Here is a 55,633-nt window from a genome sequence, read left to right as displayed (position 1 = left end):
TTGAGGCCATTGAATTGGAGAATGGCGTGGACACGGATCAGGAAATGCAACGGCTTCTCGTGATCGAACAAACCTATGCCGCGAATGCCAAGGTGATTTCGACCATCGAGGCGCTCATGGATCAGTTGATGGGGATTTGACGATGAGTACGATTTCTTTCGGTGATAGGGCTGCGACGCTCCGGAACATGCGGTTTACGACGCAAACCAAGCAAGATCTCGACAGATATAACTACGAGGTCGCAAGCGGTAAAAAGCAAGACCTGTCCGGGGCGGTCTCTGGTGACTTTTCGCCCTTGGCGTCCATTGAACGTTCTCTTCGAACCCTGGGCTCTTATGATATCGCGATCCAGGAGGCGGACCTTTTTGCAACTGCTTTGCAATCCAGCTTTGGATCAATTTCTTCGCACGTCGAAGATCTCTCTTCCAGCCTGTTGACGGCCTCGACAAACGCTGATGCAACCAGTGTTACAGTTGCTGCGAAAGACGCGCGTACAAGGTTTGACGCGGTCGTATCCACTTTGAATGCCCGGATCGGAGATCGTTCGCTTTTGAGTGGTGCAGCAACGGGACAGACGGCGCTGATGACAGCTGATGATATGATGAGCGAGCTGGTGACAGCAGTTTCCGGCGCCTTGACCGCGGCTGACGTGGAAACCATTGTCGATGATTGGTTCATGTCCGGCGGTGGCGGTTATGAAACCACCGCTTATCAAGGGTCGGCGAATTCTCTGTCGCCTTTCTCGCTCGGCGAGAACGAAAAGGTGAAACTGGATATCACCGCAGAAGACATGTCCATCCGCGAAACGCTCAAAGGCTTGGCTTTGGCCTCTCTTGTCGATGAAGGCGTTTTTGACGGTGAGGTCGGGACGCAAGCATCTCTGTTGCGCAGCGCAGGCGAGACCCTCATGGGCGCTCAGGCCGGTTTGGCCGATCTCCAGGCTCAGGTCGGCTCGATCGAGGCGCGTATCGAAGAGGCAAACCTGTCCAACAAGGCCATGACCTATTCCTATGAGACGGCAAAATCCGAAATCATTTCGGCAGACCCCTATGAGTCCGCGTCAATGCTCACTCAAACCGAAACTCAACTTCAACTCATCTACACGCTGACCGCGCGTATGTCCCAACTTAGCCTTGCGGATTACATCTGATGTTCAAATTGCTCTCCTCTCTTCTTTTTGCGCTCCTGCTGGCTCTTCCCGCCGCAGCCAACCCCATTCGGATCAAGGATCTCGTCGAATTCGACGGAGTGCGTGGCAACGATCTGGTCGGATATGGCCTCGTTGTCGGTTTGAACGGAACGGGCGATGGTATCCGAAACGCGCCATTCACCGAGGAAATCATGTCCAGCATCCTTGAACGTCTCGGCGTGAATGTGACCGGAGAGCAGTTTCGACCCAAAAACGTCGCAGCTGTCTTTGTCACCGCGACGTTGCCTCCCTTTTCTCGGACAGGCGGTAAGATCGATGTGACAGTTTCGGCGATTGGTGATGCGAAAAGTCTTTTGGGCGGCACGCTGATCATGACGCCGCTCAATGCGCCGGATGGTCAGATTTACGCCGTCGCACAAGGCACCGTTATTGCCGGCGGTGCTTCTGCCGAGGGAGCCGGTGCATCTGTGGTGCAAGGTGTGCCGACCTCTGGCGTTATTCCGTCTGGTGCGCGGGTTGAGCGTGAAATCGATTTTGATTTCACGCAGCTCAAATCAGTGCGCTTGGCGCTTCGCAACCCCGATTTCACGACGGCTGAACGGATTGAAGATGCCATTAATCAGGATTTCGGTCGCGTTGTATCCAGAATGCTCGATGCCGGTACGGTGATCTTGGACATCAAGGCGACCAAGGAACTGTCCCCGGCGCATGCTTTGGGGCGGGTGGAAAACATTTCTGTGCAGCCGGAGCGTAAAGCGCGTGTCGTCGTGGATCAGAGATCCGGCACGATCGTGATGGGGGAAGATGTGCGGATTTCCCGTGTGGCCGTTAGCCAGGGGAACTTGACCCTGCGTATCCAGGAAGAGCCGCTTGTGGTCCAGCCTAACCCGTTCTCAGACGGCGGCACAGTGGTCGTTCCCAGAACGCAGGCCTCTATTCAAGAAGAGCCCGGCATCGGATTGGCGGAAATCAATGAGGGCACCTCTCTGTCCGAGGTGATTGCAGGTCTGAATGCGCTGGGCGTGTCGCCGCGCGACATGATTGATATTCTGAAAAGCATCAAGGCGGCCGGAGCCCTGCATGCAGAGTTCCTGGTGCGATAACTCGCACTGGGGCAGAAGCGGAAAAGCTGTGCTGCAGTCGAGGAGGTCCCAAGGAGTCGCTCAGCCAAGGTCAGAAAATAATAAAACGCGCCCCGTAATGGAGCGCGTTTTATTTGTGAGCTTTTCGTGAGACTGCCGGTCAGAAATAGCTGCGGACGAGGGCGCTTGAGATCAAAGCCCAGCCATCGGAGACCACGAAAAAAGCCAATTTGAAGGGCAGGGATACGATGGCCGGTGGCACCATCATCATCCCCATGGACATTAGAATGGCTGAGACAACAAGGTCGATGATGAGAAACGGCAGGAAGATCAGAAATCCGATCTGAAATGCGCGTTCGACTTCGGAAAGCAGAAAAGACGGAACCAAAAGGGAAAGCGGCGCATCGCGAGTGACGCCGTTCACGTCGTTGATATCCGTGCGAAGTTCTTGAAGCTGTTGGAAAGTGTCGGGATCAATGCGGTTGGACATAAAACCGCGAAAGGGATCAATTGATAGCTGGAATGCCTGTTCGAGAGGGATGTCGCCGTTCACGTACGGCTGAATTCCGATGGTCCAACTTTCCGTAAAAACCGGTTCCATCACGAAATAGGTCAGAAACATCGCCAGACTGATCATCAACATGTTCGGTGGCGATTGTTGCAGACCGATGGCCTGACGCAGGATAGAGAGAACGGTAACGATAAAAGGAAAACAGGTCAGTGTGACGGCGATCCCTGGAACGATGCTCAGGACCGTAATGAGCAGCAAAAGCTGAATGGATCGGGTGGCCAGTGAACCGTCGTCACCGAGATCAAGCGTGATAGCCTGTGCGCTTGCGGTTTCCCCGATCAATAGAAAACCGATCGCCAGCAAAAGCAGAGGTGCAGAAAGCCGCATGAGAGCTCACAATCCGTTTTTCAGGTCGGCAACCTCGATGAGGCGCACGGCCAATTGACCGGCTTGCCCGCCTTCCAGCTCCTGCAATTCGCCACGCGCAATCAGTTTGTCTCCGACGTAAAGCTCAACGGGATCCTCGATATTCCGATCCAGGGGGAGGATGCTGTCGCTTTGCAGTTTCAACAAATCCTTCACGAGCGGCCTGGCTTTGCCGACGGAAATCGTGATCTCGATGGGAACCTGAGAAAACGGGTTCGTGGCAGTGTCTTCAGTATGTTCAACCATGTTTCATGGCCTCCTCATTCAGGGCATAGACCGCATTGATGGCCTTACCGATCTTTTCCACGGCAGCATCCATATCGATCTTTTTCTCAAGCTCGCCCATGCGCAGATACACCTGACCTTCGGCGAGACTTGGTTCTTCAATGATGTCCAATGGAATGGTTAACGAGTCGTCAATGAGACGCTGAATTGCCGGGCGTGATGCCGGAGAAACAACAATTTGTATCGGCGCATCCGAGGCATCCTCGGCCATGGGCAAAAGTTCCTCGAGAATGGTCTGGCCGAGTGTTTCATTCACAAGGTTGGGCAGGACCTTGCTCACCATTTCGGTCAAAAGCGGCTCAAGCGCTTTCATGACATGCGAACGGGCCTCATGAAAGGTGAAGCCCAAGTCCTGAAGATTGCGCGCAAATTCAGCGCCGATTCTGGACTGGTCTTCCCCTTCGGCGCGCGTCGCATCGTCCCAACCCGCCTTATATCCTTGCTCATAGGCGGCCATACGTTTGGCTTCAATTTCTTCTTCTGTAGGGCCAACCGGTGCAGCTTGCTGTTGCGGAATATCCTGCACTTTTTGTGCTTTTGGCTTTGGTCTGGGGGCCGCGCCGAAGTCCTCGAGAGGAAACAGAGAGGTCATCACGCATTCTCCTCAGTATCTTCCATCCAGCCGCGCAGAATTTCGACAGTTTCATCTTGACGGTCTTCGATAAGTTTCTTGAGGCGCTTCACAGGATCTGAGGGAATACCGATCTCATCGTCACCGAAATCGAAATCGGAGACGACACCCATTGTCGGCAATTCAAATCCGCCATCAGAAATTTCGCCACTCAAAGCAGGGGGTGTCGGCCTCGGAAGATCCGGTACAGGTATTGTCGCGGGCACCGCGTCAGACATGTTATCCAGCGACGGATCAGCGGGTGCCGGGAGAGCGATTGAAGGCTTGGATAGGATTGGACGCAACACAAAGAGGCCGAGAATAAGGGAGACGACGGCCAGAACAGCCAGTTGAATAATAGACATCAGATCAATGCTCATCGTGGACATCAGAGAGCTTTGCGCCTCAGTGCCTTCCACGAGAACAGGTTCGAATTCCATGGTTTTGAGGGTGATCTGATCGCCTCGCGCTTCATTAAACCCAATGGCAGAGGCTACGAGATCCCGCAGGGCTTCAAGCTCTTCGGCACTTCTTGGTGTCCAGCTTACCTCATCGGTCTCCGGATCAATGGTTCTGAGGCCATCGACCAAAACGGCAACAGTCAGCCGTTTGATCGCGCCAGGGCCGCGTTGAATTTCGCGACGGGTTTCGGACACCTCGTAATTCACGCGTTCACGCGTTTCGCTGTTGTTCGAACTTGAATCACGCCCCGTTGCGCCCTCGCCATCGGGCAGATTCGAAGCCACAGTGACGGAGCCGCCTCCACTATCTTGTGACGAAGTGCTGCGTTCTTCCGTTTCAGAACTGATCGCAACTCGGCTTTCCGGATCGAAATGACGCTCGACGATGGATTCCTGATCCGTTTCGGTTTCGACGGAAACCTCGACAACAGCCTTTCCAACACCGACACGGGCCTCGAGCAAGCGTTGCACATTCTGACGCATTTCATCGGCGCGATCAGTGCTGCCGCGCGCGCCCGTCGTTGGATCATCTCCGCTTACGACAACGCCGGTACGACCATCGATGACGGAGACGTTTTCGGGCGACAGACCGGCGACCGCCGAGGACACAAGATACCGAAATGCTTTGGCCTGTTCGGCCGAGATGGCGCCACTTGTGGCAGTGACCGTCACCGAAGCGGAGGCGGCGATTTCGCGTTTGAAAGGTTGCGATGACGGATTGGCGATATGGACGCGTGCGGCTCTAATCTGTTGAGAAGACACGATTGTTCTGGCGATCTCACCTTCTTTGGCACGCCAGTAGGCGGCGTCGAACATTTGCGATGTCGTACCGAATCCGGAAAGAGAATCGAGCAACTCATAGCCGCCCGTGGAATTCGCAGGCAAGCCTTCGGAGGCCAATGTCATGCGCAATTCATCGCGCGCATCGGCAGGTACGAAAATCGCTCCCCCGCGAATCTCATAGGCCACGCCTTGAGCCTCAAGCGACTGAACAACTTCACCAGCGGCACTGGTTTCCAGTCCGGAATACAAAAGCGACATAGAGGGTTTCGTCGCCATGCGGGACAAACCAATGATCGCAGCAAACATGACGACGGTTGCGCCGACGACGATGATGCGACGTTTGGGATCTAAATTGGACCACACAGAAAGAATCTGTTGCAAGACGACACTCCTTGAATGTGCGGGCTTCTGCCCCCGCCTGTTCTTAGAAATGTCCGATCAGCCTTAACAATCGGTTAGCTACCTTCGGGATAAAACAGATTCGGAACAAAAATTCTGGATGGACCCATGGCTGAAGAAGAACAGCTTGAAGAAGAACCGAAGAAAAAATCAAAACTGCCCCTGATCCTGGGAGTGGTCTTGATGTTGGTTCTGGGTGGCGGCGGTTTTTTCGCCGTCTACTCGGGCATGCTCTTTGCACCCGAAAGTGAGCATGTCGATGAAGAGCTCGCTGCTCTTGAGGAAGAGCCAATGGCGCCTTTGCCCAGTGTTGCTTTCGTGTCTGTTGAGCCGCTGATCGTCAACCTGATCGACACCACAGGACATGGGCGACATTTGCGGTTTCAGGCGCAGCTCGAAGTGCCGATGCAATATGAGCAGGAGGTGATCACCTTGCTTCCGCGCGTCATGGATGTGTTGAACGGGTATCTTCGGGCCGTCGATGTCACGGAGTTGGAAAATCCTTCGGCTCTTGTGCGTTTGCGCGCGCAGATTTTGAGACGTCTTCAGATCGTGGCCGGCGAGGGTCGCGTCAAGGACGTGCTCATCATGGAATTTGTCATCAATTGAGGACCCTCACATGGAACTGATCGCAGATATCCTCATGATCGCCGGAACCTTGGCTGTCGCCGTCTATTGCGTGGTTTTGGCACGTCGATTGAGCCGGTTTACGGATCTGGAAAAAGGTGTTGGTGGGGCCATTGCCGTGCTGTCTGCTCAGGTGGATGACATGACAAAAACACTGACGAAGGCGCAGAAAACGGCGGGCATGTCCGCTGCGAAATTGGAAGATTTGACTCAGCGTGCCGAAGATGTCTCGCGTCGCATGGAGCTCCTGATCGCATCCATGCATGACCTGCCTGCAGCACCGGAGCCGGTCAAACCCAATCCGAAAGCAGAAGCGGAATGGCGGGAGCCTCAAGAGGGACCTGAAGGCGAAACCTTGTTTCTGAGCCAGAGACGTCGCGTGGAGGCTGCACAATGACAAAGGCAAAAAATTCTCCAAAGGTTAAGCCAAAAACCAAAGTGAAACGTCGGCTTCGTTCGGGTCGCGGTGCGCTTTGGGTCATTGCAATGATATTTGTGGCATCCGCAGCCATCCGCTTGGCATCTGGAACAGGTGCAGCCATCGCGCGCGAAATGTCCGAACTCTCGCATACAGAAACCGCTGAAAACCAGGGACAGTCATCGGAACTCTGTCAAACTGATGAAGAATCCGCAGCGCTGATCGCAGCCCTTTTGAAACGCGAAAGAGACGTCGAAGAAAAAGAGCTTATGGTTGCGCAAAAAATGAAGTCGATCGAGTTGGCGCGTGCAGAAGTGTTGGAAAACATTGCCGCCCTGGAAGATGCGGAAGCACGCCTGCAGGCTACGATGACGCGCTCACAAACTGCAGCTGAAGACGACTTGGCAAAGCTTACGGCGGTCTACGAATCGATGAAGCCAAAAGAAGCCGCAGCTCTCTTTGAGGCGATGTCGCCAGATTTTGCCGCAGGTTTTCTTGGAAGAATGCGTTCTGATGCAGCAGGGGCGATCATGGCAGGCTTGACGCCTGAAACAGCCTATACGATCTCGGTTATTTTGGCTGGTCGAAATGCAAAAGCGCCGAGTGAATAGGCCGTTAGGCAAACTTTCTTAAGAGGTTTGTGACAGGTTGAGCCTGTTTGAACCTAAGACATAAGGACATGAGAACATGATCGGTATCGTCGGGATTTTGCTGATCTTCATTATGGTGTTCGGCGGCTATATTGCCGCTGGTGGTAAGCTCGGTATCATTTTGAAGTCTCTGCCTTTTGAGTTCATGATGATTGGCGGGGCGGCGGCTGGTGCCTTCGTGATCTCGAACGATATGTCGGGGATTAAGCACACGCTCAAAGATATCGGGAAAGTCTTCAAAGGTCCAAAATGGAAGCCCGAAGATTACAAGGATTTGCTGTGCTTGCTTTTCGAATTGATCCGTTTGGCCCGTCAGAATCCTGTTGGACTTGAAGAGCATATTGAAGCACCTGAAAACTCGTCGATTTTCACGAAATATCCAAAGATCTTGGCCGATAAGGAAGCGATTGCTCTGACCTGCGACACGCTGCGCTCTGCTTCGATGAATTATGACGATCCGCATCAGGTCGAAGAGGTTCTTGAAAAGCGGTTGGAAGCCAATATGCATCATGCGCTGCATTCATCGCACGCTATGGCAGCTGTTGGTGACGGTTTGCCCGCGCTTGGCATTGTGGCAGCCGTCTTGGGGGTGATCAAAACGATGGCCTCGATTGACCAGCCTCCGGAAATTCTGGGTAAAATGATCGGTGGTGCGCTCGTTGGGACCTTTCTGGGTGTGTTTCTCGCTTATGGTATCGTGGGCCCATTTGCTGGCAAGATGAAGGACGTCATCGAGGAAGACGGGCACTTCTATCAACTGATCCGAGAAGTTCTTGTCGCCAATTTGCACAATCATGCGACGAACATTTGCATCGAAGTCGGGCGTCAAAATACGCCAGGTCATTGCAGGCCGAGCTTTTCCGATTTGGAGGAAGCGCTCAAAGAGGTGAAATCGGAGGCCGCATGATCCGGATTCTTGGATTTATTTGTGGTTTAGCGCTCTTGCCATATGGTTTATTGGCAGAGACTATCGACGTGCGCTCGGGTGAACACGCTGGATTTTCGCGTCTTGTGATGCAGTTTCCAACTGACGTGGACTGGGAATTTGGCCGGTTAGACGGCCAGTATGAATTTCGCGCAAATATGGATGATATTACCTTCAATACGGGTGAGATTTTCCAAAAAATACCGCGCAGTCGTATAGAGAATGTTGAGGTTGGCGCGGGATATCTGAGACTTACGACGCCGGACAATGTGCATGCAGATGTGTTTGAGTTAAGGGCCGGTCGAATTGTAATAGATATAAAAGACGGCGCAGCGCCGCCGACTTCGTCGTTTGAGGCCGAATTGGTCATCGCGAATAAAAATGTCGGTTCTGACATTGTGGATGAGAGCGTGGAGGAATTTATGCCTTCAGTGCAAACCAACACTACATTGACTTCAAGCGATGGTGATGACGGCTTCACATCCGTGAGCGATGATTGGATCGTCGAACTTGAGCCTGTCGAACTTCCGATCATTATCTCCAAATCTATAGAAGATGATGTTGCGCCCAATCCCTCTGCAGCGGCACTCACTGATACTTTAGATCAGCAAATCGCACTCAAATCGGATCGTGTAGATGATTTGGAACGGCAGCTGCTTGAGCAGATCGGGCGTGCTGTTTCTCAAGGCCTTTTGGAGCCAGATGTGACTGAAACTGAAAAGGTGGTTGAGGAAACGCGTTCATATCAAGAACAGCAAGGTGCTGCGACACATGCTATTGAAGATGTCGAGATCGCTATTGAAGAGCCGGTCCAGGAGCGTTCCCACATTCGTATTCAGTCCTCGATTGATCGCGAACAAAATCACCAAGCTGAACAAGCTATGACGGATGGACATGGTACAGTCTGCTTGGACAATAGCCTCGTGCAAATTACGGATTGGGGTAAGCCTCTGGAAGAAGGTTTAGATATCCCTGAAAGACGTGCTGCGACGATTGGAGAATTCGATCTTCCTCATCCAGAAGGTGTTAAGCGTCTAGCCCAATATTATCTCTATCTCACGTTCGGCGCCGAGGCTAAATCTGTGCTGACCGATTTTGGCGTGACTGTGGAGGGCCACGATATTCTTTCTGCAATGGCAGATATTATGGACCAAGGATATACAGATGACCCAGGTCGCCTGGCGCAGCAGTTTGGGTGCGATGGTGCCGTGGCATTTTGGTCTGTCATGGCAAAGGAAAACTTAAACACTTGGGAAACTTATAATCTGGATAGTGTGTTGTCGACATTTTCCGCTCTTCCCATTCACCTTCGGCGCTATCTGGGACCTCCTCTGTCAGAGCGGTTTATCGCAATTAATGACTTGGACAGTGCCAAATACATTCAAAATGCAATTTTGCGAACAGAGGGCGATCACGGCGATGCTTTCGATCTTCTAGACGCGGAACTTGAACTCGTGGACGGCAATCTTGATGAAGGCGTTCAGAAGCTCGAAAATATTGTCGACGAAAATGGAGATACGGCTCCAGAAGCGTTGGTTAGGCTCATTTTGACCAAAGTATCTGAGGGCGCGGAAATCGACAAAAGACTCGCTGAAAATGCAGAAGCTATGGCTGTGGAATTTCGTGGGAGCGCCTATGAAGGAACACTGCAAAATGCCGCTTTTCTTGCCCGCATTTATTCGGGCGGGGCCGACATTGCGTTACGGCAAATGTTGGCATCGCCATCAGCGCATAGAATAACTGATTCCCAGAAGAATTATCTTCTGTCACAAGCCTTGGAGATATTGGCTCGCGATGCGGATGATGCAACGTTTTTGAAAATCGTCCTCGCTCATCAAGATGATATCTTCAAAGCAGATATTGCGAATAGCACACGTCTCAAGGTTTCAGAACGCCTCCTGGATATGGGCTTTTTTGAAATGTCTCTGGATTATATGTCCGGATATTCCGGGCAAGATGAGCATGTATCGAAATTGATATTGGCTAAGGCCTTTCTTGGGTTGGGCGAGGCTGAGGCAGCACTCAGATATGCGTCCCAAGTTGAAGGTCAGGAGGCGCGAAATATTGCCTCTAGAGCATATTTTTATTTGAATGACCCTGACAGTGCGGCGCGTATCCTGGCGGAGGATCCCTCTACCCCTGAACGCGATATCTTTTCAATGATGGCTGAAGATTGGGAAAGTTTGGGCCAGTCCGATAAGAGTGAAATGTCCACTTTCGCAGATGTTATGAAAGAAAAAATAGGGTCGACAGACCGAAGTGATGATGCCGTACCAACCCTATCCGACGTCGAAGACATGCTTTCATCCAGTCGTGACTCGCGCAGCGCCCTTGAGACCTTGCTAAATTGAATGAGATGACGCGAGAGCGCGTCAACACTTTGTAAACCACGTCTGACGTATTCTCAATTTGCAGCAAGAAATGCCGCGAGTGAGAGAATGCACAAAATCAGACGGACACAGCTCAAAATTGTCGTGTCGACCCCTCTCTTCTTGCATGAGAGGGCATCATGAACTTCAGTATTTCAAATGTGTTCAAGCCAACGATCTTGCTTGCACTGGCCTTGATGGTCGTGATCGTCATGATGGTCTTGCCCGTACCCTCATGGGTGCTGGATCTCGGTTTGGCAACGAGTTTTGCACTCGCGATCCTGATCTTTACCGTTACGCTTTTTATTGAACGCCCATTGGATTTTTCGGCATTCCCGACAATCCTCCTGGCCAGCCTGATGTTACGTCTGTCGCTGAACGTGTCCTCCACCAAACTGATCATTGGTCAGGGGCACACAGGCACGTCCGCAGCCGGCAATGTGATTGAGGGATTTGCAAGCTTTGTCATGAGCGGCTCCGTGCTTTTGGGGCTGGTTGTCTTCACCGTTCTGCTCATCGTGAACTTCATGGTGATCACCAAAGGCGCCGGTCGTATGGCGGAAGTTGGGGCACGGTTTGCTCTCGACGGAATGCCAGGCCGACAACTTGCCATTGATGCGGATCTATCTGCGGGTGCGATCACACATGAAGAGGCGAAACAGCGACGTGAACAGGAACTGGCGGAAACCACATTCTTCGGCTCTCTGGATGGTGCGTCCAAATTCGTGAAAGGCGATGCTGTTGCAGGCCTGTTGATCACACTGATGAATATCGTCATGGGGCTGGTCATCGGGATTGCTGTCCACGGTATGCCTCTAGGTAAAGCATTTGAAACATATGCTATTCTGACAGTAGGTGATGGCTTGGTGAGCCAGATTCCATCTGTGATCATTTCGATCGCGGCGGCGCTTTTGCTGGCGAAAGGTGGAACCAGCGGGTCTGCAGATCTCGCTTTGTTCCGGCAACTTGGGAAATATCCTCCTGCCCTTTACACGGTTTCTGTGCTGATGGCGCTCTTCGCTTTCGTGCCTGGGTTGCCGTTTGTCCCATTCATCGGAGGCGCAATCGTCCTTGCCTCCAGCGCCTATTTCGTCTCCCGCAAAAACGAAGAAGAAAGGAAAGAACAAGAAAAGAAAGAGGCAGCCGCGCCCAGCCCCAAAGAAGAACGTGAATCTATGGGGGATGTACTCGATTTGGATGACATTCATGTCGAATTCGCACCAGATCTCGTTGCTATGGTTCTCGATCAGCAGACAGGTCTGGATGCGCGTATCGTCAACATGCGCAATCATGTCGCTACGGTTTTTGGTCTCATACTTCCTGAGATTCGCCTGACCGATGATCCGAGTTTGCCGCCGGGAACATATGTCGTTCGTATTCAAGGTGTCGAACAGGCAAAGGATCGCTTGCGAAAAGATAAGGTATTGGCTCTGGTCTCCGGAGACGCCTCCATGCTGCCTCTGGGGGAGGATGTTTCCGAGCCCGTCTACGGCGCCCCCGCGCGCTGGATCGATCCCTCGAAAAAAGAGGATGCGGCCTTGATGGGGTCCACGGTGGTCGGAGCAACCGAAGTGCTCGCCACACATCTTCTCGAGGTGATCAAACGTAATTTCCCGCGCTTGCTGACGATGAAATCTTTGCGGCGTCTGCTCGATGAAATGACCAATCTGACGGACAAATCCAGGGCAGAAGCCAATCAAAAGCTCCTCAACGAACTAATCCCCGATCGTGTTCCGATGGACCTTCTGCTGTCCGTGTTGCGTCTCCTGTTGGAGGAACGCGTCTCCATTCGCAACATGGCGCTGATCCTCGAATCCATTTCCGAAGCACGTGGCTCCCACGCGAATGCCGAGTCGATCTGTGAACATGTGCGTCAGCGGTTGGGCTTTCAGCTCATCTCGGAAATCAAGCGCGATGATGGATCGCTTCCCTTGCTGCAATTGTCGCCGGAATGGGAAGAAAGATTCACGACCTATCAAATCGATGGCGAGAGAGGGCACTCGGACATTGCTCTGCCGCCGGATCAGTTCAACAAGCTCGCCAAGACCATGGCAGATAAAATTGCCAAAGCTGGCGAAAGCGGCATTTACCCAGGCATCGTCACATCGACACGCCGACGCCGGTTCCTTCGGACGGTTCTGTCTGCCCAGGGCATTCAAAATCCGGTCTATTCCTTTGAAGAGATTGGCACGGATGCAAAACCGTCTCTTGTTGGATTGGTGCCAGCATGACGGAAAGCCTCGCAGAACTCCTCGAACTGAGCCAAGCAGGATTGTTGGCTGCGTTTCTTGTGTTTCTTCGCGTGGGTGCGATGATGGCCGTGGTGCCGGCATTCGGGGAAAAGTCAATTCCGGAGCGGGTGCGTCTTGTGCTGGCTATCGCTTTCACGGCCATCGTCTTTCCGGCCGTCGTTCCAGAGGTACAACATCTCACGGCGTCGCCACAAAGTCTCGCGCGCGCCGTGGCGACGGAGGTGATCTCCGGTTTGTTGCTGGGATTGATCCTCAGGCTCTTCGTGATGGTATTGCAAATCGCGGGGACGATGGTGGCGCAATCCACATCGCTATCACAAATTTTCGGCGGGGGTGCAGTCGAGGCACAACCCGCCATTGGCCACCTGTTCTTCGTGGCTGGGCTCGCGCTTGCGGTGATGCTCGGATTGCATGTGCGCATCGCAGAAATTTTAATCCTGTCCTATCGATATTTCCCCGCGGGTCAGTTCCTCCCGCCGCAAGATGTCATGATGTGGGGGGTGGATCACATTTCCAAGGCCTTCGCGCTGTCCTTCAGTTTGGCTGCACCCTTTGTCATTGCATCCCTCATCTACAACGTGGCGCTCGGTGTCATTAACCGTGCGATGCCGTCGCTGATGGTAGCGTTCGTCGGTGCCCCGGCGATCACTTTGGGCGGCCTGTTGCTTCTCTTTGCCACAACGCCGATCCTGCTCGAGATTTGGCAAGCGGGTTTTGCCCAGCTGCTTCTCAATCCGTTTGAGGCCCGCTGATGGCTGAGGGAGATGATGACGACGACAAGCAATATGAGCCGTCACAAAAGCGTCTGGATGACGCGCGCAAAAAGGGTGAAATCCCGCGCTCAAACGATCTGACGACGGCGGCGGCCTATTTTGGCTTTATCGCGGCGGCCGTTTCGTTTGGCGCAGGAAGTCTCCAGCAAATGGGAACAGCCCTTCAGTCCATGCTCGGCGATGCCGATTTGAACGCGCAGGCCTGGTTTGGCGGGTCGGGAACACCCTGGACCATGGGGTTGATGCAGGTGATTGGGGCCGGGCTTTTGCCATGGTTCGCCGTGCCTGCCGTCTTGGCGCTTCTGGTTATTTTTGCGACGAGATCCCTGATCTTTGCCCCGAGCAAGATCGAACCGAAACTGTCGAAAATTTCTCCGCTCTCGAATGCGAAAAACAAATTTGGCCGATCCGGGCTTTTTGAATTTGCCAAGAGCTTTTTCAAACTGACGATCTATTCCGTGGTTTTGGGAGTCTATCTCTACACCAAACTCCCGCTCATCATGTCCACGATGTCCCTGAGCCCCGGGATCGTTGCGGCAACTTTGGCCGAATTGACGGTCGGGTTTATGGTCATCGTGCTGATGATTTCGCTGTTGATTGGCGGCGTCGATTACCTGTTTCAGTACAGCGAGCATATGCGCAAACACCGGATGTCGCGCAAGGAATTGACGGATGAGGCGAAAGAGCAAGAGGGTGATCCGCATTTCAAAATGAAACGCCGGCAAAAAGGTGTTGAGATCGTGATGAACCAGATGCTTGCCGAAGTGCCAAAAGCAGATGTGGTCATCGTGAACCCGACGCATTACGCGGTCGCACTGAAATGGGATCGCATGACAGGCGGTGCGCCGATCTGTGTCGCCAAAGGTGTTGATGAGATTGCCGCGCGCATTCGCGAGGCGGCCAATGAAAACGGCGTGCCGATTCATCGCGATCCGCCGACCGCGCGGGCACTTTTCGCGACGGTCGAGATTGGCGAACAAATCCTGCCTGAACATTACCGTGCCGTCGCGGCTTCTATCCGGTTTGCCGAAAAAATGCGTCAGAAAATGAAAACGCAGTTCGGGCAATGACAATGAAAAAGCAATTGGAAAATCTGAGACGCCTGAAAGAGGTTGCCGAGCTTTCGTTGAACGCAGAGCTCGCGAAGCTGTCTGAGATCAAACGCGAAGAGCAGCCCTTGAGGGTCAAACTCAATGAGCTTGAAGCAAGCCGCAAGCAGCGCGCGGAATTTGTCGGGGGTGCGACTGATTTCGATATCGCCAGTTTGATGGGGGTAGATGGCGCCTGGGACAGATGGGCGGCAAAGCAGCAGCGGCAAATCATGCAAGACCTCGCCAAGGTCGCGGAACGGCGCGAGGCGCAGCTTGAACGCACACGCAAGGCGTTTGGCAAAAAAGATGCGCTCGGCAAATTGGCCGAGCGCATCGAGAAACCAAGCTGAGATGTTTTAATCGATGTCCTGACGGACGATATCGATCACAAGCACATCGTTGATGTCCGGCCCAATGGTCTTACGCGCAACTTCCAAAAGCGCATGACGCAGAGCGTTCATCGTGCTGCTGTCCGTGAAGGCGCCTTTGAACCCGCCGGTGTTGGCGTGATCGAACAGCACCTGAAGGAACGCATCCCGAAGTTTCGGCTCGCGGGCATAAATCGTTTCCCGGGCGCCGGTTTTGGCCTCAAGGCTAAGCGACAAAACAACCATGGCGACAACGCGTCCTCCCTCGAGATCCGGAATGACAAATTGGTTGTTCAGCTTGACGTACTCGAAGGCGGTATTCTCCTCGTCGGCATGGTCTTCATCGCCATGCGCATCCGCTTGAGCATGGTTCGGATCGGGTGCATCGACATCACCACAGGGATCAATCTGGACAATTTCGGGGTCGGGCCGAAGCATCAGCCCGCCACCGACGCCGGCCCCAAGGCCGACAAGTGCCAATAGAATGGGGAGGAGTTTCTTAATCACGCGACCCTCCCGTCAGAATGGCAAGACGATATCGGCAACCTGCTGACCGTACCGCGGTTGCTGAACCTGAGTGATCTGACCGCGGCCACCGTAGGAAATGCGCGCAGAAGCGATCTTGTCATAGGTGATTTCATTTTGCCGAGAGATGTCTTCCGGCCGGACATAACCCTCGACCAGAAGCTCACGAATTTCGAAATTCACCCGTACTTCCTGGGTGCCCTGAATATGCAAAACACCATTCGGGAGCACATCGACAATGGTGGCCGCGATCATCAGTTCAAGCTTTTCATTGCGCTTGACGCTGCCATTTCCGGACGAGGATGAGTTGGAATTGGTGCCCACGGCAGACCCCATGCTCGCACCATCCGGGAGGACTTCATTGATCCGCTCCGGAAGGCCAAACAGCGAGGAAATCCCCATGGTTTCAGAACCCGAGCGACCGCGTTTGGAGGTGTTCGACATTTCGGCGCTGTCATCGATTTCGATCACAACTGTCAGAATGTCGCCCCGTTCAATGGCGCGCCGATCCCCCAGCAACGATTGACGAGAGGCATTCCAAAGCGACGCCCCATCGGCCGGGCTGCGCGGCGCGATTTGATCGGGGAGAGTTGGGTTGCGCATCGCTGCGGTTTCCGACGAGCTCTCAATCGGGGTGAACTCGGGAAGACGACCGACTTCCTTGAGATCGGAGCAAGCCGAAAGAGCGAGAAAAGCGGGCAGGAGAAGATGAAGACGCATGGCATAAGTCCTGATTAATGTGCGGCAATCCCGCCGACATGGATGGATCCATCTGGCGCCACGACGCCAGAAACGGTTGTTCTTGAGGAAAGATTCATGACGCGGACCACGTCGCCCACAGAGGCGCGGCTCATGGCGCGCCCATCGGCGGAGATGGTCAGGCCGCCATGGTTGTAAATCAAGGGCACGATCTGGTTGCGGTCGATGATGGCGGCAGGCCCGATATCCGCCTGAGAAATCGGACGGCCCGTGTAAAGCATGACCCGCGCCTCAAGCCCGACTGCCTCGTCAATCGTGGCGATGGCGCCGGGCACATTGCCATCGATCGTGGCGAGATCCGATGCACTGAGAATGGTCTGCGCACGAATGGTCCGTGCCGCGACGACGGTCTCTGCGCTTGCGGGGAGTGCGAGCCATAGGGAGGCGAGTATGAGGGAAAATCTGATCATCGGATTTGCGTGGTGGCAGAGAGCATCTGGTCGGCGGCGGTGATGACTTTGGCGTTCAATTCATAGCCGCGCTGGGCCTCAATCAGCTCGGTCACTTCGCGTACGGCGTCGACGGAGCTGTCCTCGAGATAGCCTTGTCGCAAGGTGCCAAGCCCGTCGACACCGGGGGTCGAGACATTCGCAGGACCCGAGGCTTCGGTTTCCAGGAACAGATTGGACCCGATGGCTTCCAAGCCCTTGGCATTCGAAAATCCGGCCATGGTGAATTGGCCCAAAAGTTCGGCCTCGACCGAGTCGTTGAAATAGGCGTAGACCTCGCCGTCAGCGTTGATCGAGATCGCGCGCGCATCGTCCGGGATCGTGATGTCGGGCACAACAGGATGCCCATCCGAGGTGACGATAAGACCATCGGCGGAGCGTTTCAGCCCACCGTCTCGTGTGTAGGCGGATTGGCCGGAGGGCAGGGTGACCTCAAGATAGCCAAGCCCTTCGATGGCGACATCAAGATCGCCGCCGGTCGGTGAAAGCGAGCCTTGCGCCAATTCCACCGTGACGGAAGAAGGACGCACACCCAGACCAAGTTGAACACCGGTCGGAAGAACGGTCCCATCCGCAGAGTTGATCGTGCCGGGACGCGCCAGTTGTTGATAATGCAGATCGGCGAATTCGGCGCGCCGCGCGTTATACCCGGTGGTGTTCATATTCGCGAGGTTTTGCGAAATGGTTTCCACCCGCATCTGCTGGGCGCTCATGCCCGTGGCTGCAATCTGGAGTGCACGCATGTCAGTCTCCTTTCTTAGCGACCGAGCGTCGAGATGACGGATTTGATCCGCTCATCTTCTTGCTCAGAGAATTTTTGACCCAGGGTGTAGGCGTGTTGCACCTCGATCATCCGGGCGACCTCGGTGATCGCATTGACGTTCGAATTTTCGACATATCCTTGTAAAATCACCGCTTCTTCTTGGGGGACGATCCCGCCGTCGGTGTAGAATCGGACACCATTGTTGCGGGTCATGCTGGTCGGGTCTTCCGGCATGTAGAGACCGATTTGCGACAGCGGCACACCATCCGCAGACAGCGTGCCATCAGCGGCCACGGCCACGGTTTTTGCATCTGGCGGAATGAAAATCGCGGCACCGCCGTTGTCCAAAAGCTGATAGCCGTCATGGGTTGTCAGCTCACCTTGCTGATTGGTGGTAAACGCGCCGTTTCTGGTCAAAGCCTGGCCATCCGGGGTGTCGATCAAAAAGAACCCGTCACCCTCAATCGCCAGATCATAGGTGCCGCCTGTGGGCGTCAGAGGTCCCTGCGCATTGTTGGTCAGTCGCACATTGGCGTTCGCCATCGACAGGCTGTCCTCGTCTTTGCCGAGTGCGCTGATATGCTCGGAAAACAACAGCCCCTCTTTGCGAAAGCCGGTCGTCGAAACGTTGGCGATGTTGTTCGCAATGGCTTGAAGTTCGCGGTTGAGACCGACCATGCGTGTAAGTGTGGTATATCCTGCACTGTCCATCACAGACCTCCAATCAAAGGGATGATGCGGTCCTGGAAGAAACTGGTCAGGGTTTCGGTCATGAAGCCCATCGACATCCAGAACACGATCAGGATCGCCACCAGTTTCGGCACGAAGGTGAGTGTCATTTCCTGAATGCTTGTCAGGGCCTGAAACAGACCGACGGTGATACCGGCGAGCAACGCGACAACAAGGATCGGCGTCGAAATCATCGTCGCGATCCAAAGTCCCTGTCTCAGAGTGTCGTAAAAGACCAGTTCATCCATGGCTTACACCGGCATCCGAAGGATTTCCTGATAGGCCTCAACCACCTTGTCACGCACGGTGACGGCGGCTTCGATCGCCATCTCGGATTGGGCCAAGGCCTGAACGAGCGCCTGACTGTCGGCTTTGCCGGCCATGGTCGCCTGTGCGACCTCTTCGCCCTGGGCCAAAGTTTCCGCAAAACTTGCCGCGGCCTTGCCTAGAAGGTTTTGGCCTGCCTGTTCGTTGGTCTTGGGTTGCGCCGCGGTTGCCGGACGTGTCGCGGCATACCCTTGGGCTGCAAATGCTGATCGGATATCCATTCTGGTCTCCTAAATTTTGCGTGGCGTTTTACCGACGCAGTAGGTCAAGCAATGATGAGGACATTTGTCGGGCCTGATCGAAAACCTTGAGGTTCGCCTCATAACTGCGTTGCGCTTCGCGCGCGTCCGCAATTTCGATCATGAGCTCAACGTTCGAGCTGTCGTAAAACCCGTCTTCTCCGGCAAGCGGATGGCCGGGGTCGTAAACTTCCCTCAGAGGTGAGGCATCAAGTTCCACCGGGCCGGTCTCCACCGCACCTGTTTTGGCGCCTTGATCGACAACCTCTTCAAAGGAAACGGTTTTACGCTGATAGCCCGGCGTATCGGCGTTTGCGATGTTCTCGGACACATAGCGCAACCGATTGGATTGAGCCTGCATGCCCGAGGCGGACAGGTTGAGAATATTTTGCAAATCAGACATTCACTTCCCTCCTTATTTGCGCCCGATCGAGGTGCGCAGAATGTTCATCGAACTTTTGTAGACAGAGAGCGCAAGCTCATGTTCGTGCCGCACCTGGCTCGATTTCATCATCTCGGATTCAAGAGATACCGTGTTGCCATTGGGGGCGGTCGCGCCCGGTGCGTCGACAAGATCGTAGCCTGCTTGCGTTGCCGTGGAATCAAGCATGTGCCCGGCACGCGTCGTGCGCATCTTCGTGTCCGACGGCGTGGTGTCGTAGGTGTCGGCGAAGGATGCGATATCCTTTGCGCGATACTCAGGCGTATCCGCATTCGCGATATTTTTCGCGATTACTTCCTGGCGGGTCACAGCATGTCGTGCCATGCCGCTCGCCATTTTGAAAATATCCAAATTCTCGAACATCGGGGCTTCTCCTCCGAGTTATCTCAACCAAGGCTTAACCCTGATTCCTTTAGAAAGAGTTGTCGAAACTGGAGGTCTTCATGAGCGGAGTTGGATTCAAATTGCTTTTGTCCGAGGTTGCAGCGGTCAAACCGGTGCAATCCGTGGGCCGAGTCATCGAAGTGTCGCGCGGTGTGTTAACCGTGTCGGGGCTGAGTGGCATCGCGGCGCTGGGCGATCTCGTGGAGATCGGGCATGGCAAAGACATCCGGCGCGGCGAAGTGCTTCAGCTCGACAAACAAACGGTCACAGTGCTGCCGGATGGCGGCCCGGATGGGTTGTCCATTGGAGATGCCGTTGCGCATGTGGGCAAAAACCACATCGCCCCTGATGACAGCTGGATCGGTCGGGTGATTGATCCCTTCGGTCAAGCTCTTGATGGAAAACCGATTCTTCAGGGCAACAAACCGCGCCCACTTCGCGGACAGCCCCTAAATCCGACGGAACGTCGACAACTTGGTGCGCGTTTGGAAAGCGGTTTGGCGGTGTTCAATACGCTTTTGCCTGTTGTGCGTGGACAGCGTGTTGGCCTCTTTGCTGGGTCGGGCGTCGGTAAATCGACCCTGTTGGCAAAGCTGGCCACAGGCCTTCAGGCCGATGTCGTTGTGATCGCGATGATCGGGGAACGTGGTCGAGAAGTCCGAGAATTTCTGGACAGGGTCTTGGGGCCCACAGGGTTGAAAAGGTCTGTTATTGTGGCGGCGACCTCAGATCAATCTCCAATGGTGCGCCGTCGTTGCGCCTGGACAGCCATGTCTGTGGCAGAACATTTTCGTGACCGAGGAAAGCAGGTGCTTTTCTTGGCCGATTCTGTGACTCGTTTCGCAGAAGCACACCGGGAGGTGGCGCTGGCAACAGGTGAGTCGAGCTCTCTGCGTGGTTTCCCGCCTTCCACATCTCATCTGATCACAACACTTTGTGAGAGAGCTGGCCCAGGCGTAGGGGATATGGGCGATATCACGGCGGTGTTTTCTGTGCTGGTCGCCGGTTCTGACATGGAAGAACCCATTGCCGATATTTTGCGAGGCGTCCTCGATGGACACATCGTTCTTGATCGTCAAATCGCCGAGCGGGGACGTTTCCCGGCAATTGATTTGTTGCGCTCCGTATCTCGCGCCTTGCCGCACGCAGCCAGCGACCAAGAAAACGAACTTATTTCCCGCGCGCGACGTTTGCTTGGTATTTTTGACAGATCCGAAATGATGATCCAAGCAGGGCTTTATTCGGCCGGCACCGATCCAGTCATTGACGAAGCCATTGAGACATGGCCGCGGCTGGATCAATTCCTTGCTCAGTCTGAGCCAGATGGAACGCAGCAAAGCTTTCAAAGGCTGGCAGCCTGTTTTACAGCTCGAAAAACGTGACGACGCACTAGAGGGAACCGGTCAAAAGGGCCAGTGCATTTGAGGCTGCTGATGTGCCGGTTGAGCCGGCGTTCATCTCCGAGCGAATGAGGAAGAGCTTAACAAGCTCGTCTTTCTTTTCCGGATCAGCGAATTGCGAAACTTCAGAGGATCCGAGGTATTGTTTCGCTTTATCGCGAAAATTCGTCAGTTGCTGGTCTAAATCCAGACCGCTGATCGAGCTTGGCAGCCCAAGTGCGGTTTCAAAAACAGTTCTCAGAGCCTCGTTGCCCATGATTGAATACCATCGGCCATTATCTGTCGTGTCCTTTTCAACAAGAGCAGTCAGATCATCATCGAGGTTCAGGGCAAGGCGCATATTCTGATCTTGATCGCCGACAGCTATCTGGAACTGTTTTTCCTGATAGGCGGATAGGATCTCGTCTGGGAATGTACTCAAAACTGTGTTGGGCGTATCGAAATCACCAAAGCCAAACGCCTTCGAAAACTCATAATACCTTTTGTCGGAAAGTTTGTTGGATAGAGATTCTTTGTTCAGAGTACCTTCGTCCAAGACTTTTTCGATGAAAAACTTGTTGTTGATATCGTCATCCAAGCCAAACGCACCGAGCGCGACTTTGAGGAGCTTGTAATCGGATACCAGCTCCTCAGCAGAATTGATTTTCGAGATGTTCTCACGAAAATAATCGGCTTCGCGCTGAATCTCAGCAGAGTTGTTAAAGGCAGCTTGCTGCGTGTCTTTGGTTCTTTGGAGGACAACCCATCCAGCGTAACCGCTGAATGGGACAATGGGTTGATAACTCATTGGTATTGGGCCGCGGACAGGAGCCGCTCTTCTCTGGGAAGCAGGCTGCGAAGCGCTTTGAGCGCTTGGTAGTACTGCTCATTTTGGATATCTGATGTCGCCGTGTTGAGAATTTTCCGGCTGTCCGCATCCGTGAGAATTTGGCTGAGTTGCTCGACACCGCGCATCAGTTGGATGCTAGCATCTTTCGGATCGGCATCGCCTGAGAGAACCAATTGAGCGATATAGCACACCCGTCTCACGGGAGTATTGACCTCTTCAGGGTGAATTGCATCCCTGAGACGCAAGATATTCGCGTTTGGTGTGACAATTGAGAGGCGGGAACGACGGTCGCCGTTTTCAATGACAGCCCCATTGATCAGAACACGCTCTTTGGGACCAAGTTTTAAGACAAGACCGCTCATTTATTGGCCCTCACGTTGCAGGCCACGCATGATGGCGGTGTTGATATCGATCAGGGCCGTCTCGTCGGCCTTCTTGGCAAGGATGTCCGATGTGTGCTTTGCGGTGAACTGTGCCAGATAGAAAATCTGGGCGCGGAGTTCTTTGGGGAGCTGGTTGTCCTTCTCAGCAACATTGGTTGCAAGAAGGGTCCAAAGACGACGATTGTCATAAAGCGCTTTAACATAGGCGGAATAGGACAGTTTCTTGTCTTTGGAGGCTTCACGAATGCGATGCGTAATTCTGGCGATCGCCTCGTATTCTGTGCCGCGTGGCGTCCTGATAGGGGCGGCGGTATTCGAGTAGGCCGTTCGGGCCATTTGAAGAGCGTTCACGTCGTATCCTTCCGGTGACAATGAATTTCAACGCGCGGTTTTTCCGCGAGGGATCCGGGCGCCGCGCAGGCGCCCGGAAAATGCTCTTAGCCGAAGAGCGACAGGATGGTTTGCGGAGCCTGGTTGGCGATCGAGAGCGATTGCACACCCAGCTGCTGCTGAACCTGAAGGGCCTGAAGTTTGGCCGAAGCTTCTTCCATATCCGCATCCACCATGGATCCGATCCCGGAGGTCAGAGCGTCGGTGAGGTTGGAAATAAAGCTGGATTGGGTTTCAATCCGACCTTGAGCAGAACCAAAGGACGCCGCGGCATCAATGGAGTTGTTGATCAAGGTTTCGATGTTGCCGAGGGCAGCGTCGGCCCCTGCATTCGTGGTGACATCGATGCTGTCGAGGCCGAACAGACCACCGGAGGCTTCGCCGCCTTCGTTGCCGGTCACAGAGAACGCCAGGGAAGACCCGTCGTTGTCGACTTTCAAAGACCATTGGCCCGTATCAGCGTCTTTGCTGACGGTGGTTGAAATATCCTCGAGGCCAGCAGAGTCGATGGCAGTTTTCAGACCGCGAGCGACGTCTTCCATGCTCTCGCCTTTACCGGCCACGTAGTTGTAGGAGCTGCCTCCAACCGTCACTTTGTATCCGTCACCCTCTTTCACGGCGGCGGACGTCGAGAAAGCGACGCTCTCGGCGCGTTCGTCGATGGTGCCGGAGGTGTCGCTCAGACCGGTCGCACCATTAAGCGCGGTGATCAGGACATCACCATCCCCAGCCGTGGTTTCACCGGTGGTGACCGCGATGTCTTCGAAGGCGTTTGTCGAGCTGATCGTCAGGGTGCCGTCCCCATTGCCGGTTGCGGTAATCCCCTCAAGGCCAAGGCCGTTGATCACCCCGGCAAGCCCGTCAGCGACGTCAGCCACTGCGGTGCCGGTTGCTGTAAAGCTTACGTCAACGCCTGCGACACTCAGGGTTGCCACGTCATCAGCTGCCCATGTGTTGCCCACAGTGACAACGGCAGTGTTGGCCGTATTGGCAACTGCGGTATCAGAAGCGGTGGCATTGGCGGCCAAGGACGTTCCGCTACCATATGTGCCAGCGCTGGTTGACAGGTCTTGACGCGATACGGTGATGTCCGATGCCGTCACAGTGCCATCCGAGGCGCGGTCGAGCGAGGAAAGCACATTGACGTCGTCGGTGCCCTCGACAAGGCTGAGGCCGTTAAATTGGGCCGCGCCGACAACGGATTTCACCTGGCCGATCAAGGCGTCGATGTCCGTTTGAATTTTTTCACGGTCGACGTTCTCTTCTTGAGCGGACACGACTTTTTCTTTGATATCGGTGAGCAGGTCGGTCACGGTTTCGGCAGCTTCCGATGCAACGGCGAGGGTAGATTCGCCAAGTGCAAGACTGTCAGAAATGGCTTTGAAGCCCGCGACATCCGATTCCATCACTTTGGAGATGGCCCATACGGAAGAGTTGTCTTTCGCAGAAGCAACATCTTTACCCGTGGAGATCATGCTTTGGGTTTTGGAGAGATCGGAGTTGATGGAATTCAGGGTCTGCAGCGCAACCATTGCGCCATTGTTGGTCAGAATGCTGGACATAGCATAATTTCCTTTGATCTAGGGACGCATTTTGCGCCGCATGAGTTTCGAGATCCGCCCCCACGGACGGTTTCAGGATCGTCATTCTGACTGATTACGGATGACCTTTTCCGGTCGACCGTGCCACCCCCTCGGGATGCACTCTGATCATTGGAGCTTAAAGGCTAAAAGTTTCCTAAGCTGGTTCAAAGAGATGCTTTCAATTTGAGGCAAAAATGGGGCAAACGCTCAGGCTTTTCGCTTCATGGTTAATGACTTACGAACCATCGAGGTCGTCGTGCCGGCAGGCCCATAGGTGTTGAACTCAGGCAAGGGGGCTTTCAAAGACGCGAGCCGTTCACGCGCCATGTGAATGCCTTTTGCCGAGGCGGTAAGAAGGCGTTGGTTGCGCTCAATGCGGTTCTGTAATGAACTCAAGGTGGCAACCGGAACTTGAGATTTGGCCACCAGTGCCATGAGATTCTCTTTGGGTTTGGCCAAAGCTTGCAAAGCCGAAAAATCGGTTTTGAGAATCGCGTCCTTTTCCTTGTCGAGTAAATCTGTCAGCGCGGCAACCGGGCGAAACGTATCAAGAAGAGCCATGGGATTTCTCCATAAGAGCGTTAAAAATCTGTTCGGAAAGACCGATTCCTCCGGCTTCGACCATCTTTTCAGCCTGCGCTTGTACAAGGAAAGATGAGAACTGATCCTCACCAGATCCACCACCAAAGGTCTCGGGTGTTTGACCAAATCCTGCGCTTTTCAACATTTCAGCAAGAAAAGCAGCTTCAAGCTTGTCGGCCGCTTCTTGCATCTTCTCCTCATATTTCACCTGAGGAGTCTGAGATGCCGTGACCGGATTTATGGAAGACAAAGACATGAGGTCGCTCCAATTCGAAGTATTTTTCGACTCCTAACCGCAATTCGGTAAAGAACCGGTAACCCTCTGCATGGATATTGGCATCACGGCGAAAGAAATCCCGGATGCAAGAAATGCAATTTTTAAACTCTGACTTTCAGGCGACGGATGTTGCCGGGACACAGCTTCGGTCTGCTTCGGGTTCTGTTTCCCGGGCTGCCTCGAATGGTGGAATGGTGTCGGCGCGGGCCGTTTTGAACGATTCTCCGACGACACAGACGACAGATCAAAACGGTCAAATGTCCTTTGAAGACGTGTTCTCGCGTGAGAATTCCGAGTCGGATCCTGTGCCAAAGGCGGAAGGTCAAATAGCCTCCGAGAAAGACGTCAAGAGAGCGTCGACAGCCATTTCGCAAGCGATGGTACGATATGAGAAACAAGGTCAATCCGCGCTTCAAAACATGTTTGGTGCGCAACAAGACGTAGATCGAGACGGGACTCTCCAGCCGAAGGCAATCAATGAGGCGGCGCTCGAAACAGCTGCTGAGGCTGGCGATCAGACAGGAGAAGAGGAAAAGACCTTCGACCCTGATCCTGATGTTGCCGAATTGATTTTGTCTGAGCCTGTCGTCCAGCCGACGGAGGTTCAGACACACGCTTCTGAATCTGGCGAAAACACGACAGACGCCGCGCAACGTATCCCCGAGGTCATCCTGTCCTCCATGGCTTCCAAAGAGGCTGCTGACGATAACACAGTTTCCCCGGAGGCTTTGGGATCGAAGATCGACCTTGGTGCTCAGACATCCGTCGCGCGTCAAAGAAACAGCACGTTGGGCGTGTCCGCAATCGTCTCTCAAGCACCTCTTGACGCTGGCGTGGACATTGCTGTTCCAAGTGAAACGGCTGATTTGGAGGCGATAAAAGCGAATAAACCTCTGACTGAAGCGGGCGGTATGAAGCCTGATTTTGCTTCGACCGCAATGGCGTCTCAAGACGAAAACGCTATGAATGCGAGCCTGTCTTTGACAGCTGAGCGCAAAGAAACCACCGTGCAGGAGGTCTTTGCCAAGCCGGGCGTTATCAACGACAGCGGCCCCTCCACAGCATCTGAGGTGAAGGCTGCAGCTGTTGCAATGCAACACTTTTTCGAACCGTCCCGCCAAGCGACTACATCTGGAGTGAGTGTTGCGGATCTGCCCAATGAGGCGATGAACAGCGCTTCAGACCAAACGATCTCAATGTTGGAGAAGGGGCATTTAGCCCAAGACATAAAAGCTTCTGAATCGACGCCAAAAGAAGCAATGGTTCATGTTGTGTCCAAGTCTGCGCGCGAGATGATGATTGGGATCGCGAATGACGCGAAGAGCCAGGACGTGAAAGAGACCAGTTTACCGTCGGATGCCAAAACGAAAGAGGCTGGCAACGAGGAACCTATTGAGCTTCGGGGTGAGACGGCGTCCAAAGCTTTGGATGTGAAATCTGATCCCAAAACCGCTCCGCTGAGTGATCAGAGCGCAGAACTCCAAGATGTGCAGCAGGAAATTTCGCAGGGAAAAGACGTTCAGGAGCGGTCTGAGAGTTCGGAGCAACCTGCACAGCGCAAGTCCGAAACTAAGAACGTCTCGGAGATGAACACAGTTTCAGAAATTTCTGCTTCGGCGCGCGAGAGTGTTGCGTCCCTTGATGAAAAGCCTGAAGGGCTGGAAAAATTGGACGAATTTACGGGGATGTCCGGCACAACGCGCGAGCATCAGATTGCGCGAGATATTGCATCGCCGACCAGCGCGACCAATCGCATTGATCTCCCGAATCGGACCGCGATGCAACTCGCGGATGTGGCGCGGCAACTGCCTGATCGACCGGTCGAAATCACGCTCACTCCGGAAGAGCTGGGCAAGGTGCGTCTCTCATTCCACGTCTCGGAAAACGGTGCGATGCAAGTGGTGATCGCGACAGAGCGCCCTGAAACACTCGACCTTTTGCGCCGCAACATCGACAGTCTCGCCGCGGAATTCAAAGATCTTGGATATTCCGACAGCGGGTTCAGCTTCGAGAGTTTTGACCAGGGTGCGCAAAACAGCGATTCTTCCGGCTTCGGCGAGTTTGATGGCTTCGGCTCCACGGATCTCGCTGAGGACAGCATGACTGCTACGCCGGAACCGGTTCGTCTCAATTTGAGCGAAACGTCCGGAATGGATCTTAGGCTTTAAAAGGAGGCTTTGATGACCAATACGATTGCCGCGGCAAGTGCCGCTACGACCACTGCATCGACGACCACATCAAGCACGTCCTCCACGGAAAGTTCCGGCTCCAGCGCGATGATGAGTGCGGATTTCGAAACGTTTTTGACGATGCTGACGGTGCAAATGCAAAACCAGGATCCTCTCAATCCGATCGAGTCGACCGACTATGCCGTTCAGCTCGCGACCTTCTCAGAGGTTGAACAGGCGGTTCTGACCAATGATCTCTTGGAGCAATTGTCCTCGCAGCTCAGTCTGATGGGCTTCTCGCAATTGTCGGGCTGGGTCGGCCAGGAGGCGCGCAGTGAGGCGGCGGCTTATTTCGATGGCAGCTCGCCCGTCACCTTGTCGGGAGACTTCGCGACGGCAGCCAACTCGGCCGTTTTGATCGTTCGTGATACGAACGGCAATGTGGTGCAAGAAGTTCCCATCGACCCGACGCAAAAGACATTTGAGTGGTCGGGATCTGTCAATGGCGGCACACCGGTTGATGAGGGGCTCTACAGTTTCGAGATCGAGAATTATTTCAACGACGATTATCTTTCGACGACATCGGTTGAGAGCTATTCCAAAATCGTCGAAGCCCGCGCGGACAACGGAGATATCATTCTCGTGCTTGAAGGGGGAAATGAGATCGGGTCCTCCGATGTGACCGCATTGCGAGACGCGGATTAGAACAGAGGGCCCTTGATGATCGCCAAGGGCGTGCGTTAGATTTGGCGAACTGTTTCAGGGGGCGCCAATTTTGACACGAGACTCTGAGGGCCCGCCCGATGAACTTCGCGCTTTTGCGATACAGAATTTCGGCGCTGGGCAGGCATGGTTTTCATTGTCTGGTGGACGAAGCAACCGGTCTTGGCGCCTTGTGACCGCTGACGGGTCTTGGGTCTTCAAGCTGTTCGATTCAGGCCGATCAAACAGCCTCTTTCCGAATGATCCGACTGCCGAAATCACGGCGCTTGAGGCTTTGTCTGGCACACGTCTTGCTCCCGACTTTCAGGCTTCCTTTGCGACGGGCTGTGGTCTGTGTCTCGTCTACCGCTATGTTACGGGCACGCCTCTGACCTGTACGGATGCAGAGACAATTCGAACACTCGCAAAGCTGCATGATGTTCCAGCACCCAAACTGAGATGCATTGAGGCCACTCCGGCAGCGCTCTTGCAGGAAGGCCGAAAATTTTTAGAGGGTCTTGCGACTGAGCGTGCTGAAGAATTGCTCCGCCACTTACCAAAGCCTAAAGACATCCCTTCTGGGCCAGGCGTTTTTCTCCACGGGGACCCTGTTCCAGCCAATGTCTTGGCGCAGGGCGAACACCGGCGGCTAATCGATTGGCAATGCCCGGCGCTGGGGGATGCAAGTGCCGATCTCGCGATTGCACTCTCCCCGGCCATGCATGTCGTCTACGGAGCAGGCACCCTTACGCCGGCGGAAGAACTGATCGCTCTACAGGCCTATCCAGATACGTCCGTCATCGAGCGTTACCTGTCGCTTAAACCATTTTACCATTGGCGCATGGCGGCCTATTGCGCCTGGAAAGTCGCGCAAGGCGAAACTATTTATGATGCCGCCTTCGAAGCCGAATTTAACCGAATATAAGCATCACAGTGGCACCCAGCCCGGCAGAAACGACGCCGCCAAGAAGAAGCCAGAAGACCTGCAGGCGGTTGCTTTGCTTTATGGGTGCTTCCGGCTCTTTGTTTTGAGCAATCAAAAGCGCCTCGGCCAGTTGCGGCAGGCGTGGCCCAAAACGCGACAAAACGCGTGCTGTGTTCCACAAATCACGGGTCAGGGCGCGCGGACCGATGTTGGCTTTGATATACTCTTCGACCACCGGCTTTGAGACTTCCCAAATGTTGATATGCGGATCGAGCGAGCGAGACACGCCTTCGACCACCACCATCGTGCGCTGCAACAGGATCAACTCGGTGCGGGTCTGCATCCCGAAACGTTCGGTGACTTCGAACAGATAGGACAACAGCCGCGCCATGGAGATGCGGGTCGCATCCATACCGAAGATCGGGTCACCGACGGCACGCAGTGCCCGCGCGAATTCATCCACGTCTTGATCGGCAGGAACATAGCCCGCCTCGAAATGCACCTCGGCCACACGTTTGTAGTCTTTTTTGATAAATCCGTACAAAATCTCTGCATAAACACGTCGTGTATACTCATCCAGCATCCCCATGATGCCGAAATCGAGCGCGATGATGTCGCCGTTGGGCGCGATCTTGAGGTTGCCCTGATGCATATCCGCGTGGAAAAAACCATCGCGCAGCGCGTGGGTCAGGAACATCTGCAACACGCGCGGCCCAAGGACCGACAGATCATGACCGGCGGCGGTGATCGCATCGACATTGGAGGCGGTGATGCCGTCGACCCATTCGAGCGTCATCATCCGTTTGGACGACAGGCCCCACTCGACGGCAGGCACAGAGAAGCCTTCGTCACGCGCCGTATTGGCGGCATATTGCGAGGCGGAGGCACTCTCAAGCCGCAGGTCCAACTCGCCATGCACCACGCCCTCGAAATGCGCGATCACCTCGGTCGGACGCAGGCGGCGCGAGGCGGGGGAGAGTTTCTCGATCAGCGAGGCAATCAGGTAGAATGCATCCACGTCGGTGCGAAAGGCCCGCTCGATTCCGGGACGCAGGACCTTGACCGCGACAGCTTGGCCGGTGTCGGCGCGCACGGCCTTGTGCACCTGCGCGATGGAGGCGGCCGCGACGGGTTCGGAAAACTCGGAAAACAGCTCGGATATCGGGGCTTCGAGTTCAGACTCAATGGTCTTGATCGCGGCGTCCCTAGGGAAGGCGGGCATCCGGTCTTGCAGAACCTGCAATTGTTTGGCGAGATCGGCGCCGACGACATCGGGACGTGTCGACAAAATCTGTCCGAATTTGATATACGCAGGCCCCAAGGCGGTCAAAGCGCGTGTTAAAGGCGGTTGTTCGGGGTCGCCCTTATAGCCCAGCCATTGAAACGGCCAGACCACGGTGCGGGCCAGAATGCGAAAGGCTTTGGGTGCGTCGAGCGCATCCATCGCCTGCGTCATGGCGCCTGTCCGCTCCATGGTCGCGCCAGTGCGGATAAGTCGCCAAATGTTGTGAGGTCCGCGCATCAGAGCTTCCACCCGGAGTGCAAGGCAGCGATGCCCATAGTCAAATTACGATACTTAACGTTGGAAAATTCGGCGGTTTTGATCATCTGCGCAAATGTATCCTGATCCGGGAACTTGCGAATGCTCTCCACAAGATATTGATAGCTGTCACGGTCGCCCGCGATAGCCTGACCCATGCGGGGGATGACGTTGAAGGAATAGAGGTCATAGGCCTTCTGCATCATCGGGTTCGGAAGCTGGGAGAATTCCAGAACCATCAACCGCCCGCCGGGTTTCAAGACCCGGTAGGCCTCGGAGAGCGCATCGGGGATGCGCGTCACATTCCGAATGCCAAAGGAGATCGTGTAAACGTCGAACTGGTTGTCCTCGAACGGCAGCTTCATCGCATCGCCGGTGACCCATTGCAGGCTCTCGGCCATCTGCTCGGCCTCGGCGCGTTTGCGGCCCTCGACCAGCATCGACTCGGTCATGTCCAAAACGACGGAGGTTGCGCCCGGCGCGCGTTTCAGGAAGCGGAACGAAATGTCGCCCGTGCCACCGGCCACATCGAGCAAGTGTTGATCGGGGCGCGGCGCCAGCCAGTCCATCATCGCGTCTTTCCAGACCCGGTGAATGCCCATCGACATCACATCGTTCATGATGTCGTATTTCGAGGCGACCGAGGTGAACACCCCATGCACCATCCCGGCCTTCTGATCCTCGGCCACATACTTGAAACCGAAATGGGTGGTTTTGCCGTTCTCGCTCATCGCTCTTGAACCTTTCTCGAAACTTACCCTTCTTATAGGGCTCACATCGGGCGTGACAATCGCATGTCGCAAAGCGAAGGGGCCAAAATGCCGGAATTGCCAGAGGTCGAGACGGTTCGTCGCGGGTTGGAGCCCTCGATGGCGGGGGTGCGGATCACGCAGGCGGACGTGAATAGGCCCGATCTGCGCTGGACTTTCCCGGAGCGGATGGCCGAACGGCTCACGGGCGCGCGGGTTGAGCGGCTGCGCAGGCGGTCGAAATACATTTTGGCGGATTTGGATACGCGTGAGACCCTGCTCATTCACCTCGGCATGTCGGGGCGGATGACGGTGTCTGGTGACCCGCTCGGCCAATTCTTGCATGACCACCCGGCGTTGGAAAAGCATGACCATGTGGTGTTTCACATGGAAAACGGTGCGCGGGTGACCTTCAACGATCCGCGGCGGTTCGGGGCGATGGATCTCATGGCGACCGGAACGGAAGAGACGCATCCTCTGCTGGCAAAACTTGGGCCGGAACCTCTGGGCAATGCCTTCAGCGAGGATCACTTGATCGCCAGGCTCAAAGGCAAGAACACCCCGATCAAATCCGCGCTTCTGGATCAACATGTCGTCGCGGGGCTGGGCAATATTTACGTCTGCGAAGTGCTGTTCCGCGCGGGCATCCATCCGGCGCGCAAAGTGTCGCGGATTTCAGACGCGCGGATTGCCGCACTCGTGCCGATCATCCGCGAGGTTTTGCTGGAGGCCATTGACGCTGGAGGATCGTCGCTCAAGGATTTTCGTCAGGCCGACGGCGAACTTGGCTATTTCCAACATAATTTCCGGGTCTACGGACGCGAGGGCCACCCCTGTGTGACGCCGGATTGTGCATCTGTCGTCAAAAGGATCACGCAATCCGGGCGATCCAGCTTCTTTTGTCCAAGCTGTCAAAGATGACTTGATCCGAGGGGTGTAGCTGTTAGGACTGCCAGACACGACCAGAACCGGAGGGCGCAATGGCCTACAAAACGCTTCTTATCGAGATCAAGGATAGTGTCGAACTGATCCGTCTGAACCGACCGGAGGCGCTCAATGCGCTCAATTCCGAATTGCTGTCGGAACTGGCCGATGCGCTTGGCAAAGCCGATCTCGACCCGAAGGTGCGCGCCATCGTCATCACTGGCTCGGAAAAGGCCTTTGCCGCTGGCGCGGACATCAAGGAGATGTCGGAGAAATCCTACGCCGACATGGCCAACGAACGGCTCTTTGCCGATGACGCCGACCGTATCAACGCGACGCGCAAGCCGGTGATCGCGGCGGTCGCGGGCTATGCGCTTGGCGGGGGATGCGAATTGGCGATGATGTGCGATTTCATCCTTGCCGCCGACAATGCCAAATTCGGTCAGCCGGAGATCAATCTTGGCATCATTCCCGGCATCGGTGGCACGCAGCGTCTGACGCGGTTTGTCGGCAAATCGAAAGCCATGGAGATGATCCTGACCGGGCGGTTCATGGAGGCCGAAGAGGCCGAGCGCGCGGGCCTTGTCTCCCGTGTCGTGCCCGCGAAGAAGCTGGTCGAAGAGGCGCTCTCTGTTGCCGACAAGATCGCCGAGAAAAGCGCGATTTCCGTGGCGGCCGCGAAAGAGGCGGTGAAGCGCTCTTACGAGCTGACGCTGGCCGAAGGCATCCGGTTCGAGCGCACGAGCTTTCAGGGTCTCTTTGCGACCGAAGACCAGAAAGAGGGCATGGCCGCTTTCGCCGAAAAACGCGCGCCGCAGTTCCGGGACAAGTGATCTCGGCTTTGATCGGGTCATAAGTGAAAAACAGGCTTTCCTTTTGTGCGATTCTCGCCTATAGGGACGCCTTACATGCGTGTGGAGCCCGCTTTAGGCTATGATGATCCTCCCCGAAAGGGTGGCGAGGCCGTACATGCAATCGAAATTGTAACACGACCTCGAAGAGGAATATCCCATGGCGAATTCGCCCCAGTCCAAAAAACGCGCCCGTCAGGCCGACCGTCGCAACGACGTCAACAAAGCCCGTCGGTCCCGCATCCGCACCTATCTGCGCAAAGTCGAAGAAGCCATCGCCTCCGGCGATCAGGCCGCTGCGAAAGCCGCTCTGCAAGCCGCTCAGCCCGAGCTGATGCGCGGCGTGACCAAAGGCGTTGTTCACAAGAACACCGCATCGCGCAAAATCTCCCGTCTGGCCGCTCGCGTCAAAGCCATCGGCTAAGTCCGGCTCAGTCCAGAGACTTGATAAGATTAGAAAAACGCGCCTCAGGGCGCGTTTTTTCATGCCCAAATCAGAACGATGTGCGGCAAATTCATGCCGCTTTCACAAGCGATTCTCGCGGCGAGCCGCGGCTAGCAAATCCCCGCCTGTCCGGGCAATTCCCCAAATTAAATCGGGATGCGGAGCCAAGACATATGAGGCAAATTCGCCACGCTAACAGGGGTGGTTATTGAAGAATTTGGATTCGGTTTTCGTAAAGACAGAGTCAAGCGAGAAGATCGATTGCGACTCTCCCAGCCGGGTTGCTAGCTTGCCCATGCGATTCACGTCGTCTTGGGGGGACATTCAGGAATCGTGTCGCTGAGACATACAGACTTACAGGGAAGCTCTGCCGCTCCCCTGGGTATGTTTTTGCTGCGCGATCCTGAGGCTGTTTCTCGGATAGGGGTATCCGGGGGAAAGCTGTCCGGTCCTGATCTCGCCGATTTATGCGAGGGAAAGGTCTGGTCTGTCCAAAATACCCGCGCCGTCGTCTCGAAAGCCGTGACATCGAAGAGTGAGGTCTTTGATGAGTGACCGGCATCGGGCGGGGTGCGATCTGATAAGGGCCGGCATCGGCAATCATGCGACTTGTGAGGGAGCCGCGTGGCCGATGGTTTATCCGTCCCTTCTGCCCAGGATGACTCGAAAAGCACGAGCCGTGATCTGTGCGGGACACCGCAAAGATCCGTCGTCAGCGATATGTTGGCGTGAATAAAAACGATAACGAATATCGATAATGGGTCGAAAAAAGAAAATGAAAAATGATACGTGGGGACGTGTTAAGCAGCAACTTCTCGAAAGCGTGGGCCGCAACAACTACGCAAACTGGATCGAGCCGCTCGAACTGAAAAAAGTAGATAACGGGGTTGCGGTGTTTTCCGTCCCGACGAGCTTTATGGCGAACTGGGTGTCGCGCAATTTTTCGGAAACCATTCTGATTCACCTCAAGGCCGCAAATGCGCCAGCGTCCCGTGTGGAGTTCCGTGTCGAACCGCACCAGACGGCGTCTGCGTCTGCCTCTGAAATACCTGTGTCCAAATCCGCCGCTCCGGCGCCGCAAAAACCTGCGGAGCCACAGGTTCAGGACACGCCCGCAGATGATTTGCCCGGTGCGCCGCTAGACTCGCGGTTCACCTTTGACAATTTCGTTGTCGGCAAGCCGAACGAGCTGGCCCATGCCGCCGCGCGCCGTGTCGCCGAAGGCGGTCCGGTGACTTTCAACCCGCTGTTCCTCTACGGCGGTGTTGGCCTCGGCAAGACCCACCTGATGCACGCCATCGCCCATGAAATCCGCGACCGCGACCCGTCCCTGCGCGTGCTGTATCTCTCTGCCGAACAATTCATGTACCGCTTCGTCCAGGCGCTACGGGATCGTCAGATGATTGACTTCAAGCAGATTTTCCGCTCCGTCGATGTGCTTATGGTCGATGACGTCCAGTTCATCGCGGGCAAGGATTCGACGCAGGAAGAGTTCTTCCACACGTTCAACGCCCTCGTCGATCAGAACAAACAGATCATCATCTCCGCCGACCGCGCGCCGGGGGAAATTCAGGGGCTCGAAGATCGGATCAAATCCCGTCTGCAATGTGGTCTCGTCGTCGATCTTCACCCGACCGACTACGAATTGCGTCTCGGCGTGCTGCAAACCAAGGCGGAAAGCTATCGCGCGCAATACCCGGAACTGAAATTCGCAGACGGCGTGCTGGAATTCCTCGCGCATCGCATTTCGACCAACGTGCGTGTGCTCGAAGGCGCGCTGATGCGTCTGTTTGCCTTTGCTTCGCTCGTCGGCCGCGAGATCGACCTCGACCTGACGCAAGAATGTCTTGCCGACATCCTGAAAGCCTCCGAGCGCAAGGTGACCGTCGAAGAGATCCAGCGCAAAGTCTCTGAACATTACGCCATCCGCCTCTCCGACATGATCGGTCCGAAACGTGTGCGCTCCATTGCCCGTCCGCGTCAGGTGGCGATGTATCTTGCGAAGCATATGACCACGCGCTCCTTGCCGGAAATCGGTCGCCGTTTTGGGGGTCGCGATCACACCACGGTCATGCATGGCGTGAAACGGATCGAAGAGCTCAAAGGCACCGACAGCCAGATCGCGGACGATCTGGAAATGCTGCGCCGCACGCTTGAGGCCTGATCTGGGCCGAAGCCTGAGTCTAAAACGCTGCACCGCCGCGACAATCGTTCTCGGCGGTGTCTGCGTCTCTTGACGATCCGGCTCGTTCACCACACAGTCACAACCAAACAAACTATTGCGCCCGGCGATGGATCGTTTACCTTCAACGCCCCGGCTCATGAGACATACGAGGGTGGTATGAAAATCAGCATCGAACGCGGCACGCTATTGAAAGCCGTCGGTCAGGCGCAATCTGTTGTCGAGCGCCGGAACACCATTCCGATCCTGGCCAACGTTCTGATCGAGGCCGAGGGTGACACCGTTTCCTTCCGTGCGACCGATCTGGACATCGAGGTGGTGGACAAATGCGCCGCCATGGTCGAGCGCGCGGGTGCGACGACCGTGTCCGCCGTGACGCTCCACGAGATTGTCCGCAAATTGCCGGACGGCGCGATGGTTCAGCTCACCGACGATGGCGCCAATGGCCGCCTGACCGTCGAGGCGGGCCGGTCGAACTTCTCGCTCGCGACGCTTCCGAAAGAAGACTTCCCGGTCATGGCCTCCGCCGAATATGACAGCAATTTCGCCGTCGCGGCTCCGGTGCTGCGCCGCTTGTTCGACAAATCGAAATTCGCGATCTCGACCGAGGAAACCCGTTACTATCTGAACGGCGTCTATATGCATGTTGCCGACAGCGAAAATGGCCGTGCGCTGCGGTGCGTGGCGACCGATGGTCACCGTCTGGCGCGCATTGACGCCGATCTGCCGCCCGAGGCCTCCGAGATGCCGGGCGTGATCGTGCCGCGTAAAACCGTGGGCGAGCTGCGCAAGCTTTTGGACGACGACGATATGATGATCGCGGTCTCTGTGTCCGAAGCGAAAATTCGCTTTGCCACACCGGAAATTACCCTGACCTCGAAAGTCATCGACGGCACCTTCCCGGATTACACCCGGGTGATCCCGGTCGGCAACACCCGCAAACTCGAAGTCGACGCCGCCGAGTTCGCCAAGGCCGTAGACCGTGTGGCCACCGTGTCTTCCGAGCGCTCCCGCGCGGTCAAACTGACGCTCGAAGAAGACAAGCTGACGCTTTCTGTGAACGCCCCAGACAGCGGCGCAGCGGAAGAAGAACTGGCCGTCGCCTATAACGACGAGCGTTTGGAAATCGGGTTTAACGCCAAATACTTGCTTGAGATTGCCTCGCAGGTCGATCGCGAGAATGCGGTGTTCCTGTTCAACTCCTCGGGCGACCCGACCCTGATGCGCGAAGGCAATGACACCTCCGCGGTCTATGTCGTCATGCCGATGCGGGTGTGAGTATTTTTCCAGCAAAGGAAACGAGTGAGGCGCGATGGGCGGCCTGTTCATAGAAGAGCTGAGCCTGTCGCATTTCCGCTCCCACAGGGCCGCGCGTCTCGAATTGGACGGGCGGCCTGTCGCCATTTGGGGGCCGAATGGCGCGGGGAAAACCAATATTCTCGAAGCGGTGTCGCTTTTGTCGCCGGGGCGCGGGCTAAGGCGCGCCAGTCCCGACGAGATTGCGCGCAAGCCTGAGGCTTTGGGCTGGAAAATCCGTGCTGATCTGCATTCATTGCATCAATTTCATGAGCTGGAAACCTGGGCGGAAAGTGGCACCTCGCGCTCCGTCAAAATCGACGGCAAGGCGGCGGCGCAGGTGGCGTTGGGCCGGGTCGCACGCGTGGTCTGGCTGATCCCCGCAATGGATCGGCTCTGGATCGAAGCGCCCGAAGGGCGGCGGCGGTTTCTCGACCGCATGGTGATGAGTTTCGAGCCGCGTCATGCCGAGGTGGTTCTGGCCTATGAAAAGGCGATGCGGGAGCGCAATCGTCTGCTCAAGGACATGGTGCGCGACGGGCATTGGTACGCAGCACTTGAGGCGCAAATGGCCGAACATGGCGCCGCGCTCATGAAGTATCGGCTGTCCACGCTTGAACGCATCGCACAGGCGCAGGAGGGGGCGGAGACCGCGTTTCCCTCGGCGGCGCTTGCGTTGAAATCGTCTGACGGGATGGATTTGCCGAAAACTCAGAGCGATCTTTTGGCGGCTTTCCAAGATGGGCGTCCGCGCGATCTGGCGGCTGGTCGCACGTTGATCGGTCCGCATCGCGCCGATCTCGATGGCGTATACACCGCAAAAGATGTGCCTGCGGATCAATGTTCGACGGGGGAGCAAAAGGCACTTTTGATTTCGCTTATTCTGGCCAATGGGCGTGCGCTAGCCGAGGATTTCGGGGCCGCGCCGATCTTTTTGCTCGATGAGGTGGCGGCCCATCTTGACTCGGATCGCCGCGCGGCGCTTTACGATGAGATTTGCGCCTTGGGCGCGCAGGCCTTTATGACCGGCACAGGGCCGGAATTGTTTGCGGAACTCGGCCCCCGCGCCGCCGCCTATGAGGTGTCGGAAGAGGGCGGAAGCTCCAGTGTGAAAGAACGGTTATGACAATCACTCCCGGCGATCTCGGGCTTTATGCCTTTGCGCTTTTGATCCTGTTTTTGACGCCCGGCCCGGTGTGGCTGGCGATGCTGGCGCGCGCGCTTTCGGGTGGATTCAATGCCGCTTGGCCGCTGGCCTTGGGGGTGGTGATCGGAGATGTGCTTTGGTCGCTTTTGGCGATCTTGGGGGTGTCGTGGATCGTCTCGGAATTCGACGGGTTCCTGACCGTCCTGCGTTGGGTTGCTGTGGTGATGTTTCTGGTGATGGGGGTCTTGTTGGTCCGCAATGCCGACAAACAGATCGCAGCCGACAGCCGTTTGACACGTCCCGGCATGTGGGCCGGGTTTGTGGCTGGGCTGGTGGTGATTTTAGGCAATCCAAAGGCGATCCTGTTCTACATGGGCTTTCTGCCCGGCTTCTTTGATCTCTCCAGCCTGACCGTCTCTGACATCGTTGCGATCTGTGCGATTTCCGCTGTGGTCCCGCTGGTCGGCAACCTCATTCTGGGGGGCTCGGTCAGTGCGGTGCGCAAAATCATGACCTCGCCAAAGGCGCTGCGGCGGATGAATATCTCGGCGGGTTCCTTGCTGATTTTCGTCGCTCTGATCCTGCCTTTCGTGTGATCCGAATCCGGGCGACGTGACCCGGCGTTTTCCCGCTCTTTTTCCGTGTCATTCGCGTGACATCCCCGGCGCGCTCGCGTATAAAATAGGCAAGCAAGAATAGGGAAAACCGCATGTCCGAAACGCCGCAGCAGTCCTCCGAATATGGTGCAGATTCCATCAAGGTTCTCAAAGGCTTGGAGGCCGTTCGCAAACGCCCCGGGATGTATATCGGGGATACGGACGACGGCTCTGGCCTGCATCACATGGTCTACGAGGTTGTGGACAACGGCATTGACGAGGCTTTGGCCGGTCATGCCGACTATGTGACCGTGATCATTCACAAGGACAGCTCGGTCTCCGTGCGCGACAACGGGCGCGGAATTCCGACTGACATGCACCAAGAAGAGGGCGTTTCCGCCGCCGAGGTCATCATGACCCAGCTTCACGCCGGCGGCAAATTCGACAGCAATTCCTACAAGGTCTCCGGCGGTCTGCACGGCGTGGGCGTGTCCGTGGTGAACGCGCTGTCTGAATGGCTGGAACTCAAGGTTTGGCGCAACGGCAAGGTGCACAAGGCCAAATTCGTCAAAGGCGAAACCTCCGAGCATCTCGAAGTGATCGGGGACGCGGGCGACGAAACCGGGACCGAAGTGCGCTTTCTGGCTTCTGCTAAAACCAACGACCCGGAAGGCACCTTCTCCAACCTCGAATACTCCTTCGAGACCTTGGAAAAGCGTCTTCGCGAATTGGCTTTCCTGAATTCCGGCGTGCGGATCATTCTCGAAGATCACCGCCCGGCAGAACCGCTTAAAACCGAGCTGCATTACGACGGTGGCGTGAAAGAATTCGTTAAATATCTCGACCGTCACAAAACGGGGATGATGTCGGACCCGATCTTCGTGACCGGCGAACGCGATGACATCGGGGTCGAGGTCGCGATGTGGTGGAACGACAGCTACCACGAGAACGTCCTGCCGTTTACCAACAACATCCCGCAACGCGATGGCGGCACGCACCTCGCGGGCTTCCGTGGCGCGCTGACTCGGACCTTGACGAAATACGCGCAGGAAAGCGGAATTGCGAAAAAGGAAAAGGTTAGTTTCACGGGCGATGACGCGCGTGAGGGTTTGACCTGCGTCTTGTCCGTCAAAGTGCCGGACCCGAAATTCTCGTCTCAGACCAAGGACAAGCTTGTGTCCTCCGAGGTGCGGCCTGCGGTCGAGAACCTCGTGAGTGAAAAACTCACCGAATGGATGGACGAAAACCCGGCAGAGGCGAAGATGATCGTCTCGAAGATCGTCGAGGCGGCGCTGGCCCGTGAAGCGGCGCGCAAAGCCCGCGAACTCACGCGTCGTAAATCCGCGCTCGACATGGATTTCAACGCCGCCAAGCTCAAGGATTGTTCGGAAAAAGACCCGTCCAAGACCGAAGTCTTCCTCGTCGAGGGGGATTCCGCTGGTGGCTCCGCGCAGACCGGCCGGGACCGCCAGACACAGGCGATCCTGCCGCTCAAAGGTAAAATCCTGAACGTCGAGCGCGCGCGATTTGACCGGATGCTGTCCTCGCAAGAGATCGGCAACCTTGTCATGGCGCTTGGCACAGGGATTGGGCGCGATGAATTCAAGCTCGAAAAACTGCGTTACCACAAGATCGTCATCATGACCGATGCGGACGTCGATGGCGCACACATCCGCACGCTTCTGCTCACGTTCTTCTTCCGCCAGATGCCGGAACTGATCGAAGCCGGGCACCTGTTTATCGCCCAGCCACCGCTTTACAAAGTGGCGCGCGGCAAGTCCGAGGTCTACCTCAAGGACCAAGGTGCGATGGAGGATTACCTGATCCAGCAAGGCGTCGAAGGGGCCGTGCTGCGCCTGAAATCCGGCGAAGAGATTGCGGGCGCCGATCTTGCGCGCGTGGTCGAAGGCGCGCGGAGCTTCAAACGTATCCTCGAAGCCTTCCCGACCCATTATCCGCGTCACATCCTGGAACAAGCGGCGCTTGCCGGCGCGTTCGAACCGGGGCGTGTGGATGCTGATCTGCCGGGCACGGCTGAGATTGTGGCCAAGCGCCTCGACATGATCGCCGTGGAATATGAACGCGGCTGGTCCGGCCGTCCGACGCAGGATGTCGGCATCCGTCTGACCCGAGTTCTGCGCGGTGTCGAAGAGGTCCGCACGCTTGATGGTGCGATCCTTCGTGGTGGCGAAGCGCGGCGGATCAACCAAGAGGTCAAGGCGACTGATGGGCGGTACACCGATCCGTCGAAATTGGTTCGAAAAGACCGTGAGACAGCGATTTACGGACCTATTGATCTGTTGAATGCGATCCTGGAAGAGGGTGAAAAAGGTCTTTCGATTCAACGCTATAAAGGTCTGGGCGAGATGAACCCGGATCAGCTTTGGGAAACCACGCTGGACCCTGATGCCCGGACGCTTTTGCAGGTGAAAATCGACGATTTCGCCGAAGCCGACGACATCTTCACCAAGCTGATGGGCGATGTGGTGGAGCCGCGTCGCGAGTTCATTCAGGACAACGCGCTGAATGTGGAGAACCTCGACGCGTAATTTACGCGCTCCTCAAAAATCCTAAACTCTTGCACCTTTTCCCTGATACCTCAGGGGGAAGGTGTTTCATTTTAAGTATCGATTTGGTGCCCTTTGAGCATGGCCAGCCCGAATGCCGTCAGGACAAGAGAAACGCCGAATACATAGGTGAGCGAGACAAAGCTGCCCTCATATGTTGGATACAGGCCGCGTCGCATGAGCCCGACAGAATGCACGAGCGGATTGAACCAAAGAAAACTGCGAAAGGGTTCAGGCGTGCTTTCAAACAAATAAAAGACCGATGACAAGAGAAACATGGGCCTGTTGAAAATATTCCATATTTGCTCCCACACAGGAAAGCGGTTGAACAACCAAGTGTTCATTACCCCGATCCCTAAAGAAACGGAAAAAACTGAAAGAAACGCGAGGAAAATCCAACGAAAATTCACCACGGTCTGCACGTCAGAAAATAGAAATATGCCACCCAGGACCAAAATGGCGACAAGGCATTGGGTGAGCACATTGAGAACGAGCCGTGCCAAAATGGCGTCGACCAAAGTGACAGCGGGGTAGGACAGCAGCTTTGTGCTGAAGGAGATGGACTTTCCGATTTTCGAAGAAATATCCCGATAGCATGAAAACGGAAGTACGCCAGACGCGTAGAACAAGGCAAAATGTGCGCCCAGAGGTGGGCTGCGAAAGACGAATGAAAACAGGATCGTCATAAGCGCGATACCGGCCACGGGTTCGAGGATCGCCCAAATGTAGCCGCCGGGTGCCTTACCATAATTCGAGCTCATTTCCCGGACCATCAGTGCGCCAATACTGGAGCCGGACCGCCGTAACATGGAGTGCTGCGATTTCACCTTGCCCACATCTTTCCTTGCTTTTCGAGAGGAGTGCCGTTCGCCTTTAGCGTGTATTTGCAGGACATGCATCGCCCTTTATTATTTTATTTACTACGATAAGACGATAAACGGATCAACGAACAGCATCCGAGGAGCATGGAAGTCTTGGCCGCAAGCGAAGAAGAAAAAAAGATGCCAGAGTCTCCGAAAGGCGGAAGGCGAAAGCCAGCCGATGCTCCTGTCGCACCGACCATTGTTGTGCGGCCCGTCGCGCGTCCAGCGAAGGTGCAAAACAGACATCGCTTCCTCGCGCTGAGCTTTGTGATGTGCGTGCTTCTGCCGACTCTTCTGATCGGTGTCTACATGGGCGCAATTGCACGAGATCAGTATTTTTCACGCGTTTCCTTTTCCGTTCGAAGTGTGCAAAGCGCGCCAGCGATCGAACTTTTGGGAGGCATCAGCAACCTCACTGGCGCGGACACTTTGGACAGTGACATTCTCTATGATTTTCTGAAAAGTCAGCAACTTGTGGAAGAGATCGACGAAGAGCTCGGTCTCAGACACTATTACGTTTGCCCGGATGACGCTTTTGATCCGCTCTACTGTTTGCGGCCCGAGGCCTCCGTGGAGGAACTCGTCACCTATTGGAACAACATGACAGAAATCGCTTATGACGGCGGTGGCGGTATCATCGAGTTGTCGGTAAGAGCCTTTGCTCCACAAGACGCGAAAACCATCGCGGAAGTGGCCTTCAAAAGCAGTGGACGGATGATCAACGATCTCTCGAATGCGGCGCGGTCGGATGCGACGAAATATGCTGAGATAGATCTCGAACGATCCGTCGATCGCCTGAAACTCGCCCGCCGTCGGCTGGCGGAGTTCAGGAACGAAACACAGATCATTGACCCTGATCTCGATTTTCAAAGTCAGATGGGAGTGATTACCTCGCTCCAGGAACAGCTGACGAGTTCCCTGATTGATCGGGGGCTGTTGGAGTTGACAACGTCGCGCCCCGATCCCCGCCTGGATCGCCTGGATGGCACGATTCAAGTCATTGAAGAGCAGATCGAATTGCAGCGCGGAAAATTCGGGCACGTCGAAGGAAGCCAGACAGAAGCCTACGCAGAGATGATGGGCCAGTTCGAAGAATTGAACGTCGAAGTCCAATTTGCAGAGCAAGCCTATATCCAGTCTCTGGCAAATCTCGATGCGGCTCAGGCAGAGGCGCAAAAGCAAAGCCGATATCTGGCCGCGCATGTCCGACCGACTTTGGCACAAACCGCAGAGGCGCCCAAAGGCCTTATGATCACGGGGCTCACCTTGTTCTTTGCCTTCTTCATATGGCTCGTTGGTGTCTTGATCTACTATTCCCTGCGCGAAAGGGTCTAGGGCATGGTTCGCCTTGAGCATCTGACGAAAGCTTACAAGTTAAAGACGCATACAAAGTATATCGTGAACGATGTTTCTCTGAACTTGCCGTCAAATCGAAGCCTGGCACTCATTGGGCGGAATGGAGCGGGGAAATCCACTCTTTTGCGCATGATTTCCGGGAATTTGCGCCCGGACTGGGGACGTGCCGTTCTGGAAGGGTCTGTGTCATGGCCCGTCGGCTATTCGGGATCATTTCACGGGGCTTTGACAGGGGCGCAAAATACCCGCTTCGTGGCGCGCGTCTACGGGGTGGATACCGATGAGTTGCTCGAATTCGTCAAGGATTTTTGCGAGCTAGGCGATCATTTCCATATGCCGGTACGCACATATTCCTCTGGGATGAAGGCGCGTCTCGCCTTTGCGGTCTCCGTGGGAATCCCGTTCGACACCTATATCATCGACGAGGTGACGTCTGTTGGCGACGCATCTTTTCGTCAAAAAAGCAGTGCCCTGATCCGGGAAAGACTGAAAGACAGCGGCGCGATCGTTGTCAGCCACAATATGCGTATGGTGCGCGAACTTTGTGATTGTGGGGCGGTTCTTGAGAACGGTAAGTTGAACTTCTTCGACGACATTCAAGACGCCATCGCGCATCACGAAACAAATATGAAAGCGACGGATTACTAGCCGTTCGCTTTGGGATCACGCTCACGCGTCCCAGAACAGACAAACGAGATGCAGCATGCTTGATATCCTCATCCCACATTACAACGCTCCGGAAGACCTGCAGATGTCACTTGCCTCTGTGGCAGATCAAACTTGGCGGGGCAAAAAACGTGTTGTCCTGTTCGACGATGGGTCGACCGCGGAGAATCTGGCGCAGGTGGAGAAGATCGTTAAAGATAGCCCGCTGGATATCGACCTCATTCGCAGTCCCCAGAACCTGGGCCGTCCGAAAGCCCGCAATGCGCTTTTGCAGGCGGCGGAGGCCCGGTTTGTCGCGTGGCTGGATGCTGGCGACATCTGGTATCCGGAAAAGACGGAGCATCAGTTCAACACGATATTCAGACATCACTTCGAGGGCGCCGATATCGATACGATCTGGGTCAGCTGTCATTATGACTGGCAATGGGTCGGGCGGCGCCGGCGCAAAGTGGTTCAGGATACCACAGGCAATCAACTGAAAGACCTTTTTGCGGGGGATCGTCTGCGGGCATATCTTTGGACTTTGCTGGGCACGAGAGAGTCTTTCACACTCGCAAGCCGTTTCGATGAACGGCTGACACGTCTTCAGGATCTGGACTTTTTCCTGTCCTTTGTGCGCGCAGGGGGGCGGATCGTCTCCCCCGGGACTGATGCGCCTTTATGCTGTTATTTCAAATCGGACATCGGGCGGAACGCGCGCGAAATACGCCAATGCTACGATACGATTTTCGCGAAACATCATGCTGCCCTTCTGGGCCATGGTCGCGGTTTCGCGCGTCGAACACGAGTCAAAGCCGACTTTGTGGCGGCCAGGTTCGCGCGCAACAATGGCGAAAGGTTCGGGGCACTTGGATATCAATTAGGCGCCTTTTTCACCGATCCGCATTATGCGGCTTACCGTGCCAAGAAATTCGTTTTGAAAGGGTAAGAGATGGACGTGTGTCTTGTGTTGGGGCGTCGCAACGTGCTTTTGCCAAAGCACTTGGATACTCAGTTCTTTGAAAATCTGCTGGGGCCCAACCATCGGGTTTTCCTGATGCCTTGGTATTCGGGCAACGCGGGTCGGTATTATCACGAACGCCTTTTGAACGTGGATGACGATCGCAGACTGGAAACCTCGATTTTCGCGATCGAGGCGGAATATCAACCGGAAGAGATTCCCGTCATGATTTTTCCATCTGCACTCGAAAGTGCGCAGAATGCCATGCACCTTCAGCGGTTTCTGTCCGCGTTTGTCGAAAAGCTGGGAGACATTCCGCTGGTGGTTGAGCCGGTTGTTCTGGACGTTTTGGGGCCAGAAGAGGATGTAAAGGCACGTATTTTGCCCGTCAAAGGGATGCAGTACAAACCTTTGCGTCGGATCGAGCTAAAGGATGTCGCGCGTCTGAATGAACGCTGCCTAGTCAATATGTTTAGCGAAAAACTGGCGGATGATCTGGTCGACTATGTGCGCCAGTTCGGTCTCCTACTCTCGCGCAAGCGGGCACAGGATTTCATCGTCAATAAACTGGATAGCTTCGTGACGGAGGAGTTGCACTTTGATCTGCCTGCGGACGAGGCGCAGCTCAAGCGTTTTTCGGATCTTATTTTCCCGGATATGCTTCTGGCTCTCGTGAACAAGCCTAAAAGGAAGGGATGAGGTGTCAGAGCAAAGAATTATGCGCGGCACAAAGGTGTGTTTTGTCATTCAAAAGCTCGCCCTCCGGAGCGGGGGGGCCGAACGCGTCCTGATTGACACGGCAAATGCGCTTTATGATCGTGGTTATGCGGTTGAACTTGTCTCTCACGAGCATCGCGGCAAGAAACCGTTCTACCCGCTGCGCAAAGGTATCATTCACACCAATCTTTATCCGCGCGACAAAAACCGGACCCGTATCGAGCGCCTTTGGGGACGCCTGCAGAACGTGTTTCACAAAAACAGGCTCTATCTTCCGGGCCTGGCGCATCTTCAGTGGTGGAGCGAGCACGGAGGCTTTCGCCGCAGGCTCGCGCGTCACATTGATGCCACTGAGCCGGATGTCGTGATCGCATTCTTGCCGCCCGCCGTCACGGCACTCGGTCATGCAAAACCAAAGTATAAACCGCGCCGCTTTGCCTCGCTGCACAATGTCCCGGAGCAGGATTTCGACAACAGGGAGCGATGGGATCCAAATCCTGTGGATCGGCGCCTGCGCAAGAGTGCCTTGGAACATTTCGACGGGATCGGGACGCTTTTGCCAGAGTTTTGCAATTGGTTCGATCCCGCGCTGCGCGATCGTCTTTTGGTCATGCCCAATGCGGTCAAACCGGTGCCGGACAAAAAGATCGCGACGGCGAAGCGGACGAAAAAAGTGGTCTCCGTTGGACGTCTGGCGGATGTCAAAAGGCATCATCTCTTGATCGAAGCCTGGGCCGATCTTCAGGAAGAATTTCCGGATTGGAGCTGTGATATCTACGGGGTTGGCCCGATCGAAGCGCAGCTTGCGCAACAGATCAAAGAGCTTGGGCTGTCCGAGAAGGTCCATTTGCGCGGCCACTCTAAGAGTATGGAAAGGGTGTATCTCGAAAGTGCGATCCTTGCCCACCCGGCCGAATTTGAAGGCTTCGGGCTGGTGATCACAGAGGCCCTCGCCCATGGCTTGCCCGTCGTCGGATTTGAGGATTGCTCAGGCTTCAATTTCATCGTGCGCGATCAGGTCAGTGGCGTTTTCGTGCCTGCGGAAGGACGCCGCAGCGCAAATCTGGCGCAAGCGCTCGCGCGCCTCATGCGCGATCCCGAAGAGCGCGCACGCCTCAGTCAAGCAGGACTTGAGGAACTTGAGCGTTTCAGGGAAGACAAGGTGCTCGACCTTTGGGAAGAGGCCATCCACGGCAAAAAAACACATGCGGAGGTCTGAACATGGGCCGTCTTATTATTCACATCGGAACGCATAAGACCGCGACAACGTCGATCCAACGTGGTTTGTCGAGAAATCGGCAGGTTTTGCTCGAGCGGGGCGTGCTCTACCCGGATTACGATCTGATCGGTGCGAAAGGGCACTACGCCCATATCGGGATCGCAAACGCGTTTTCAAAAGCACACCCGGACATGTCCCGTGAACAGGCCATTCGCTTTTTCGCCGAAGTGTCGCGCCGCGCCAGAGATTATGACGTCACCATCCTGAGCGCCGAGGCGTTTTTCCGTCACATCGATCTGACCAAAGACGGCAATCCGCGCAAAATTCCAGGGCAGCCAGAGCCGTATTGGAAGGCGCGCCAGGCCTATATCAATGACCTGAGACATCACTTCGATCACGACAATATCGAAATTGTCATGGCGGTACGCCGACAGATCGACTACGGCATGTCCCTCTATCAGGAACACGTCAAGACGAGCAGATATAACGCGGACTTTGCAACATTTCGCGCAAAACACTGGCAGCGCTTTGACTATCTGCGTCAGGCGCGCGCGTGGCGCGAAGGGTTCGGAATACTCCGGCTGCTTCGATTTGAGGATTTTGTTCAGAGTGAGGATGTGCTGAAAAGTTTTGGGACCTTGATCGATGTCGATCTCTCGGGGCTGACGGCCGCGCCGCGCGAGAATGCGTCACTGCCTCCAGATTTGGTGGTTTTGAAGCGCATGATGGCGGATTCCAGCGCGTCGACGAATGGTCTGCGAGATATGGTCGACAAAATCTCCCGCGGCAGTCTCAAGGCCATCCTGAAAGACATGCCAAAACGGAGCCTTTATCAAGACCTTGAAGATATGCAGGCGTTTCATCGGAGTTTCTCCGATGCCAACGAATTGCTCAAAAGGGAGTTCTTGCCGCTTTTGTCGTCGCATGAGCCCTTATTTTCCGACACTTTGGCGTCTGACTACCTTTTCGGCGATACTTTGCACCCGGAATTTCTTTTGCAACTCAGCCGCCATTTGGCAAAAACCTGAGCTGTGGAGACGCAGAAACATATCTGCTTGGTGGCGGGGGCGATGACGAACGGTGGCATACGCCGCGTGCTGCTCGTGCTTGCAAAGGTGTTTCTGGCGCGTGGTCATCGGGTTGATCTGGTTCTGACCAACCATGCAGAGCTTACTCTGGAATTGCCAGATGGGTTGAATGTTGTCCGGTTTGGCAGGCGCACGCGTCGATCTTTGCCGCATGCGGTGCGTTACCTGTCCGAAAATCGCCCGGATGCTGTAATTTCAGGGCGGGCCTATACAGATCTTTTGTTTTTGGCGGCAAAGCTGTTGTCGCGTCAAAAGCACTGTCATCTGATGTGGACGTTTCACACCGAACAGACGATGGAATTGGCGCATAAAAGCCGTTCGATGAAGCTTTTGATGCGCTGCGCTTACAGGCTTAGCCCCTACGCCGATGTATGCGTCGCGGTGTCCAAAGGCGTGGCGCGGGATTTGACGCGCTACTTGCCAAAGACGGCGCGGATAGAGGTGATTTACAATCCCGTTGCTCCACTGGGCGCCACCCCAGCGTTACGTCCAGATCACCCTTTCTGGCACCAAGAGGACGTGCCGATCCTGTTGTCGGTGGGGCGTCTTGTTCCCCAGAAAGACCATGCGCTTCTGCTTAAGGTCTTCGCGGAGTTGCGCGCCCAGCGGCCACTCAAATTGTTCATCTGTGGCGATGGTCCCTTGCGGGGGGCGCTTGAAATCCTCGCGGCAGAAACCGGCTATGCCCAAGACATCTGTTTTGCCGGGCACCTTCCGGATCTTGAGCCTTATATGACGCATGCCGACGTGTTTGTGTCGACGTCTCGTTGGGAGGGATTTGGACTGGCCCTCGCGGAGGCCCTCGCTGCGGGATGTCCTGTCGTGGCAACGGATTGCCCCTCTGGTCCTGCGGAAATTCTGGATCACGGCCGCTTGGGCCGTCTGGTGCCCTTGGGCGATAAAAACGGCCTGATCCAAGCCATTTCAGAGACGCTCAATGCGCAGAAAGCCGTGTCGAATGGGCCTGTGGACCTTTCGGCTTACGACCCGAACCGCGTCGCGGATGCTTATCTCGATCTGATGGAACGTTTTTCCAAACAGTGACCCTCTTGCGCCATGAGCAGGCCAAAGAGCCTGCCCATCTCGCGAGAAGTGGTCCCTATGCGACCCACTTGAGGGCAATCGGATTGTTCGGATCGACGGCAAGAATATCCTTGGCGTAGGCGCGCAATTCGCGCTCGAGACCACACCGCGGAAAGATATGGGCAACGGCCCGCAGATGCCGATGAAGCCTGGTTTCGCGCGCCATGATTTCCTTTGCGACAGCTTTGATGGCTTTCTTCCGGTTCAAACGCCACAGACTGCGCAGGTAGACATTCAATTGATCGTCCGAGAGCGTTTCAAACTGTGTCACGCTATCGCAAAGCGTGATGAAAGCATCGCTTTCCTCAGCCTTGAGATTGGACCCGAGGGCGACCGCGGCGGATTGCACCAGATTAGAAACTGTGTCGGTGACTTCGAAATAATGCGCGATCAATTGTTTGACGATCTTGCCGACAAACCCGTCCCGAACATGGCGCAGATCTGCTTCATAGGCATCTTCCAGCGGCGAAAGAGTTGCGTTTTCATAGCTCGGGAAATAGTCGAGCCGATCGTAAAGCCGCTCGATTTTTCCGACAGCGCTGCGCAATGTCGACTTTGACAGGTTGTTTGCAATGATGACGTCGGCTTCGGTGAATGTCGCATTGAGGGACACGGGCGAGACAGTGGTGATGATCATGACATCGGGATTGAGGCGCCGCAGGGTCTCGACGCTGCGTTTCATGCAGTCGAGACAGGCCTCGTAATCGAGATTTATGAAGTCGTAGTTTTTTGCATCCCGCAGCATGGCGCGTGTGGCAGGCGCTTGGTGGATGTGAAGCCCACTGTCTCGATGTACCCAGCTTTCCGTCAGACCGAACGTCAGTGCCACGAGATCAGAGGAGAAAGCTTCGACATAGAGCTCATAGATGGCGCGACGGCGGGCAATGAACCGCTCTTTTGTGACGGGCACAAAGCCGCCGAGGTGAAGGTCGATCACCTTGCCATCACGGGTTTCGAACCGCATCGGGTCCGCATCTTGAGGGACAAAGCCTGTACCGCGCTCATAGATTTCGGCGGCCCATTCGATTTCCTGACAGACCGTCGCGGGCGTGTATTTGTTGAGAATGCCGTTGCGTCTCTTGCCGCTCCATTCTTCTTCGGGGACGGAGAAGTCCAAGGTCGGAAGTTGAAACCCCAAGAGCGCAAGATGCTCTTCGATGTTGCGGGCAAAGCAGCTTCCGATGGTAAAGACCTTTGCTTTGGCGGGCACTTTGAATGACGGTGACAGGCTCGGCCATGCCTGTGGGGTCAGGCGATCTTTGACAGAGGACCAATTGGAAAAATCGCCACGCGATTTGAGAGCTTGTACGGCGTTCAGGCGCTCGAAAGATGTTTCTGTCATGGTTGAATTCCTTTATCCTCAGGTCCGAAAGCTATCGGCCCTGATATTTGTTGCCAATAGATAACAAATGCTGAGCAAGGGCAAAGACAGTGAAAGAGGCGCTGGAACAGGTGGCGGATATATCGGTTATAATTCCCGTATATCGTCAGTGGGATGGTTTGTCTCGCCTCTTGCAAAACTTGGCCGCGCAGACGCTGTCACCACGTCGATACACGATTGTTGTTGTCGCGAACGAGCCACCTCCGGCGGGATTAAATGTCGCCGAGATCGCACAGAACGCCCGTATGATCGTTTGTCTCACGCCGGGGTCCTATGCCGCAAGGAACGTGGGGATCGAGGCCACCATGACGCCCTTTGTGGCATTTACCGATGCCGATTGTCTGCCCGATCCCGATTGGTTGAAAGGCCTTTTGTTGCGGCTGACGACGGACCCAAAGACCCTGTGGGCGGGGCGTATCGACATGGACACGCCTGCCCGTGAAACCCTATGGGCGGCGTATGACATCATCCGGGGCATCCCGCAAAAACACTACGTCTCGCGGGGCTATGGGGCCTGCGCCAACCTGGGTGTCGCGCGCAGCGTGTTGGAAGCTGTCGGCGGTTTTGATGAGAGGCGGTTTTCCGGGGGAGATGCCGCGTTTTGCCGCAAAGCCGGCCAAGCGGGGTTCGGGATCGCTTACGCTGATGAGGTCCGGGTGGTCCATCCGGCCCGCACGACGGCCAGCGAAGTCATCACAAAAGCGAGGCGCGTGCGCGGTGGTCAAATTCGGGCGGGCACAATGGGACGCCGGATGTTGTGGGTGTTGGCCTCCTGTGTCCCGCCTTTCCGCCAAACCTGGCGTTTTCTCCGCAAAAAGGCGCCTTTCAGACGCAAGGCAAAAGCGCTCTTGGTGCTCTACGTCCTTTGGGGCGTGACATTTTGGGAAACAGTGAGGCTTGTGGGTGGTTCGAACGCAGAGCGTCAATAATCGACCCATCCGAGATGCTTAAGCCCGGTGCGCCACAAGTAGGTGCTATAGGCTTTCAATGCGCCAAGACGAGACAGGTTCGGGAGCATCCGGTAGACATGGCGTGTTGCCAAGGCCGAGGGCAACTTCGCGGCCGAGAGTGCATCTGGTCGGCGTCTGTATAATGTCAACGGGGTATCCAGCCCGTGGCAGACCACTCCTCGTTGGGCCAATTGCAGCCACAGTGCGTAGTCCTGACGACGCCTCAGATCGGGAAAGCGCAGCCCGTTCAAAACAGAGTCATGGATCATGACCGTCGATGTCCCAATCGGATTGCCGCGCAAGAGTTGCGTATAGTCGATCCGCGGCGGAACGTGCCGAGTCGCCAAAGGGCGTCCATCCCGATCAATGACCCCGTAGCTTGTGGCACCAAAACCATGCCCCTGACGCTCAAGCCAGGTCAGTTGTGTTGCGAGCTTTGTCTCTGTCCAAATATCATCTGCATCAAGAAACGCGATCCAAGAGGTTTGTACGGCCTCCAATCCGGAATTGCGCGCCGCCGCTGCGCCTTTTTGATCTGTGTGACGCAGCAATCTGATGCGCGGATCGGTGGCCGCATACTGCGCAACAATCGAGGCGCTATCGTCCGAGGATTTGTCGTCTATGGCAAGCAGGGTCCAGTTTTCATGACTTTGCGCGATCACGGCCTCAAGTGTTTCGGGAAGGTAGGGGCCACAATTGAAGACAGGCATTATGATGGTCACCGCCGGTCTCATGGTCGATCTCCTGCTCTCGAGTTTATGCGACTTTAGCCCGAGCCCGATGCGGGGCCAAGCCATCGCATTTTGTTAAATTTCTCTGGGAATGCCACATTTGCAATGCAGTTGAGTGAGGCTTGCGTAACCCTAGTGCTTCAACATCGGACATGGGTAAAAATGGGGTTGGCCATGTCGTCTTTTCTTTATGAAGACACACAGACAGTCGGTGATGTCGTCTATGATCACGATATATCCGAATACATTTTATACGAGACGTCTGGCGGGTCGTTTCTTGTTACCCTGTCTGGCGAAAACGGTGGCATGGCAAGCTATTCTGTGGGGGCGGATGGGCGTCTAACGCTGATCGACACACAGAGCTTTGGTGTTGGATTGCGCAGCCTGCACACATCTCAATCCGTGATCGTAGATATCGGTGGGACGCATTATGTGCTCGTCGGAGCCTCTGACTCGGGCGACGTTTTCGCCTATGAACTTACGGACAATGGCGCGCTCCTTTCCCCAAAAATCCTGCCAAGCTCGGCCACGGAAATGGCCGATGTCCGGAGTTTCCTGACCCTGTCGGACGGCGGCAATGTGGCCAGCCTGATCAGCGTCGGCGCCGATGGTTATGTGCGCATGTTTCATGTCGCACAGGAGAGCGCCGATCTTGTCTCAGAGCACTCTACGGTCATCTTCCAGGGCGACATCTCCGCGATCGACTATATTGAAACCGATGCGGGACTTATCATTCTGGCTTTGGATCAGTCAGACGGAAATGTGCTCTCTTATCTCTATGATCCGATCACTGAGACGGCGACATCAGTGTCCGAGACGGGCGCTATTGATCAGGTCGGCATGGGTTTGCCCGAAGACTTCACGACGCTTGAGATTGGTGGACAAACATATGTCGTCGTGGCCTCGCCCGGTTCGGGGTCCCTAACCGTGTTCAGCATGGATGCGAACGGCGTGCTCGATGCGGTCGACCATGTGCTGGACACCAGAGAGACACAGTTCGGAGCGGCATCTCATGTGGAAGCCTTCACCCTGAACGGGATGGGATTCGTGATCGCGGCTGGCGCGGACAATGGCTTGAGCCTGTTCACTATGACGGAGGACGGACAGCTTATTCTGCTTGAAAACCTCTCCGCCTACGCCTCGATGCCGCTGTACGATCCCTATAGTCTGGCCATCGATGTCACCGTTGATGGCGTGTCGATCTATGTCTCCTCAGAAACGCAGGCGGGTACGGTCAGGTTGTCTTTCGACGCGGATCGGTGGTCCACGCCCCTCTGGGGGGGAGATGGAGCGGACACGATTGAGGGAACGTCCGGCGGCGAGTTGTTGTCAGGGGGGGGCGGGTAATGACACGCTGAATGGAAGAAACGGCGACGATGTCCTGGTCGATGGTGCCGGCGCAGACCGCCTGACCGGGGGCTATGGCAATGACATCTTTGTCACCAGCGAGGATGGCGAAACCGATACGATTACGGATTTTAACATCGGTGATGATCGCCTCGATCTCTCCGACTACACCATGGCCTATTCCGAGGATGCCGTGAGCTGGTCCTACCTGGCTGGAGGTATACGCCTGATCGTCAATGGCGAATACATCGATGTTTTTTCCGATGATGGCTATGACATTGATTTCGATGCCATCATTGCGACCGCTTTTCTGGGGCCTGATCGTCCGGCAATTGCTTCGGTCGGAACGCTGATCGGCGGCGCTTAAGATGATCATATCGAGGGAAGTGTCTTAGGCGACACGCTCATGGGACAAGAGGGGAATGATGTTCTCATCGGCTACGAAGGCAATGATCTCATCTATGGCGGCGATGGGGACGATATGCTGTACGGCGGTGACGGCGACGATGAGATCTACGGAGATTCCGGATACGATTTCATAGATGCCGGGGCGGGAAACGATCGTGTCTATGGCGGAGGTGGTCGTGACACCGTCTATCTTTCGGATGGGGATGACTGGTTCTTCGATGAGGGCCAGGGGGGCACTCATGGCCACGACACGGTGTATGGCGGCAGCGGTCGGGATGTGATTGCCGGTGGTGGTGGCCAAGACATCTTTTATGGCGGGTCCGGCGGAGACCGCATTTACGGCGGCGATGACGACGATCAGCTTTATGGCGATGACGGTTGGGATCGGCTCTATGGCCAAGCCGGCAATGATTATATTTCCGGCGGGGCGGGGCGGGGCGTGACTACCTTTACGGTGGCGACGGAGATGACGTGATCCTCGGCGGCGATGATGACGATATTCTTTCCGGGAACGATGGGAGTGACACTCTTTACGGCGGTGCACATGGGGATCGCGGCTGGGGTGGTCTCGAAAACGACACTCTTTACGGCGAGGCGGGTTGGGACCGTCTCTATGGGCAAGAAGGCGACGACACGATCCTGGGCGGCGATGGGCGTGATTACCTTTACGGCGGTGATGGCAATGACACGCTGTATGGTGAGAACGATCACGATACCCTGCTTGGAGACGCCGGTGATGACGCGCTCTATGGCGGCGCGGGAAATGATCGTCTCTCCGGAGGTGCAGGGATGAACCTTCTCGAAGGCGGCGTTGGTGCGGATAGATTCGTCTTCGATGACCTGTCCGGTCAAAGTACAATCTCAGACTTTGAGCTGGGCCTGGACGACGTGGAGTTTGCGCGAGGTGTTGTCAAGAGCGATTTGAGTTTTTCCAGCAACGATCAGGGCGATCTGGTCATCTCCGTCGCGGGCAGAGAGGGGCTCCTGATTCTGAGCGGTGTCTCGCTCTCCGAGGCGGGTGATCTGGACTTCGTGTTCGTCTGAACCCGTCTTAATCGGTCAGACGAACCGACAAGATATGAACGCCCGGCGCGACATTAAAAGGCCGCGCCGAGATTTTTGAATTAAGCAAGGATGCTGATATCAGAGGCCAGACCGGAGGTGTCTGTCACACCGCTGAGGATGATGGTGGTGTCACCAAAATCCAGAATCAGATCGCCGTTGCTGACAAATCCGTAGGTCGAGACCACCTGGCTTCCCGTGAGGTTGGCACCCCCCCAGAGATCGCTGGACAGGGACAGGGTATCCTCGGTCAATGTGAAATCGTTGATGATATCTGTTCCCAGAGCCGCTTCATTGAAGACAAATGTATCCTCACCGGCATTGCCCACCAGGGTGTCATCCCCGGTGCCGCCATAAAGCGTGTCGTTTCCATCGCCGCCGTAGAGGTAATCATTGCCTTGACCGCCATAGAGGGTGTCGTTGTCGTCCTGGCCGTAGAGGCGATCATACCCACCTCCCCCGATCAGGGTGTCATCCCCCGTACCGCCA

The 55,633-nt window shown here is 55.4% G+C and carries 61 protein-coding genes (2 of these 61 running past the window's edge); 36 read left to right on the top strand and 25 right to left on the bottom strand.

The features are described 5' to 3' along the window. The 3 genes in view from flgK to HCZ23_RS07595 are tightly spaced (at most 2 nt apart) and all read left to right on the top strand, a layout consistent with a single transcriptional unit that may run on beyond the window. On the top strand, positions 1-140 hold the end of the coding sequence (gene flgK, locus HCZ23_RS07605; protein ID WP_167601121.1) for a flagellar hook-associated protein FlgK. Its footprint begins 1,318 nt before the window's first position; 140 of the gene's 1,458 nt are visible here — the last part of the coding sequence; the start codon falls outside the window, past its left edge; it ends in the stop codon at positions 138-140. 2 nt (positions 141-142) lie between these two features. Then, a complete protein-coding gene (locus HCZ23_RS07600) occupies positions 143-1,150 on the top strand; it encodes a flagellin (RefSeq protein ID WP_167601120.1) in 1,008 nt (335 codons plus the stop codon). Continuing rightward, positions 1,150-2,253, top strand: coding sequence for a flagellar basal body P-ring protein FlgI (locus tag HCZ23_RS07595; RefSeq protein ID WP_167601119.1), 1,104 nt, complete (start codon positions 1,150-1,152; stop codon positions 2,251-2,253). The genes HCZ23_RS07600 and HCZ23_RS07595 overlap by 1 nt, the downstream gene beginning before the upstream one ends. A gap of 139 nt (positions 2,254-2,392) precedes the next feature. On the opposite strand, the gene fliP is transcribed toward HCZ23_RS07595, so the two are convergent. Genes fliP through fliF form a run of 4 tightly spaced genes read right to left on the bottom strand, consistent with a single transcriptional unit; the run spans position 2,393 to position 5,689 of the window. Next, entirely contained in the window at positions 2,393-3,130 is a 738-nt protein-coding gene (fliP, locus tag HCZ23_RS07590; protein ID WP_167601118.1) for a flagellar type III secretion system pore protein FliP, read from the bottom strand. Between the two features lie 6 nt (positions 3,131-3,136). Then, positions 3,137-3,415: a FliM/FliN family flagellar motor switch protein gene (locus tag HCZ23_RS07585; RefSeq protein ID WP_167601117.1), complete on the bottom strand. Its 279-nt coding sequence runs from the start codon at positions 3,413-3,415 to the stop codon at positions 3,137-3,139. Then, the gene (locus HCZ23_RS07580) at positions 3,408-4,046 is read right to left on the bottom strand and encodes a flagellar biosynthesis protein (RefSeq protein WP_167601116.1); all 639 of its coding nucleotides are present in this window, start codon (positions 4,044-4,046) and stop codon (positions 3,408-3,410) included. Before HCZ23_RS07580 ends, HCZ23_RS07585 begins: the two co-directional genes overlap by 8 nt. Continuing rightward, entirely contained in the window at positions 4,046-5,689 is a 1,644-nt protein-coding gene (gene fliF, locus HCZ23_RS07575; protein WP_167601115.1) for a flagellar basal-body MS-ring/collar protein FliF, read from the bottom strand. The genes HCZ23_RS07580 and fliF overlap by 1 nt, the downstream gene beginning before the upstream one ends. A gap of 126 nt (positions 5,690-5,815) precedes the next feature. Between fliF and fliL the strand changes: the two genes are divergently transcribed. The 9 genes from fliL (at position 5,816) to HCZ23_RS07530 (ending at position 15,162) form a co-directional block, all read left to right on the top strand. Beyond that, entirely contained in the window at positions 5,816-6,316 is a 501-nt protein-coding gene (gene fliL / locus HCZ23_RS07570) for a flagellar basal body-associated protein FliL (protein WP_167601114.1), read from the top strand. Positions 6,317-6,326: 10 nt separating this feature from the next. After that, positions 6,327-6,731, top strand: a complete 405-nt coding sequence (locus HCZ23_RS07565) for a hypothetical protein (RefSeq protein WP_167601113.1) — start codon at positions 6,327-6,329, stop codon at positions 6,729-6,731. Continuing rightward, positions 6,728-7,363: a MotE family protein gene (locus tag HCZ23_RS07560; protein ID WP_167601112.1), complete on the top strand. Its 636-nt coding sequence runs from the start codon at positions 6,728-6,730 to the stop codon at positions 7,361-7,363. The genes HCZ23_RS07565 and HCZ23_RS07560 overlap by 4 nt, the downstream gene beginning before the upstream one ends. A gap of 76 nt (positions 7,364-7,439) precedes the next feature. Continuing rightward, on the top strand, positions 7,440-8,309 hold the full coding sequence (motA, locus tag HCZ23_RS07555; RefSeq protein ID WP_167601111.1) for a flagellar motor stator protein MotA: 870 nt from the start codon (positions 7,440-7,442) through the stop codon (positions 8,307-8,309). Then, positions 8,306-10,678 (top strand): hypothetical protein, encoded by a 2,373-nt coding sequence (locus HCZ23_RS07550; protein WP_167601110.1) that lies wholly within the window; start codon positions 8,306-8,308, stop codon positions 10,676-10,678. The genes motA and HCZ23_RS07550 overlap by 4 nt, the downstream gene beginning before the upstream one ends. A gap of 158 nt (positions 10,679-10,836) precedes the next feature. After that, the gene (gene flhA, locus HCZ23_RS07545; protein ID WP_167601109.1) at positions 10,837-12,927 is read left to right on the top strand and encodes a flagellar biosynthesis protein FlhA; all 2,091 of its coding nucleotides are present in this window, start codon (positions 10,837-10,839) and stop codon (positions 12,925-12,927) included. Further along, entirely contained in the window at positions 12,924-13,700 is a 777-nt protein-coding gene (locus HCZ23_RS07540; RefSeq protein WP_167601108.1) for a flagellar biosynthetic protein FliR, read from the top strand. Before flhA ends, HCZ23_RS07540 begins: the two co-directional genes overlap by 4 nt. Then, positions 13,700-14,791: a flagellar biosynthesis protein FlhB gene (locus HCZ23_RS07535; protein WP_167601107.1), complete on the top strand. Its 1,092-nt coding sequence runs from the start codon at positions 13,700-13,702 to the stop codon at positions 14,789-14,791. Before HCZ23_RS07540 ends, HCZ23_RS07535 begins: the two co-directional genes overlap by 1 nt. Beyond that, positions 14,788-15,162: a hypothetical protein gene (locus tag HCZ23_RS07530; RefSeq protein ID WP_217703141.1), complete on the top strand. Its 375-nt coding sequence runs from the start codon at positions 14,788-14,790 to the stop codon at positions 15,160-15,162. The genes HCZ23_RS07535 and HCZ23_RS07530 overlap by 4 nt, the downstream gene beginning before the upstream one ends. Before the next feature lie 6 nt (positions 15,163-15,168). On the opposite strand, the gene HCZ23_RS07525 is transcribed toward HCZ23_RS07530, so the two are convergent. From HCZ23_RS07525 to HCZ23_RS07485, 9 genes are read right to left on the bottom strand one after another with little or no spacing between them, the layout of a single operon-like run. After that, positions 15,169-15,687 carry a flagellar basal body-associated FliL family protein gene (locus HCZ23_RS07525; RefSeq protein ID WP_167601105.1) on the bottom strand — a complete coding sequence of 173 codons (519 nt, stop codon included), beginning with the start codon at positions 15,685-15,687 and terminating at the stop codon, positions 15,169-15,171. A gap of 12 nt (positions 15,688-15,699) precedes the next feature. Continuing rightward, positions 15,700-16,425 (bottom strand): flagellar basal body L-ring protein FlgH, encoded by a 726-nt coding sequence (gene flgH, locus HCZ23_RS07520; RefSeq protein ID WP_167601104.1) that lies wholly within the window; start codon positions 16,423-16,425, stop codon positions 15,700-15,702. Between the two features lie 14 nt (positions 16,426-16,439). Further along, entirely contained in the window at positions 16,440-16,874 is a 435-nt protein-coding gene (flgA, locus tag HCZ23_RS07515) for a flagellar basal body P-ring formation chaperone FlgA (protein WP_167601103.1), read from the bottom strand. Next, positions 16,871-17,656, bottom strand: coding sequence for a flagellar basal-body rod protein FlgG (flgG, locus tag HCZ23_RS07510; RefSeq protein ID WP_167601102.1), 786 nt, complete (start codon positions 17,654-17,656; stop codon positions 16,871-16,873). Before flgG ends, flgA begins: the two co-directional genes overlap by 4 nt. Positions 17,657-17,670: 14 nt before the next feature. Next, positions 17,671-18,387, bottom strand: coding sequence for a flagellar hook-basal body complex protein (locus tag HCZ23_RS07505; protein ID WP_167601101.1), 717 nt, complete (start codon positions 18,385-18,387; stop codon positions 17,671-17,673). After that, positions 18,387-18,653, bottom strand: a complete 267-nt coding sequence (locus tag HCZ23_RS07500) for a flagellar biosynthetic protein FliQ (protein WP_167601100.1) — start codon at positions 18,651-18,653, stop codon at positions 18,387-18,389. Before HCZ23_RS07500 ends, HCZ23_RS07505 begins: the two co-directional genes overlap by 1 nt. A gap of 3 nt (positions 18,654-18,656) precedes the next feature. Further along, on the bottom strand, positions 18,657-18,953 hold the full coding sequence (fliE, locus tag HCZ23_RS07495) for a flagellar hook-basal body complex protein FliE (protein WP_167601099.1): 297 nt from the start codon (positions 18,951-18,953) through the stop codon (positions 18,657-18,659). 28 nt (positions 18,954-18,981) lie between these two features. Beyond that, complete coding sequence (flgC, locus tag HCZ23_RS07490) at positions 18,982-19,374, bottom strand: flagellar basal body rod protein FlgC (RefSeq protein WP_167601098.1); 393 nt, start codon at positions 19,372-19,374, stop codon at positions 18,982-18,984. Positions 19,375-19,386: 12 nt separating this feature from the next. Continuing rightward, entirely contained in the window at positions 19,387-19,776 is a 390-nt protein-coding gene (locus HCZ23_RS07485) for a FlgB family protein (protein ID WP_167601097.1), read from the bottom strand. Between the two features lie 80 nt (positions 19,777-19,856). On the opposite strand from HCZ23_RS07485, the gene HCZ23_RS07480 reads away from it, so the two are divergent. Next, complete coding sequence (locus HCZ23_RS07480) at positions 19,857-21,179, top strand: FliI/YscN family ATPase (protein WP_167601385.1); 1,323 nt, start codon at positions 19,857-19,859, stop codon at positions 21,177-21,179. 7 nt (positions 21,180-21,186) lie between these two features. Here the strand turns inward: HCZ23_RS07480 and HCZ23_RS07475 are convergent, their stop codons facing one another. The 6 genes from HCZ23_RS07475 to HCZ23_RS07450 all read right to left on the bottom strand — a co-directional run bounded on the left by HCZ23_RS07475 (position 21,187) and on the right by HCZ23_RS07450 (position 25,220). Next, a complete protein-coding gene (locus HCZ23_RS07475; protein WP_167601096.1) occupies positions 21,187-21,984 on the bottom strand; it encodes a DUF1217 domain-containing protein in 798 nt (265 codons plus the stop codon). Then, positions 21,981-22,388, bottom strand: a complete 408-nt coding sequence (gene flbT / locus HCZ23_RS07470) for a flagellar biosynthesis repressor FlbT (RefSeq protein WP_167601095.1) — start codon at positions 22,386-22,388, stop codon at positions 21,981-21,983. The genes HCZ23_RS07475 and flbT overlap by 4 nt, the downstream gene beginning before the upstream one ends. Beyond that, positions 22,389-22,760 carry a flagellar biosynthesis regulator FlaF gene (gene flaF / locus HCZ23_RS07465; RefSeq protein ID WP_368487311.1) on the bottom strand — a complete coding sequence of 124 codons (372 nt, stop codon included), beginning with the start codon at positions 22,758-22,760 and terminating at the stop codon, positions 22,389-22,391. An 86-nt stretch (positions 22,761-22,846) separates the two neighbouring features. Beyond that, entirely contained in the window at positions 22,847-24,361 is a 1,515-nt protein-coding gene (locus HCZ23_RS07460; protein WP_167601094.1) for a flagellin, read from the bottom strand. Between the two features lie 228 nt (positions 24,362-24,589). Beyond that, the gene (locus HCZ23_RS07455) at positions 24,590-24,943 is read right to left on the bottom strand and encodes a flagellar protein FlgN (RefSeq protein ID WP_167601093.1); all 354 of its coding nucleotides are present in this window, start codon (positions 24,941-24,943) and stop codon (positions 24,590-24,592) included. Continuing rightward, positions 24,930-25,220, bottom strand: a complete 291-nt coding sequence (locus tag HCZ23_RS07450; protein WP_167601092.1) for a rod-binding protein — start codon at positions 25,218-25,220, stop codon at positions 24,930-24,932. The genes HCZ23_RS07455 and HCZ23_RS07450 overlap by 14 nt, the downstream gene beginning before the upstream one ends. Positions 25,221-25,324: 104 nt before the next feature. On the opposite strand from HCZ23_RS07450, the gene HCZ23_RS07445 reads away from it, so the two are divergent. The 3 genes from HCZ23_RS07445 (at position 25,325) to HCZ23_RS07435 (ending at position 29,036) form a co-directional block, all read left to right on the top strand. Then, complete coding sequence (locus HCZ23_RS07445; protein WP_167601091.1) at positions 25,325-27,409, top strand: flagellar hook-length control protein FliK; 2,085 nt, start codon at positions 25,325-25,327, stop codon at positions 27,407-27,409. 12 nt (positions 27,410-27,421) lie between these two features. Then, positions 27,422-28,114, top strand: a complete 693-nt coding sequence (locus HCZ23_RS07440) for a flagellar hook capping FlgD N-terminal domain-containing protein (protein ID WP_167601090.1) — start codon at positions 27,422-27,424, stop codon at positions 28,112-28,114. A 70-nt stretch (positions 28,115-28,184) separates the two neighbouring features. Continuing rightward, entirely contained in the window at positions 28,185-29,036 is an 852-nt protein-coding gene (locus tag HCZ23_RS07435) for an aminoglycoside phosphotransferase family protein (RefSeq protein WP_368487310.1), read from the top strand. Here HCZ23_RS07435 and ubiB read toward each other — a convergent pair. Continuing rightward, on the bottom strand, positions 29,023-30,558 hold the full coding sequence (gene ubiB / locus HCZ23_RS07430; protein ID WP_167601088.1) for a 2-polyprenylphenol 6-hydroxylase: 1,536 nt from the start codon (positions 30,556-30,558) through the stop codon (positions 29,023-29,025). The two genes, HCZ23_RS07435 and ubiB, sit on opposite strands and share 14 nt — an antisense overlap. Continuing rightward, positions 30,558-31,307, bottom strand: a complete 750-nt coding sequence (gene ubiE, locus HCZ23_RS07425) for a bifunctional demethylmenaquinone methyltransferase/2-methoxy-6-polyprenyl-1,4-benzoquinol methylase UbiE (RefSeq protein WP_167601087.1) — start codon at positions 31,305-31,307, stop codon at positions 30,558-30,560. The genes ubiB and ubiE overlap by 1 nt, the downstream gene beginning before the upstream one ends. Positions 31,308-31,394: 87 nt before the next feature. Here ubiE and mutM point away from each other — a divergent pair, with 87 nt between their 5' ends. The 8 genes from mutM to gyrB all read left to right on the top strand — a co-directional run bounded on the left by mutM (position 31,395) and on the right by gyrB (position 41,315). After that, positions 31,395-32,246 (top strand): bifunctional DNA-formamidopyrimidine glycosylase/DNA-(apurinic or apyrimidinic site) lyase, encoded by an 852-nt coding sequence (mutM, locus tag HCZ23_RS07420; RefSeq protein ID WP_167601383.1) that lies wholly within the window; start codon positions 31,395-31,397, stop codon positions 32,244-32,246. A 59-nt stretch (positions 32,247-32,305) separates the two neighbouring features. Next, positions 32,306-33,082, top strand: coding sequence for an enoyl-CoA hydratase (locus HCZ23_RS07415; RefSeq protein WP_167601086.1), 777 nt, complete (start codon positions 32,306-32,308; stop codon positions 33,080-33,082). A gap of 178 nt (positions 33,083-33,260) precedes the next feature. Then, a complete protein-coding gene (rpsT, locus tag HCZ23_RS07410) occupies positions 33,261-33,524 on the top strand; it encodes a 30S ribosomal protein S20 (RefSeq protein ID WP_167601085.1) in 264 nt (87 codons plus the stop codon). A gap of 796 nt (positions 33,525-34,320) precedes the next feature. Then, the gene (dnaA, locus tag HCZ23_RS07405) at positions 34,321-35,709 is read left to right on the top strand and encodes a chromosomal replication initiator protein DnaA (protein ID WP_167601084.1); all 1,389 of its coding nucleotides are present in this window, start codon (positions 34,321-34,323) and stop codon (positions 35,707-35,709) included. 177 nt (positions 35,710-35,886) lie between these two features. Next, positions 35,887-37,005, top strand: a complete 1,119-nt coding sequence (gene dnaN, locus HCZ23_RS07400) for a DNA polymerase III subunit beta (protein ID WP_167601083.1) — start codon at positions 35,887-35,889, stop codon at positions 37,003-37,005. Positions 37,006-37,039: 34 nt separating this feature from the next. Then, entirely contained in the window at positions 37,040-38,149 is a 1,110-nt protein-coding gene (gene recF / locus HCZ23_RS07395) for a DNA replication/repair protein RecF (RefSeq protein ID WP_167601082.1), read from the top strand. After that, entirely contained in the window at positions 38,146-38,766 is a 621-nt protein-coding gene (locus HCZ23_RS07390) for a LysE family translocator (protein WP_167601081.1), read from the top strand. The genes recF and HCZ23_RS07390 overlap by 4 nt, the downstream gene beginning before the upstream one ends. Before the next feature lie 113 nt (positions 38,767-38,879). After that, complete coding sequence (gene gyrB, locus HCZ23_RS07385; protein WP_167601080.1) at positions 38,880-41,315, top strand: DNA topoisomerase (ATP-hydrolyzing) subunit B; 2,436 nt, start codon at positions 38,880-38,882, stop codon at positions 41,313-41,315. Positions 41,316-41,386: 71 nt separating this feature from the next. Here gyrB and HCZ23_RS07380 read toward each other — a convergent pair whose 3' ends face one another. After that, entirely contained in the window at positions 41,387-42,169 is a 783-nt protein-coding gene (locus HCZ23_RS07380) for an ABC transporter permease (RefSeq protein WP_368487308.1), read from the bottom strand. A gap of 129 nt (positions 42,170-42,298) precedes the next feature. Here HCZ23_RS07380 and HCZ23_RS07375 point away from each other — a divergent pair, with 129 nt between their 5' ends. The 7 genes from HCZ23_RS07375 (at position 42,299) to HCZ23_RS07345 (ending at position 49,226) form a co-directional block, all read left to right on the top strand. Then, positions 42,299-43,531 carry a hypothetical protein gene (locus HCZ23_RS07375; RefSeq protein ID WP_167601079.1) on the top strand — a complete coding sequence of 411 codons (1,233 nt, stop codon included), beginning with the start codon at positions 42,299-42,301 and terminating at the stop codon, positions 43,529-43,531. Between the two features lie 3 nt (positions 43,532-43,534). Further along, positions 43,535-44,200, top strand: coding sequence for an ABC transporter ATP-binding protein (locus tag HCZ23_RS07370; protein ID WP_167601078.1), 666 nt, complete (start codon positions 43,535-43,537; stop codon positions 44,198-44,200). A gap of 55 nt (positions 44,201-44,255) precedes the next feature. Continuing rightward, complete coding sequence (locus HCZ23_RS07365; protein ID WP_167601077.1) at positions 44,256-45,146, top strand: glycosyltransferase family 2 protein; 891 nt, start codon at positions 44,256-44,258, stop codon at positions 45,144-45,146. Between the two features lie 3 nt (positions 45,147-45,149). Further along, the gene (locus HCZ23_RS07360) at positions 45,150-45,857 is read left to right on the top strand and encodes a hypothetical protein (protein ID WP_217703140.1); all 708 of its coding nucleotides are present in this window, start codon (positions 45,150-45,152) and stop codon (positions 45,855-45,857) included. A gap of 19 nt (positions 45,858-45,876) precedes the next feature. Further along, positions 45,877-47,094: a glycosyltransferase gene (locus HCZ23_RS18305; RefSeq protein ID WP_167601075.1), complete on the top strand. Its 1,218-nt coding sequence runs from the start codon at positions 45,877-45,879 to the stop codon at positions 47,092-47,094. Between the two features lie 101 nt (positions 47,095-47,195). Then, positions 47,196-48,122, top strand: coding sequence for a hypothetical protein (locus tag HCZ23_RS07350; protein WP_167601074.1), 927 nt, complete (start codon positions 47,196-47,198; stop codon positions 48,120-48,122). A 3-nt stretch (positions 48,123-48,125) separates the two neighbouring features. Continuing rightward, a complete protein-coding gene (locus HCZ23_RS07345; RefSeq protein WP_167601073.1) occupies positions 48,126-49,226 on the top strand; it encodes a glycosyltransferase in 1,101 nt (366 codons plus the stop codon). A 55-nt stretch (positions 49,227-49,281) separates the two neighbouring features. On the opposite strand, the gene HCZ23_RS07340 is transcribed toward HCZ23_RS07345, so the two are convergent. Further along, positions 49,282-50,607, bottom strand: coding sequence for a GSCFA domain-containing protein (locus HCZ23_RS07340; RefSeq protein WP_167601072.1), 1,326 nt, complete (start codon positions 50,605-50,607; stop codon positions 49,282-49,284). Positions 50,608-50,696: 89 nt separating this feature from the next. Between HCZ23_RS07340 and HCZ23_RS07335 the strand changes: the two genes are divergently transcribed. Further along, entirely contained in the window at positions 50,697-51,575 is an 879-nt protein-coding gene (locus HCZ23_RS07335) for a glycosyltransferase (RefSeq protein ID WP_167601071.1), read from the top strand. Here HCZ23_RS07335 and HCZ23_RS07330 read toward each other — a convergent pair. Further along, positions 51,569-52,330: a glycosyltransferase family 2 protein gene (locus HCZ23_RS07330; RefSeq protein WP_167601070.1), complete on the bottom strand. Its 762-nt coding sequence runs from the start codon at positions 52,328-52,330 to the stop codon at positions 51,569-51,571. The two genes, HCZ23_RS07335 and HCZ23_RS07330, sit on opposite strands and share 7 nt — an antisense overlap. A gap of 303 nt (positions 52,331-52,633) precedes the next feature. On the opposite strand from HCZ23_RS07330, the gene HCZ23_RS07325 reads away from it, so the two are divergent. The 4 genes from HCZ23_RS07325 to HCZ23_RS18300 are packed head-to-tail and all read left to right on the top strand — an operon-like array spanning position 52,634 to position 55,126. After that, complete coding sequence (locus tag HCZ23_RS07325; protein WP_167601069.1) at positions 52,634-53,674, top strand: hypothetical protein; 1,041 nt, start codon at positions 52,634-52,636, stop codon at positions 53,672-53,674. Further along, positions 53,628-54,041: a hypothetical protein gene (locus HCZ23_RS07320; protein WP_167601068.1), complete on the top strand. Its 414-nt coding sequence runs from the start codon at positions 53,628-53,630 to the stop codon at positions 54,039-54,041. The genes HCZ23_RS07325 and HCZ23_RS07320 overlap by 47 nt, the downstream gene beginning before the upstream one ends. Positions 54,042-54,080: 39 nt before the next feature. Further along, positions 54,081-54,557, top strand: coding sequence for a calcium-binding protein (locus HCZ23_RS07315; RefSeq protein ID WP_167601067.1), 477 nt, complete (start codon positions 54,081-54,083; stop codon positions 54,555-54,557). After that, on the top strand, positions 54,554-55,126 hold the full coding sequence (locus HCZ23_RS18300; RefSeq protein WP_167601066.1) for a calcium-binding protein: 573 nt from the start codon (positions 54,554-54,556) through the stop codon (positions 55,124-55,126). The genes HCZ23_RS07315 and HCZ23_RS18300 overlap by 4 nt, the downstream gene beginning before the upstream one ends. 80 nt (positions 55,127-55,206) lie before the next feature. Here HCZ23_RS18300 and HCZ23_RS07305 read toward each other — a convergent pair whose 3' ends face one another. Next, positions 55,207-55,633 carry the 3' end of a M10 family metallopeptidase C-terminal domain-containing protein gene (locus HCZ23_RS07305; RefSeq protein ID WP_167601065.1) on the bottom strand. It continues 2,183 nt past the right edge of the window, so only the last 427 of its 2,610 coding nucleotides appear in the window; its start codon lies off the right edge, out of view; it ends in the stop codon at positions 55,207-55,209.

Source organism: Celeribacter sp. HF31, from assembly GCF_011806455.1.
Taxonomy (GTDB): Bacteria; Pseudomonadota; Alphaproteobacteria; order Rhodobacterales; family Rhodobacteraceae; genus Celeribacter.
This window is presented reverse-complemented; position numbering and strand designations above follow the sequence as displayed.

Excerpts from the sequence above, each read along its gene's own strand:
- HCZ23_RS07600 (WP_167601120.1), top strand. The coding sequence starts at position 143 with ATGAGTACGATTTCTTTCGGTGATAGGGCTGCGACGCTCCGGAACATG.
- HCZ23_RS07595 (WP_167601119.1), top strand. The coding sequence starts at position 1,150 with ATGTTCAAATTGCTCTCCTCTCTTCTTTTTGCGCTCCTGCTGGCTCTT.
- fliP (WP_167601118.1), bottom strand. The coding sequence starts at position 3,130 with ATGCGGCTTTCTGCACCTCTGCTTTTGCTGGCGATCGGTTTTCTATTG.
- HCZ23_RS07585 (WP_167601117.1), bottom strand. The coding sequence starts at position 3,415 with ATGGTTGAACATACTGAAGACACTGCCACGAACCCGTTTTCTCAGGTT.
- HCZ23_RS07580 (WP_167601116.1), bottom strand. The coding sequence starts at position 4,046 with ATGACCTCTCTGTTTCCTCTCGAGGACTTCGGCGCGGCCCCCAGACCA.
- fliL (WP_167601114.1), top strand. The coding sequence starts at position 5,816 with ATGGCTGAAGAAGAACAGCTTGAAGAAGAACCGAAGAAAAAATCAAAA.
- HCZ23_RS07565 (WP_167601113.1), top strand. The coding sequence starts at position 6,327 with ATGGAACTGATCGCAGATATCCTCATGATCGCCGGAACCTTGGCTGTC.
- HCZ23_RS07560 (WP_167601112.1), top strand. The coding sequence starts at position 6,728 with ATGACAAAGGCAAAAAATTCTCCAAAGGTTAAGCCAAAAACCAAAGTG.
- motA (WP_167601111.1), top strand. The coding sequence starts at position 7,440 with ATGATCGGTATCGTCGGGATTTTGCTGATCTTCATTATGGTGTTCGGC.
- HCZ23_RS07550 (WP_167601110.1), top strand. The coding sequence starts at position 8,306 with ATGATCCGGATTCTTGGATTTATTTGTGGTTTAGCGCTCTTGCCATAT.
- flhA (WP_167601109.1), top strand. The coding sequence starts at position 10,837 with ATGAACTTCAGTATTTCAAATGTGTTCAAGCCAACGATCTTGCTTGCA.
- HCZ23_RS07540 (WP_167601108.1), top strand. The coding sequence starts at position 12,924 with ATGACGGAAAGCCTCGCAGAACTCCTCGAACTGAGCCAAGCAGGATTG.
- HCZ23_RS07535 (WP_167601107.1), top strand. The coding sequence starts at position 13,700 with ATGGCTGAGGGAGATGATGACGACGACAAGCAATATGAGCCGTCACAA.
- HCZ23_RS07530 (WP_217703141.1), top strand. The coding sequence starts at position 14,788 with ATGACAATGAAAAAGCAATTGGAAAATCTGAGACGCCTGAAAGAGGTT.
- flgH (WP_167601104.1), bottom strand. The coding sequence starts at position 16,425 with ATGCGTCTTCATCTTCTCCTGCCCGCTTTTCTCGCTCTTTCGGCTTGC.
- flgA (WP_167601103.1), bottom strand. The coding sequence starts at position 16,874 with ATGATCAGATTTTCCCTCATACTCGCCTCCCTATGGCTCGCACTCCCC.
- flgG (WP_167601102.1), bottom strand. The coding sequence starts at position 17,656 with ATGCGTGCACTCCAGATTGCAGCCACGGGCATGAGCGCCCAGCAGATG.
- HCZ23_RS07505 (WP_167601101.1), bottom strand. The coding sequence starts at position 18,387 with ATGGACAGTGCAGGATATACCACACTTACACGCATGGTCGGTCTCAAC.
- HCZ23_RS07500 (WP_167601100.1), bottom strand. The coding sequence starts at position 18,653 with ATGGATGAACTGGTCTTTTACGACACTCTGAGACAGGGACTTTGGATC.
- fliE (WP_167601099.1), bottom strand. The coding sequence starts at position 18,953 with ATGGATATCCGATCAGCATTTGCAGCCCAAGGGTATGCCGCGACACGT.
- flgC (WP_167601098.1), bottom strand. The coding sequence starts at position 19,374 with ATGTCTGATTTGCAAAATATTCTCAACCTGTCCGCCTCGGGCATGCAG.
- HCZ23_RS07485 (WP_167601097.1), bottom strand. The coding sequence starts at position 19,776 with ATGTTCGAGAATTTGGATATTTTCAAAATGGCGAGCGGCATGGCACGA.
- HCZ23_RS07480 (WP_167601385.1), top strand. The coding sequence starts at position 19,857 with ATGAGCGGAGTTGGATTCAAATTGCTTTTGTCCGAGGTTGCAGCGGTC.
- HCZ23_RS07475 (WP_167601096.1), bottom strand. The coding sequence starts at position 21,984 with ATGAGTTATCAACCCATTGTCCCATTCAGCGGTTACGCTGGATGGGTT.
- flbT (WP_167601095.1), bottom strand. The coding sequence starts at position 22,388 with ATGAGCGGTCTTGTCTTAAAACTTGGTCCCAAAGAGCGTGTTCTGATC.
- HCZ23_RS07460 (WP_167601094.1), bottom strand. The coding sequence starts at position 24,361 with ATGTCCAGCATTCTGACCAACAATGGCGCAATGGTTGCGCTGCAGACC.
- HCZ23_RS07455 (WP_167601093.1), bottom strand. The coding sequence starts at position 24,943 with ATGGCTCTTCTTGATACGTTTCGCCCGGTTGCCGCGCTGACAGATTTA.
- HCZ23_RS07450 (WP_167601092.1), bottom strand. The coding sequence starts at position 25,220 with ATGTCTTTGTCTTCCATAAATCCGGTCACGGCATCTCAGACTCCTCAG.
- HCZ23_RS07445 (WP_167601091.1), top strand. The coding sequence starts at position 25,325 with ATGCAAGAAATGCAATTTTTAAACTCTGACTTTCAGGCGACGGATGTT.
- HCZ23_RS07440 (WP_167601090.1), top strand. The coding sequence starts at position 27,422 with ATGACCAATACGATTGCCGCGGCAAGTGCCGCTACGACCACTGCATCG.
- ubiB (WP_167601088.1), bottom strand. The coding sequence starts at position 30,558 with ATGCGCGGACCTCACAACATTTGGCGACTTATCCGCACTGGCGCGACC.
- ubiE (WP_167601087.1), bottom strand. The coding sequence starts at position 31,307 with ATGAGCGAGAACGGCAAAACCACCCATTTCGGTTTCAAGTATGTGGCC.
- mutM (WP_167601383.1), top strand. The coding sequence starts at position 31,395 with ATGCCGGAATTGCCAGAGGTCGAGACGGTTCGTCGCGGGTTGGAGCCC.
- HCZ23_RS07415 (WP_167601086.1), top strand. The coding sequence starts at position 32,306 with ATGGCCTACAAAACGCTTCTTATCGAGATCAAGGATAGTGTCGAACTG.
- rpsT (WP_167601085.1), top strand. The coding sequence starts at position 33,261 with ATGGCGAATTCGCCCCAGTCCAAAAAACGCGCCCGTCAGGCCGACCGT.
- dnaA (WP_167601084.1), top strand. The coding sequence starts at position 34,321 with ATGAAAAATGATACGTGGGGACGTGTTAAGCAGCAACTTCTCGAAAGC.
- dnaN (WP_167601083.1), top strand. The coding sequence starts at position 35,887 with ATGAAAATCAGCATCGAACGCGGCACGCTATTGAAAGCCGTCGGTCAG.
- recF (WP_167601082.1), top strand. The coding sequence starts at position 37,040 with ATGGGCGGCCTGTTCATAGAAGAGCTGAGCCTGTCGCATTTCCGCTCC.
- HCZ23_RS07390 (WP_167601081.1), top strand. The coding sequence starts at position 38,146 with ATGACAATCACTCCCGGCGATCTCGGGCTTTATGCCTTTGCGCTTTTG.
- gyrB (WP_167601080.1), top strand. The coding sequence starts at position 38,880 with ATGTCCGAAACGCCGCAGCAGTCCTCCGAATATGGTGCAGATTCCATC.
- HCZ23_RS07375 (WP_167601079.1), top strand. The coding sequence starts at position 42,299 with ATGGAAGTCTTGGCCGCAAGCGAAGAAGAAAAAAAGATGCCAGAGTCT.
- HCZ23_RS07370 (WP_167601078.1), top strand. The coding sequence starts at position 43,535 with ATGGTTCGCCTTGAGCATCTGACGAAAGCTTACAAGTTAAAGACGCAT.
- HCZ23_RS07365 (WP_167601077.1), top strand. The coding sequence starts at position 44,256 with ATGCTTGATATCCTCATCCCACATTACAACGCTCCGGAAGACCTGCAG.
- HCZ23_RS07360 (WP_217703140.1), top strand. The coding sequence starts at position 45,150 with ATGGACGTGTGTCTTGTGTTGGGGCGTCGCAACGTGCTTTTGCCAAAG.
- HCZ23_RS18305 (WP_167601075.1), top strand. The coding sequence starts at position 45,877 with ATGCGCGGCACAAAGGTGTGTTTTGTCATTCAAAAGCTCGCCCTCCGG.
- HCZ23_RS07340 (WP_167601072.1), bottom strand. The coding sequence starts at position 50,607 with ATGACAGAAACATCTTTCGAGCGCCTGAACGCCGTACAAGCTCTCAAA.
- HCZ23_RS07330 (WP_167601070.1), bottom strand. The coding sequence starts at position 52,330 with ATGAGACCGGCGGTGACCATCATAATGCCTGTCTTCAATTGTGGCCCC.
- HCZ23_RS07325 (WP_167601069.1), top strand. The coding sequence starts at position 52,634 with ATGGCAAGCTATTCTGTGGGGGCGGATGGGCGTCTAACGCTGATCGAC.
- HCZ23_RS07315 (WP_167601067.1), top strand. The coding sequence starts at position 54,081 with ATGGGACAAGAGGGGAATGATGTTCTCATCGGCTACGAAGGCAATGAT.